At 70.5% G+C, this 56,914-nt stretch carries 52 protein-coding genes, 1 tRNA gene and 2 pseudogenes (1 of these 55 cut by a window edge); 27 read left to right on the top strand and 28 right to left on the bottom strand.

Annotated features, from left to right (window positions below):
* Positions 1-31 precede the first annotated feature (31 nt).
* Positions 32-1,207, top strand: a complete 1,176-nt coding sequence (locus K244_RS0103795; RefSeq protein WP_024816296.1) for an MFS transporter — start codon at positions 32-34, stop codon at positions 1,205-1,207.
* Positions 1,208-1,288: 81 nt separating this feature from the next.
* Entirely contained in the window at positions 1,289-1,456 is a 168-nt protein-coding gene (gene rpmG, locus K244_RS0103790) for a 50S ribosomal protein L33 (RefSeq protein ID WP_020184915.1), read from the top strand.
* A gap of 62 nt (positions 1,457-1,518) precedes the next feature.
* Here rpmG and K244_RS0103785 read toward each other — a convergent pair whose 3' ends face one another.
* From K244_RS0103785 to K244_RS0103775, 3 genes are read right to left on the bottom strand one after another with little or no spacing between them, the layout of a single operon-like run.
* Positions 1,519-1,704: a hypothetical protein gene (locus tag K244_RS0103785; protein WP_020184914.1), complete on the bottom strand. Its 186-nt coding sequence runs from the start codon at positions 1,702-1,704 to the stop codon at positions 1,519-1,521.
* A gap of 37 nt (positions 1,705-1,741) precedes the next feature.
* A complete protein-coding gene (locus K244_RS0103780) occupies positions 1,742-3,115 on the bottom strand; it encodes a PleD family two-component system response regulator (RefSeq protein WP_020184913.1) in 1,374 nt (457 codons plus the stop codon).
* Positions 3,116-3,129: 14 nt separating this feature from the next.
* The gene (locus K244_RS0103775) at positions 3,130-3,501 is read right to left on the bottom strand and encodes a response regulator (RefSeq protein ID WP_024816295.1); all 372 of its coding nucleotides are present in this window, start codon (positions 3,499-3,501) and stop codon (positions 3,130-3,132) included.
* 161 nt (positions 3,502-3,662) lie between these two features.
* On the opposite strand from K244_RS0103775, the gene K244_RS0103770 reads away from it, so the two are divergent.
* Together K244_RS0103770 and K244_RS0103765 are read left to right on the top strand one after the other, a co-directional pair.
* The gene (locus K244_RS0103770; protein WP_020184911.1) at positions 3,663-3,959 is read left to right on the top strand and encodes a DUF3572 domain-containing protein; all 297 of its coding nucleotides are present in this window, start codon (positions 3,663-3,665) and stop codon (positions 3,957-3,959) included.
* Positions 3,960-3,969: 10 nt separating this feature from the next.
* Positions 3,970-5,250 (top strand): DNA polymerase IV, encoded by a 1,281-nt coding sequence (locus K244_RS0103765; RefSeq protein WP_020184910.1) that lies wholly within the window; start codon positions 3,970-3,972, stop codon positions 5,248-5,250.
* A 144-nt stretch (positions 5,251-5,394) separates the two neighbouring features.
* On the opposite strand, the gene K244_RS0103760 is transcribed toward K244_RS0103765, so the two are convergent.
* Positions 5,395-6,255, bottom strand: coding sequence for a cell envelope integrity EipB family protein (locus tag K244_RS0103760; protein WP_020184909.1), 861 nt, complete (start codon positions 6,253-6,255; stop codon positions 5,395-5,397).
* Between the two features lie 197 nt (positions 6,256-6,452).
* Between K244_RS0103760 and K244_RS0103755 the strand changes: the two genes are divergently transcribed.
* From K244_RS0103755 to K244_RS0103740, 4 genes are read left to right on the top strand one after another with little or no spacing between them, the layout of a single operon-like run.
* Positions 6,453-6,917, top strand: a complete 465-nt coding sequence (locus K244_RS0103755) for a RidA family protein (RefSeq protein WP_020184908.1) — start codon at positions 6,453-6,455, stop codon at positions 6,915-6,917.
* Positions 6,918-6,928: 11 nt separating this feature from the next.
* Positions 6,929-7,711, top strand: a complete 783-nt coding sequence (locus K244_RS0103750; protein WP_020184907.1) for a glycerophosphodiester phosphodiesterase family protein — start codon at positions 6,929-6,931, stop codon at positions 7,709-7,711.
* A gap of 26 nt (positions 7,712-7,737) precedes the next feature.
* Complete coding sequence (locus K244_RS0103745; RefSeq protein ID WP_020184906.1) at positions 7,738-8,913, top strand: GNAT family N-acetyltransferase; 1,176 nt, start codon at positions 7,738-7,740, stop codon at positions 8,911-8,913.
* Between the two features lie 53 nt (positions 8,914-8,966).
* Entirely contained in the window at positions 8,967-9,392 is a 426-nt protein-coding gene (locus tag K244_RS0103740; RefSeq protein WP_020184905.1) for an HIT family protein, read from the top strand.
* Positions 9,393-9,407: 15 nt separating this feature from the next.
* On the opposite strand, the gene K244_RS0103735 is transcribed toward K244_RS0103740, so the two are convergent.
* The 5 genes from K244_RS0103735 to K244_RS0103715 form a co-directional block, all read right to left on the bottom strand.
* Positions 9,408-9,752 (bottom strand): AzlD domain-containing protein, encoded by a 345-nt coding sequence (locus K244_RS0103735; RefSeq protein WP_020184904.1) that lies wholly within the window; start codon positions 9,750-9,752, stop codon positions 9,408-9,410.
* The gene (locus K244_RS0103730; RefSeq protein ID WP_020184903.1) at positions 9,749-10,501 is read right to left on the bottom strand and encodes an AzlC family ABC transporter permease; all 753 of its coding nucleotides are present in this window, start codon (positions 10,499-10,501) and stop codon (positions 9,749-9,751) included. Before K244_RS0103730 ends, K244_RS0103735 begins: the two co-directional genes overlap by 4 nt.
* 180 nt (positions 10,502-10,681) lie before the next feature.
* A complete protein-coding gene (clpA, locus tag K244_RS0103725) occupies positions 10,682-13,099 on the bottom strand; it encodes an ATP-dependent Clp protease ATP-binding subunit ClpA (protein ID WP_020184902.1) in 2,418 nt (805 codons plus the stop codon).
* A gap of 9 nt (positions 13,100-13,108) precedes the next feature.
* Positions 13,109-13,462, bottom strand: coding sequence for an ATP-dependent Clp protease adapter ClpS (gene clpS / locus K244_RS0103720; protein ID WP_036306171.1), 354 nt, complete (start codon positions 13,460-13,462; stop codon positions 13,109-13,111).
* Positions 13,463-13,786: 324 nt separating this feature from the next.
* Entirely contained in the window at positions 13,787-14,116 is a 330-nt protein-coding gene (locus tag K244_RS0103715) for a phasin family protein (protein WP_020184900.1), read from the bottom strand.
* Positions 14,117-14,490: 374 nt separating this feature from the next.
* Between K244_RS0103715 and K244_RS0103710 the strand changes: the two genes are divergently transcribed.
* Positions 14,491-16,152 carry a D-alanyl-D-alanine carboxypeptidase gene (locus tag K244_RS0103710; protein ID WP_020184899.1) on the top strand — a complete coding sequence of 554 codons (1,662 nt, stop codon included), beginning with the start codon at positions 14,491-14,493 and terminating at the stop codon, positions 16,150-16,152.
* Between the two features lie 9 nt (positions 16,153-16,161).
* On the opposite strand, the pseudogene K244_RS24085 reads toward K244_RS0103710, so the two are convergent.
* Positions 16,162-16,365: pseudogene (locus K244_RS24085) on the bottom strand (DnaJ domain-containing protein); the annotation flags it as partial.
* A gap of 488 nt (positions 16,366-16,853) precedes the next feature.
* On the opposite strand from K244_RS24085, the gene panC reads away from it, so the two are divergent.
* A complete protein-coding gene (panC, locus tag K244_RS0103700) occupies positions 16,854-17,708 on the top strand; it encodes a pantoate--beta-alanine ligase (RefSeq protein ID WP_020184897.1) in 855 nt (284 codons plus the stop codon).
* Positions 17,709-17,718: 10 nt separating this feature from the next.
* Here panC and K244_RS0103695 read toward each other — a convergent pair whose 3' ends face one another.
* The 6 genes from K244_RS0103695 to K244_RS0103670 form a co-directional block, all read right to left on the bottom strand.
* Positions 17,719-18,111, bottom strand: coding sequence for a DoxX family protein (locus K244_RS0103695; protein ID WP_020184896.1), 393 nt, complete (start codon positions 18,109-18,111; stop codon positions 17,719-17,721).
* A 100-nt stretch (positions 18,112-18,211) separates the two neighbouring features.
* Positions 18,212-18,832: a TIGR04282 family arsenosugar biosynthesis glycosyltransferase gene (locus K244_RS0103690; protein WP_020184895.1), complete on the bottom strand. Its 621-nt coding sequence runs from the start codon at positions 18,830-18,832 to the stop codon at positions 18,212-18,214.
* Entirely contained in the window at positions 18,825-19,499 is a 675-nt protein-coding gene (locus tag K244_RS0103685) for a TIGR04283 family arsenosugar biosynthesis glycosyltransferase (RefSeq protein ID WP_020184894.1), read from the bottom strand. Before K244_RS0103685 ends, K244_RS0103690 begins: the two co-directional genes overlap by 8 nt.
* On the bottom strand, positions 19,496-20,182 hold the full coding sequence (locus tag K244_RS0103680) for a phosphonate ABC transporter ATP-binding protein (RefSeq protein WP_020184893.1): 687 nt from the start codon (positions 20,180-20,182) through the stop codon (positions 19,496-19,498). Before K244_RS0103680 ends, K244_RS0103685 begins: the two co-directional genes overlap by 4 nt.
* Positions 20,179-20,949 (bottom strand): phosphonate ABC transporter, permease protein PhnE, encoded by a 771-nt coding sequence (gene phnE, locus K244_RS0103675; RefSeq protein WP_020184892.1) that lies wholly within the window; start codon positions 20,947-20,949, stop codon positions 20,179-20,181. Before phnE ends, K244_RS0103680 begins: the two co-directional genes overlap by 4 nt.
* Positions 20,950-20,952: 3 nt before the next feature.
* The gene (locus K244_RS0103670; RefSeq protein WP_245259733.1) at positions 20,953-21,858 is read right to left on the bottom strand and encodes a phosphate/phosphite/phosphonate ABC transporter substrate-binding protein; all 906 of its coding nucleotides are present in this window, start codon (positions 21,856-21,858) and stop codon (positions 20,953-20,955) included.
* Positions 21,859-21,895: 37 nt separating this feature from the next.
* Between K244_RS0103670 and K244_RS0103665 the strand changes: the two genes are divergently transcribed.
* From K244_RS0103665 to K244_RS0103645, 5 genes are all read left to right on the top strand, one after another.
* Positions 21,896-23,716, top strand: coding sequence for a radical SAM protein (locus K244_RS0103665; RefSeq protein WP_051460070.1), 1,821 nt, complete (start codon positions 21,896-21,898; stop codon positions 23,714-23,716).
* A gap of 84 nt (positions 23,717-23,800) precedes the next feature.
* Complete coding sequence (locus K244_RS0103660) at positions 23,801-24,094, top strand: BrnA antitoxin family protein (RefSeq protein ID WP_020184889.1); 294 nt, start codon at positions 23,801-23,803, stop codon at positions 24,092-24,094.
* 115 nt (positions 24,095-24,209) lie between these two features.
* Positions 24,210-24,286 (top strand) — tRNA-Arg (locus K244_RS0103655).
* A gap of 326 nt (positions 24,287-24,612) precedes the next feature.
* Positions 24,613-25,683: a GDP-mannose 4,6-dehydratase gene (gmd, locus tag K244_RS0103650; RefSeq protein ID WP_020184888.1), complete on the top strand. Its 1,071-nt coding sequence runs from the start codon at positions 24,613-24,615 to the stop codon at positions 25,681-25,683.
* Positions 25,676-26,665 (top strand): GDP-L-fucose synthase, encoded by a 990-nt coding sequence (locus tag K244_RS0103645; RefSeq protein ID WP_020184887.1) that lies wholly within the window; start codon positions 25,676-25,678, stop codon positions 26,663-26,665. The genes gmd and K244_RS0103645 overlap by 8 nt, the downstream gene beginning before the upstream one ends.
* On the opposite strand, the gene K244_RS0103640 is transcribed toward K244_RS0103645, so the two are convergent.
* The 12 genes from K244_RS0103640 to K244_RS0103585 all read right to left on the bottom strand — a co-directional run bounded on the left by K244_RS0103640 (position 26,604) and on the right by K244_RS0103585 (position 44,680).
* Positions 26,604-27,881, bottom strand: coding sequence for a polysaccharide biosynthesis/export family protein (locus K244_RS0103640; protein WP_036305451.1), 1,278 nt, complete (start codon positions 27,879-27,881; stop codon positions 26,604-26,606). The genes K244_RS0103645 and K244_RS0103640 overlap by 62 nt on opposite strands.
* A gap of 2 nt (positions 27,882-27,883) precedes the next feature.
* Positions 27,884-30,025, bottom strand: a complete 2,142-nt coding sequence (locus tag K244_RS0103635) for an exopolysaccharide transport family protein (protein WP_024816293.1) — start codon at positions 30,023-30,025, stop codon at positions 27,884-27,886.
* Between the two features lie 30 nt (positions 30,026-30,055).
* Entirely contained in the window at positions 30,056-30,685 is a 630-nt protein-coding gene (locus K244_RS21445; protein ID WP_197027143.1) for a response regulator transcription factor, read from the bottom strand.
* A gap of 564 nt (positions 30,686-31,249) precedes the next feature.
* The gene (locus tag K244_RS0103625) at positions 31,250-31,897 is read right to left on the bottom strand and encodes a methyltransferase domain-containing protein (RefSeq protein WP_020184884.1); all 648 of its coding nucleotides are present in this window, start codon (positions 31,895-31,897) and stop codon (positions 31,250-31,252) included.
* A 47-nt stretch (positions 31,898-31,944) separates the two neighbouring features.
* Positions 31,945-33,180, bottom strand: coding sequence for a glycosyltransferase (locus K244_RS22540; protein ID WP_020184883.1), 1,236 nt, complete (start codon positions 33,178-33,180; stop codon positions 31,945-31,947).
* 5 nt (positions 33,181-33,185) lie between these two features.
* The gene (locus tag K244_RS0103615) at positions 33,186-34,463 is read right to left on the bottom strand and encodes a glycosyltransferase family 4 protein (RefSeq protein ID WP_020184882.1); all 1,278 of its coding nucleotides are present in this window, start codon (positions 34,461-34,463) and stop codon (positions 33,186-33,188) included.
* Entirely contained in the window at positions 34,460-35,731 is a 1,272-nt protein-coding gene (locus tag K244_RS0103610; protein ID WP_020184881.1) for a glycosyltransferase family 4 protein, read from the bottom strand. Before K244_RS0103610 ends, K244_RS0103615 begins: the two co-directional genes overlap by 4 nt.
* A 185-nt stretch (positions 35,732-35,916) precedes the next feature.
* A complete protein-coding gene (locus K244_RS21435; protein ID WP_020184880.1) occupies positions 35,917-38,319 on the bottom strand; it encodes a glycosyl hydrolase family 28-related protein in 2,403 nt (800 codons plus the stop codon).
* Positions 38,312-39,337 (bottom strand): UDP-glucose 4-epimerase GalE, encoded by a 1,026-nt coding sequence (galE, locus tag K244_RS0103600; protein ID WP_020184879.1) that lies wholly within the window; start codon positions 39,335-39,337, stop codon positions 38,312-38,314. The genes K244_RS21435 and galE overlap by 8 nt, the downstream gene beginning before the upstream one ends.
* Positions 39,338-39,678: 341 nt before the next feature.
* On the bottom strand, positions 39,679-40,689 hold the full coding sequence (locus K244_RS0103595) for a hypothetical protein (RefSeq protein WP_020184878.1): 1,011 nt from the start codon (positions 40,687-40,689) through the stop codon (positions 39,679-39,681).
* Positions 40,690-40,695: 6 nt separating this feature from the next.
* Positions 40,696-41,721: a glycosyltransferase gene (locus K244_RS21430; protein ID WP_020184877.1), complete on the bottom strand. Its 1,026-nt coding sequence runs from the start codon at positions 41,719-41,721 to the stop codon at positions 40,696-40,698.
* A 142-nt stretch (positions 41,722-41,863) separates the two neighbouring features.
* On the bottom strand, positions 41,864-44,680 hold the full coding sequence (locus K244_RS0103585; RefSeq protein ID WP_197027142.1) for a N,N-dimethylformamidase beta subunit family domain-containing protein: 2,817 nt from the start codon (positions 44,678-44,680) through the stop codon (positions 41,864-41,866).
* 419 nt (positions 44,681-45,099) lie between these two features.
* On the opposite strand from K244_RS0103585, the gene K244_RS0103580 reads away from it, so the two are divergent.
* The 12 genes and pseudogenes from K244_RS0103580 to K244_RS0103525 form a co-directional block, all read left to right on the top strand.
* Positions 45,100-46,038, top strand: coding sequence for a hypothetical protein (locus tag K244_RS0103580; protein WP_197027141.1), 939 nt, complete (start codon positions 45,100-45,102; stop codon positions 46,036-46,038).
* Positions 46,035-47,612 carry a hypothetical protein gene (locus K244_RS0103575; RefSeq protein ID WP_020184874.1) on the top strand — a complete coding sequence of 526 codons (1,578 nt, stop codon included), beginning with the start codon at positions 46,035-46,037 and terminating at the stop codon, positions 47,610-47,612. The genes K244_RS0103580 and K244_RS0103575 overlap by 4 nt, the downstream gene beginning before the upstream one ends.
* Positions 47,613-47,806: 194 nt before the next feature.
* Positions 47,807-48,910 (top strand): MraY family glycosyltransferase, encoded by a 1,104-nt coding sequence (locus tag K244_RS0103570; protein ID WP_020184873.1) that lies wholly within the window; start codon positions 47,807-47,809, stop codon positions 48,908-48,910.
* Positions 48,911-48,946: 36 nt separating this feature from the next.
* Positions 48,947-49,846, top strand: coding sequence for a glycosyltransferase family 2 protein (locus K244_RS0103565; protein WP_020184872.1), 900 nt, complete (start codon positions 48,947-48,949; stop codon positions 49,844-49,846).
* A gap of 81 nt (positions 49,847-49,927) precedes the next feature.
* The gene (locus K244_RS0103560; protein WP_020184871.1) at positions 49,928-50,509 is read left to right on the top strand and encodes a YdcF family protein; all 582 of its coding nucleotides are present in this window, start codon (positions 49,928-49,930) and stop codon (positions 50,507-50,509) included.
* Complete coding sequence (locus K244_RS0103555) at positions 50,506-51,756, top strand: hypothetical protein (protein WP_020184870.1); 1,251 nt, start codon at positions 50,506-50,508, stop codon at positions 51,754-51,756. Before K244_RS0103560 ends, K244_RS0103555 begins: the two co-directional genes overlap by 4 nt.
* A gap of 6 nt (positions 51,757-51,762) precedes the next feature.
* Positions 51,763-52,372, top strand: a pseudogene (locus tag K244_RS21425) (putative colanic acid biosynthesis acetyltransferase); the annotation flags it as partial.
* A 175-nt stretch (positions 52,373-52,547) separates the two neighbouring features.
* A complete protein-coding gene (locus K244_RS0103545) occupies positions 52,548-53,087 on the top strand; it encodes an acyltransferase (protein ID WP_024816291.1) in 540 nt (179 codons plus the stop codon).
* A complete protein-coding gene (locus K244_RS0103540) occupies positions 53,084-54,109 on the top strand; it encodes a Gfo/Idh/MocA family oxidoreductase (RefSeq protein ID WP_020184867.1) in 1,026 nt (341 codons plus the stop codon). Before K244_RS0103545 ends, K244_RS0103540 begins: the two co-directional genes overlap by 4 nt.
* Positions 54,109-55,227, top strand: coding sequence for a DegT/DnrJ/EryC1/StrS family aminotransferase (locus K244_RS0103535; protein ID WP_020184866.1), 1,119 nt, complete (start codon positions 54,109-54,111; stop codon positions 55,225-55,227). Before K244_RS0103540 ends, K244_RS0103535 begins: the two co-directional genes overlap by 1 nt.
* A gap of 44 nt (positions 55,228-55,271) precedes the next feature.
* Entirely contained in the window at positions 55,272-56,276 is a 1,005-nt protein-coding gene (locus K244_RS0103530; protein WP_020184865.1) for an NAD-dependent epimerase/dehydratase family protein, read from the top strand.
* On the top strand, positions 56,273-56,914 hold the 5' portion of the coding sequence (locus K244_RS0103525) for a DegT/DnrJ/EryC1/StrS family aminotransferase (RefSeq protein WP_020184864.1). Its footprint extends 558 nt past the window's final position; only the first 642 of its 1,200 coding nucleotides appear in the window; it begins with the start codon at positions 56,273-56,275; its stop codon lies beyond the right edge, outside the window. Before K244_RS0103530 ends, K244_RS0103525 begins: the two co-directional genes overlap by 4 nt.

The following is a 56,914-nucleotide window of genomic DNA, read 5'->3' as shown; positions in this document are numbered from 1 at the left end:
TCCGGCCAGCCTGTGCTTTGTCCGCCCGGCCATGACCGCCGTCGCAGACCCCCTCGCCGACTTCACGCCACGCGACCGCAGGATCGGCATCACGGTGGCGATCGCCTGCGTGTCGCTCGTGGGCGTCGGGCTCAGCCTGTCGATTCCGCTGCTGTCCTTCGCCATGGAGCGCCGCGGCGCGAGCGGGGCCATGATCGGGCTGAACACCGCCATGGGCGGCGTCGCGACGGTCGCGGTGGCGCCCTTCATTCCGCGCCTCGCGGCGGGGCTCGGCGTACGGCCGACGTTGTTCCTGGCCCTCGCCATCGGCGCCGCCGCGATCCTGGGCTTCGCCTTCATCCAGCCGTTCTGGGCTTGGTTCCCGCTGCGGTTCGCCTTCGGCGTGTCGCTCGCCATCATGTTCGTGCTGTCGGAGTTCTGGATCAACGCGCTCGCCCCCGCGCAGTCGCGCGGGCTGGTGATGGGCGTCTACGTCACCGCGCTGTCGGTCGGCCTCGGCGCGGGGCCACTGATCTTGGCCGGCGTCGGCATGGATTCGCTCGCGCCTTACCTGACCTGCGCCGCGCTGTTCGTGGTCGCGGCCGGCCCGCTGCTGTTCGCAGGCTGCTCCGCCCCGCCGCTGGAGCGCGCCGAGAAGGGCCGGGGCGTCCTGTTCTTCCTGGCGCTCGCGCCGGTCGCCACGCTCTCCGCCTTCATCTTCGGCGCGGTCGAGACCGGAGCCTTCGCCTTCCTGCCGCTCTACGGCGTCCAACTGGGCTTCGGGGCCACCACCGCCGCCCTGCTGGTGACCGCGATGGAGGTCGGCAACGTGCTGCTGCAGATCCCCCTCGGCTTGCTGAGCGACCGGATGGACCGCCGCAAGCTGCTGCTCGCGATCGGCGTCATCGGCTTCCTCGGCGCGCTGGCGATTCCCCTGGCCGGCGCCTCGGCCCCGCTGCTCTACGCGGTGGTCGCGCTCTGGGGCGGCGTCGTGTGCGGGCTCTACACCGTCGCCCTCGCCCACCTGGGCGCGCGGTTCTCGGGGACCGACCTCGCGACCGCCAATGCGGCCTTCGTGGTGATGTACTCGTGCGGCCTGATCGCCGGCCCGCCGGTGCTGGGCGTGGGCTTCGACCTGTGGCCGCCTTACGGCGCGCCGGCCGCGATCGCCGTGCTGATGGGCGTTTTCGCCGTCGTCGCGGCCTGGCGCGTGCGCGCGCCGTCTTGACACAAGGCCGCGCCTGAGTAGGTTGCGCCCTCACATTCAGACGCTGGCGTTTCGCGCGCCCGCCCGCACGAGGTCAACGCCATGGCGAAAGCCGCCAACATCAAGATCAAGCTGCTGAGCACCGCCGACACCGGCGTGTTTTATGTGACCAGCAAGAACTCCCGCACCAAGACCGAGAAGATGGTGCTCAAGAAGTACGATCCGGTCGCGAAGAAGCACGTCGATTTCAAGGAGACCAAGATCAAGTGATCTTGGCCTGAAGTCGCTTCGAGGCTTCGCGACAAGGCGCCCTCCGGGGCGCCTTTTGCGTTTCAGAGCCCGTGCAGCAGCCGGCCGGGCCGCGTGGCGGTCATCCAGTCCGGCGCGAGGCCGAGCCACTGCAGGCCCGCGACCGCAAGGCACAGCGCCAGCACGACGCCGATCATGATCAGGCGCTCGGTCGATTGGCGGCGGCGCGCCATGAGCGCGAGTCGGGTGAAGAGCCGGATGAGGTCCATGCGCGATCGTTAGCAGACCCGAGCCGCGCGGACAGCCTCACGCCGCGTCGGCGACCACGCGGTTGCGGCCTTCGCTCTTCGCCCGGTAGAGCGCGACGTCGGCCCGCTTCAGCAGCGAGGCCGCGTCGTCGATCGCGACGTCGAAGCTCGCGACGCCGATCGAGGCGGTGACGTCGATGGCGCGCGCGCCCCGCGCGATCCGGAACGGGTCCCCCGCCATGCGGCGCCGGATGCGCTCCGCGACCAGCTGCGCGACCTTGGCGTCGGTCTCCGGCATGACCACGACGAACTCCTCGCCGCCCAGCCGGCAGGCGAGATCGATGCCGCGGACGCTGGCCTTGAGGCGCGCCGCGAACTCGCGCAGGACCTCGTCGCCGGCGTCGTGGCCGTGGGTGTCGTTCACCCGCTTGAAGAAGTCGATGTCCACGACCAGCGCCGACAGCGGCCGGTCGCGCGCGGTCGCCTGGTCGAGCAGGCTCTGGAGATGCATCTCCATGTAGCGCCGGTTGTGCAGGCCGGTCAGCCCGTCGGTGATGGCGAGCGCCATGCTCTCCCGCAGGTTCGAGCGCAGGCGCTCGGTGTAGCGCTTGCGGCGGATCTGGGTGCGGACGCGCGCCACGAGCTCGTTGGCGTCGAGCGGGCGCAGCAGATAGTCGTTCACGCCGACCTCGAGCCCGCGGATCACGCGGGCCGTCTGGTCGTGGTCCGCGACCAACAGGATCGGCAGCATCCGGGTGCGCTCAAGCGAGCGGACCTGCGCGCAGAGCCTCAGGGCGTCGAAATCGCGCAGCTCCAGCGCGACGATCATCAGGTCGAACTCGCCCTCCGCCGCCCGGAACAGCGCCTCGTGCGGCGAGGGCTCCGACGAGACCGACTGCCCAGAGGCGAGCGCCATCGCGATGCGGGACTGCGAGCTGTCGCGGTCGTCGACGAGCAGCACTCGCCCGTGGAGGCCGTCGTCCGCCATCGCCTCGACCAGCGCGTCGGTCATCCCGATCTCGCGGGTCGTCTGGGCGCGCAGGCGGAGCTCGTCTCCGAGCATCTTCAGCCGAGCGAGCGAACGGATCCGCGCGAGCAGCGCGACGTCGGCCACCGGCTTCGTCAGGAAATCGTCGGCGCCGGCCTCGAGCCCGCGGACGCGGTCCGCCGGCTGGTCGAGCGCCGTCACCATGATCACCGGGATGTGGTGCGTCTTCGGGTCCGCCTTGAGCCGGCGGCAGACCTCGAAGCCGTCGAGACCCGGCATGACTACGTCGAGCAGGACGACGTCGCATTGCGCCCGGGCGCAGATCTCAAGCGCCTCGGTCCCGTTCGTGGCGGTCATCACCTCGAAGTACTCGGCGGTCAGACGCGCTTCGAGCAGCTTCAGGTTGGCGGGCACGTCGTCGACGACGAGGATCCGGGCGGTCACGGCTTCAGCGCTCCCTAGGAATCGCCGAGGTAATGACGGACGGTCTCGAGGAACTTCGCGACGGAGATCGGCTTCGACAGATAGGCCTCGCAGCCGCCGCCCCGGATGCGCTCCTCGTCGCCCTTCATGGCGAAGGCGGTGACCGCGATCACGGGGATCGCCCGCGTGCGCTCGTCCTCCTTCAGCCAGCGCGTCACGTCGAGGCCGGAGACCTCCGGCAGCTGGATGTCCATGAGGATCAGGTCGGGATGGTGCTCGCGCGCCAGTTCGAGCGCCTCGATTCCGTTGCGGGTCTCGAGCGTCGCATACCCATGCGCTTCGAGAAGATCGTGGAAGAGCTTCATATTGAGCTCGTTGTCCTCCACGATCAGGACGGTCTTCGGCATGATGACCCTGTACTCCCCGCCCGCGCGACATTGCGCGGGTTCGACGCCGTCCGGGCCGGCTGTCGTCTCGGACGGAACGATGTCCTCGCGAAACGGCGACGGCCTCTTCATATTTCGCAAAATGTTACAGAAGATTCCTTGAGAAAACGCGAACGCTCAGCATGAAACAGCTTCAGCACCCAACGGCGGACGCCGCTCTCGACCTCGCCGCCGCGGCGCTCGGCTTTCTCGCGTCCGACCCCGAGCGCCTCGGTCGGTTCCTGGCGCTGTCGGGGCTCGATCCGAGCGGCGTGCGCGCCGCCGCCGCCGATCCCGGCTTCCTGCCGGCCGTGCTCGACTACGTGCTGGCCGACGAGACGCTGCTCGTCGCCTTCGCCGGGTCGCAGGGGACGGAGCCTGAGCGCGTGTCCCGCGCCCGCGCGGCCCTCGGCGGCGTCGCCTACGACCGATCGACCTGAGGACGGACCGATGGGCGCGCCTCCCGCCCCCTTCGCCTTCTGCCGGGACTGCCTCACGCTCGCTGGATCAGCGCCGCGGTGCCGCGCCTGCGGCAGCCCGCGGATCGCGCGGCACCCCGACCTCGGGCGGATGAGCATCGCGCATGTCGACTGCGACGCCTTCTTCGCAACCGTGGAGAAGCGGGACGACCCCAGCCTCGCTGACCGTCCGGTCATCATAGGCGGCGGAAAACGCGGCGTCGTCTCAACAGCTTGCTACGTCGCGCGCATCCATGGCGTGAAGTCCGCGATGCCGATGTTCAAGGCGCTCAAGCTCTGCCCGGACGCGGTCGTCATCAAGCCGAACTTCGCGAAGTACGTCGAGGCCAGCCGCGCGGTGCGGGCCAAGATGCAGGCGCTCACCCCACTTGTCGAGCCGCTGTCGATCGACGAGGCCTTCCTCGACCTCTCCGGCACCGAGGCGCTGCACGGCGCCCCCGCGGCGCTCGTCCTGGCGCGCTTCGCGCAGGAGGTGGAGCGCGACGTCGGCATCTCGGTGTCGGTGGGCCTCGCCTCCAACAAGTTCCTCGCCAAGATCGCGTCCGACCTCGACAAGCCGCGCGGATTCGCGGCGCTTTCGATCGAAGAGGCGCCGGCCTTCCTCGCGCCGCGGCCCGTGGGCTTCCTCTGGGGCGTCGGCCCGGCCTTCGCCGAGACGCTGACGCGCGACGGCCTGCGCACGATCGGCGACCTGCAGCGCGCGGAGCCGCGCGACCTCGCGCGGCGTTACGGCGACGGCGGCCTGCGCCTCTCGCGCCTCGCGTTCGGCCGGGACGACCGCAAGGTCACCCCGGACCGCGAGCGCAAGAGCGTCGGCGCCGAGACGACCTTCGACAGCGACGTCGCGCGTCTCGAAGACCTCGCGCCTCACCTGTTCCGCCTGAGCGAGAAAGTGGCGGATCGCCTGCGGGCGGACGGCATCGCGGGGCAGACCGTGACGTTGAAGCTCAAGACCGCCGACTTCCGGCTGCGCACCCGCGCCCAAGCCCTGCCCGCCCCGACGCGGCTCGCCGGCCGCATCTTCGAGACGGCGCAGGCGCTCCTGACGCGCGAGGCGGATGGCACGCCGTTCCGCCTGATCGGCGTCGCGGTGTCGGAGCTCGCGCCGGAAGCGCTGGCCGACCCACGCGACCTCGTCGACGACCGCACGGAAAAGCTCGCGGCGGTCGAGGCCGCGGTCGCGACCCTGCGCGCCCGCTTCGGCCGCGAGTCGGTCGAACGCGCCTTCGCCAAGCGACCCCCGCGAGGATGAAACCCGCGCTCGTGTCCCGGCCTTGAGCCGGGACCTAGAAACATACCGATCGCCAAACGAGGCGCCGCGAGAGCCGAGGGTCAGGTTCGTCGACGCCGGGGGTCGGGGTCCCGGCTCAAGGCCGGGACACGAGGCCGAGGCTTTTTACTTGCAGACCGTCGCTTTCAGGAACTTCAGCTCCTTGAGCTCGCCGTCGAGGACGAAGTCGCCGTAATCGATCTTCATCGCCCGGCTGACGCCGTTGTCGTAGAGGTCGAAGCTCATGGCGTAGATCGGCGTCTGCTCCCCACCGCTGTCCTTCTTATCGTCGCCGTCGGGCGCCTTGCCCCGCTCGAAGTAGCTCACCGACACCGGCCAGCGGGTCGCCTTCGCCAGCTCCGGCGTCTTGGCGGCGGCCTCGAGGTTCGCGGGCTCCGCGGTCTCCGGCTTTCCGATCACGGTGAGCGTGTCGTAGACCTTGTCGCCGTCTTCGGAGCCGTCGTAGACCGCGGCGGACAGCAGCTTGTCGCCGCGCTCGGCCGCCTCGAGGATCTTGCGCAGGTGCTCGGTCGGGAACAGCGTCTCCTCGCCGAAGCCCTTGTCGGACTTCTCGGGCTTCGAGATCGTCACCTTGAGCGCGTCGGCGCCGCGCTCGGCGCGTCCGTCGGTGTCCTTCTCGAGCTGCTGGTTGAGGTAGTTCTGAGCCGTAAAGCGGAAGCTCTTGGCCGCCCCGTCCTCCCAGGTGGCGGAGCGCAGGTCGGAGACGTTGGTCTCCCCCTCGCTGTTGCCGATCTCGGTCACCTGCCGGAACGACAGCGCGTAGCCCTCGCACGGAGCTCCGGTGAACTCGTAGACGATCCGGCCGCGGATCTGGTCCACGCTGGAGGAGCCTCGGGTCTCGCGAAGCTTCAGCTCGTAGACCGCCCGGTGGGGCGCGAGCGTCGGTTCGGCGAGCGCCGGCGCGGCGGTCGCGAAGGTCGCAGCAGCGGCGGCGGCGAGAAACACGGGGCGGATGGGGTGGATCACGTGAGGACAGCCTCGCTCGATACGTCATCGTCATCATGCGGCGCCGCGGCGCGAACGCAACGGAAGGTTCGCGAGATGCGCCGCCGTCATCGTCATCGCGGGCCAGCGTGGCGGAAATGGGTCTTATGTCCGCTTGCGGCGCGACGCGCCTTGGGCCACACCGGCGCGAACCTCGCCTGATACGGAGATTGCGCCCCATGGCCGGACAGATCGAAGCCAAGCTCGCCGAACTCGGCGTCACGCTCCCCTCGCCCAATCCGCCGGCGGCGAACTATGTGCCCGCGGTCGTGTCCGGGTCCTACCTCTACGTTTCCGGCCAGCTTCCAATCGACGCGAACGGCCTCACCCTGAAGGGCACGCTCGGCGCCGGCGTCTCGATCGAAGACGCGCAGGAGGCCGCGAAGCTCTGCGCCATCAACATCCTGGCCCAGGCGCGCGCGGTGCTGGGCGATCTCGACCGCGTGGTCCGCGTGGTGAAGCTCGTCGGCTTCGTCGCCTCCACGGCGGACTTCGGCGACCAGCCGAAGGTCGTCAACGGCGCCTCCGACTTCATGGTCGCCGCCCTCGGCGACAAGGGCCGCCACGCCCGCTCCGCCGTCGGCGTCGCGGCGCTGCCGTTCGGCGCGGCCGTCGAGGTCGAAGCAGTCATCGAAATCGCCTGAGGGCCCTCCCTGTGGCGTCGCGGCTGTCCTGGCTGGTCGCCCGGCCGATCGCCCATCGCGGCCTGCATGACAGGGCGGCCGGGGTGATCGAGAACACGTCGAGCGCGGTTCAGGCCGCGGTCGACCACGGTTTTGGCGTCGAGATCGACGTTCAGGTGACGGCGGACGGCGAGGCGGTCGTGTTCCACGACTCCAAGCTCGACCGTCTGACGGAGGCCTCCGGCCTCGTCGCCGACCGGCCGCTCCGCGAGCTCGTGACCTTGAACGTGGGCGGCGGCGCGGACCGCATCTGGACCCTCGCGGAATGCCTCGATCTGGTCGGCGGCAAGGTTCCCCTGGTGGTCGAGGTCAAGACCTCCCGCGGCGGCGACACGCGGCTGGCGCGCCGGGTGGCCGAGCTGCTGTCGGAGCGCGGCGGCCCTGTCGCGGCCAAGTCCTTCGATCCGCGCGTGCTCGTGCTGCTGCGGAGCCTTGCGCCCCGCACCCCGCGTGGCGTCGTGGGCGACGCCTTCGATCCAGCCGACGCCGGCTGGGCGCATCTGTCGGGCGCGCAGCGCTTCGTCGCCCGCAACATGCTGCACTGGCGCGCCACGAAGCCGGACTTCGTCTCGTGGAACGTGCGCGACCTCACGCGACGATCGGTGCGGCTCTCCCGCAGCTCCGGCGTGCCGGTGATGGCCTGGACGGTGCGCACGCCCGAGGACCAGGCCCGCGCGGCGCTCGGGGCGGACCAGATGGTGTTTGAAGGCTTTGTGCCGGCCCTCACCCTTGGAACGGGCGGCTCGCCGGCCTAGCTTCGTCCAGGACGGAGCCTTCCCCGATGCCGATGGACACGACCCTCAGCGCACGCGTCGCCGCGCGCATCGACGAGATCGACCCCGCGCTCTGGAACGCCGCGGCGTTGGCGAGCGGTCCCTACAATCCGTTCGTCGACCACCGCTTCCTGAAGGCGCTCGAGGACTCCGGCTCGGTCGGCGGCCGCTCCGGCTGGGCGCCGGCCCATGTGGTGCTGGAGGACGGCGACGAGGTGGCGGGCCTCGCGCCCTGCTACCTCAAAAACGACAGCCAGGGCGAGTACGTCTTTGACCACGCTTTCGCGGACGCCTACGAGCGGGCGGGCGGCAGCTATTATCCCAAGCTGCAGATCTCTGTGCCCTTCACCCCAGCCACAGGCCCGCGGCTTATGCCCGCGCCGGGGCGCGATCCCGCGAGGGCGCGCGCGGGCCTCGCGGCGGCGTTGCGCGGACTGATGCGCCAGACGGAGGCCTCGTCGATCCACGTCACCTTCACGACGCCGGAAGAGCAGGCCGGTCTCGTCAGGGAGGGCTTCCTCCCCAGGGTCGACAAGCAGTTCCACTGGCGGAACGAGGGCTACGGCTCCTACGACGACTTCCTCGGCGACCTCGCCTCCCGCAAGCGCAAGCAACTGAAGCGCGAGCGCCGGGACGCGCTGGCCGACGGCGTCGTGGTGCGGCATGTGACCGGCGCGGACCTGACGGAGGCGCATTGGGACGCCTTCTTCGCGTTCTACATGGACACCGGGTCGCGCAAATGGGGCCGGCCCTACCTCAACCGCCGCTTCTTCAGCCTTGTCGGCCAGGCCATGCCGGAGAAGATCCTGCTGGTGCTGGCCGAGGTCGAGGGGCGGCCGATCGCCGGCGCGCTCAACTTCATCGGCGGCGACGCGCTCTACGGCCGCTACTGGGGCGCGCTCGAAGAGCGGCCGTTCCTGCACTTCGAACTCTGCTACCACCAGGCGATCGACGCCGCGATCGCCATGGGGCTCTCGCGCGTCGAGGCCGGCGCGCAAGGCGAGCACAAGATCGCCCGCGGCTATCGCCCGGTGACGACCTACTCCGCCCACGCCTTCGCAGATCCGGGACTCCAACGCGCGGTCGACGACTACCTCGTGCGAGAGCGGGCGGCCGTCCTGGCGATGCAGGAGGAGCTCGCCGAACAAGCGCCCTTCCGTCGCGGGGACGCGCCCTCGGCTTGACCTTGCCCCCCGGCTGCGATCCTGTGCCGGCGCTGATCACACGGAGAACCGGCATGGCCGACTACGATCCGGATAACGTCTTCGCCAAGATCCTCAGGGACGAGATGCCGTCCCAGAAGGTCTACGAGGACGACGCCACGATCGCGATCATGGACGTCATGCCGCGCGCGGACGGCCATGTGCTGGTCATCCCCAAGGCGCCGTCGCGCAACGTGCTGGAGATGGACGCGGCCGACCTCGGCCCGCTGTTCGCCGCCGTCCAGAAGGTCGCGCTCGGCGTGAAGGCCGGGCTCGGCGCCGAGGGCGTCACCATCCAGCAGTTCAACGAGACCGCCGGCGGACAGGTGGTGTTCCACACCCACGTCCACATCCTGCCGCGCTGGACCGACATTCCGCTGAAGCCGCACACCGGCCAGATGGAGAAGCCCGAGGTGCTCGCCGCCCACGCCGAGCGCATCCGCGCCGCGCTGGAGGGCTGAAACCTTCCGCCGCGCTCAGATGTCGAGCGCGGCGACGCCCGCGATCAGAGCGGCTTCGCCCACCGCGACGCCCAGGGTGAGCGAGCGGCGGGAGGCGCCGTAGGCCGCGAGCCCGCACCCGACCGCGGCGAGGCGCAGCCACAGCGGCGCGAGCGCCAGCCCGCCGGCGGGCGCCAGAATGAGCTTGGCGACCAGCCCCGCGACGAGGGCGGTCGCGACCATCCGCACCCAGGCGAACAGGCCGCTGTCCTCGTCGAGCCGGGCCGAAAGCACCACGCCCAGGACGCGCCACAGGTCGTTGCCGACGAACGAGAGCACGACGGCGAGCAGCAGATAGCCGGGATCGAGCGCCGGGCTCACGGCCGCCGCCTCTTGTCGACGACGCGCTGGACGAGGAAGCCCGCGGTGCCCCCGATCACGCCGGTCCACAGGATGTCGGACGCGGGCGCGACGAGGCCGATCACCGGCGCGAGCGCAAGCCCGAGGCCGAGCGCCACGCGCTCGCCCAGCGACTTCGCGCCGCGCTCCAGCGACAGCAGGAAGTAGAGCGGGGTCAGGCCGAGCAGGCCGATCGAGAGCGCGCTCGGCAGCACGCCCGCGGCGGCGTGGCCGATCGCGGTCGTGATCGACGAGCCGAGCACGAGCGCGTTCGCCAGCCCGAAGAAGAACGGCATCCGCGCGGTGCGCGGCAGGGTCGGCGTCAACCTGAGGCCCTCGAACCAGGCCGTGACGGCGACGTAGTGGGCCGCGAGCAGCCGGGCGCCGAGCGAGGTGCGCTCGCTCCTGAGCACCGGCAGCAGCGCGACCACCATCGGCAGCAGGCGCACGCCGGAAACGGTGACCGCGAGCGCGGCGCCCAGGAGCCCCGCCCCGTTCGCGAGCGCGCCGGCGAGCACGACCTGCGCCGGCGCGGCCCAGATCAGCGCGGTCGACAGCACCGCGATCCACAGCGGCCAGCCGAAGTCGTGCGTCATGGCGCCGAAGCCGAGAAAGCTGAGAAACAGCACGACGCCGGGCGTGTTCACCGCCGCGACCGCGCCCCTCAGCGCCCAATCGAGATCGCTGCGGCCCGAGGAGTCGACGACGTCGAGGTCGCCTTCCGCGCTCATGCCGGGCGCGCCCGGTCGCCGGAGCGTCCGGGGCGGAGGAGGTCGTCAGGCGCGAGGGGCATCGGCAGGACTCTGAACTGGGAGGGCTGCGCCGTCGCAAAACGAAGCGGCCGCGGACCTTTCGATCCGCGGCCGCTTCTAGCACGCTCCGCGACGCTTTGGCGCGCCCGTTGGCGGGTATCAGGTCCGCACGAGCGGCGGGGTCTTGGCGGCGGGGGGCTTGCCCTCGCCGTCCCCGGCCCGACGCTTGCGCGGCGCCTTTGGACCCGGCTCGTCCTCGCGGGCGATCGACTCCGGCTTCGGCGTCACCGGCCCGTCGGGGAACTCGAAGACGAGGCCGGGCTCTCCGCCCTCCTTCGCGCCGAGCACCACCCGCACCGCCCCGCCGCCCTTCAGCTTGCCGAAGAGAACCTCCTCGGCGAGCGGCGTCTTGATCGTCTCCTGGATCAGCCGCGCCAGCGGACGCGCGCCCATCTGCGGGTCGTAGCCGCGCTCGGCCAGCCAGTCCGTCGCCTCCGGCGTCAGCTCGATCGTGATGTTGCGGTCGGCGAGCTGCGCCTCGAGCTGGAGCACGAACTTCTCGACGACGTGCCGCACCACCTCGATCGGCAGGTTGCCGAAAGCGATGATCTGGTCGAGCCGGTTCCGGAACTCCGGCGCGAACAGGCGGTTGATCGCCTCCGTGTCCTCGCCCGAGCGCTTCGGCCGACCGAACCCGATCGGCTCCTTCGCGAGATCGGACGCGCCCGCGTTGGTCGTCATGATCAGGATGACGTTGCGGAAATCCACCTGCTTGCCGTTGTGGTCGGTCAGCTTCCCGTGGTCCATCACCTGCAGCAGGATGTTGAACAGGTCGGGGTGGGCCTTCTCGATCTCGTCCAGCAGCAGCACGCAGTGCGGCGTCTGGTCGATGCCGTCGGTCAGCAGGCCGCCCTGGTCGAAGCCCACGTAGCCGGGAGGCGCGCCGATCAGGCGGCTGACAGTGTGCCGCTCCATGTACTCCGACATGTCGAAGCGCAGCAGCCGTACGCCGAGCAGCGAGGCGAGTTGCTTCGCGACCTCGGTCTTGCCGACGCCCGTCGGCCCCGAGAACAGGTAGCAGCCGATCGGCTTCTCCGGATCCCTGAGACCGGCGCGCGCGAGCTTGATCGTCGAGGACAGCGCCTCGATCGCGGCGTCCTGGCCGTAAACCACCCGCTTGAGGCTCGTGGTCAGCCCGCGCAGCACCTCGGCGTCGTCCTTGGAGACGGACTTCGGCGGGATGCGCGCCATGGTGGCGATCGTGGTCTCGATCTCCTTCACGCCGATCGTCTTCCGGCGCTTGGCCTCGGGCAGGATCATCTGGCTGGCGCCGGTCTCGTCGATCACGTCGATCGCCTTGTCCGGCAGCTTGCGGTCGTTGATGTAACGAGCCGACAGCTCCACCGCAGCCTTGATCGCCTCGTTGGTGTAGCGGACCTGGTGGAAGGTCTCGTAGTAGGGCTTGAGGCCCTTGAGGATCTCGATCGTGTCCGGGATCGAAGGCTCGGCCACGTCGATCTTCTGGAAGCGGCGGACGAGCGCCCGGTCCTTCTCGAAGTACTGGCGGTACTCCTTGTAAGTGGTCGAGCCCACGCAGCGCAGCGTGCCGGAGGCGAGCGCCGGCTTCAGCAGGTTGGAGGCGTCCATCGCCCCGCCCGAGGTCGCGCCGGCGCCGATGACCGTGTGGATCTCGTCGATGAACAGGATCGCGCCCGGCGTCTGCTCAAGCTCCTTCACCACCTGCTTGAGCCGCTCCTCGAAATCGCCGCGGTAGCGCGTGCCGGCGAGCAGCGCGCCCATGTCGAGCGAGAACACCGTCGCGTCCTGCAGGACCTCAGGCACCTCGTCGCGCACGATCCGCAGCGCCAGACCTTCCGCGATCGCCGTCTTGCCGACGCCAGGGTCGCCCACCAGCAGCGGGTTGTTCTTGGTGCGGCGGCAGAGGATCTGGATGGTGCGCGTCACCTCGGCGTCGCGGCCGATCAGCGGATCGACCTTGCCCTCGCGCGCCTTCTTGTTGAGGTTCACGCAGTAAGCGTCGAGCGCGTCCGCCTTTTTCTTCTGACCGCCCTGCTCTTCGCCTGGCCCGGACGACTCCTCCTCGGAGCCGCGCACGGGGCGCGCCTCGCTGAGGCCGGGCCGCTTCGCGATGCCGTGGCTGATGTAGTTCACCGCGTCGTAGCGCGTCATGTCCTGCTCCTGCAGGAAGAACGCGGCGTGGCTCTCGCGCTCCGCGAAGATCGCGACGAGCACGTTCGCGCCCGTCACCTCCTCGCGTCCCGACGAGGTGACGTGGATCACCGCGCGCTGGATGACGCGCTGGAAGCCGGCGGTCGGCTTGGAGTCCTCGGAGGTGTCGCCCACGAGATTGTCGAGTTCGGCGTCCACGTATTCCACGAGGTTGCGGCGCAGGATCTCGAGGTCGACGTTGCACGCCCGCATGACCGCGGCCGCGTCCTGATCGTCGACGAGCGACAGCAGGAGGTGCTCCAGCGTCGCATATTCGTGATGGCGCTCATTGGCGAAGGCCAGCGCCCGGTGGAGAGACTGTTCGAGGCTGCGCGAGAAAGACGGCAAAGGATCACCTCACTTCTTTTCCATGACGCACTGCAGAGGATGCTGATGCTTTCGCGCAAAATCCATCACCTGCGTCACTTTGGTTTCGGCCACCTCATAGGTGTAGACGCCGCACTCCCCCGCGCCGTGATTATGGACGTGCAACATAATGCGCGTCGCCGCTTCACGGTCTTTCGAAAAGAACTGCTCCAGCACATGAACGACGAACTCCATCGGGGTGTAGTCGTCGTTCAAAATCAGCACGCGATAAAGGCTCGGCCGCTTGGTCTTCGGCCGCGTCTTGGTGACGACCGCGGCGCCGGGGCCGCCGTCGTCAGGCCGCCGCGGCCCGTTCGCGGCCCGAGGGCCGTCATATCCGTTCAGATCTGCGCGGGCAGAGATAAGAAGCGTCGTCGCGCCGTCGTTCATTTCACCGCCGTTCGCCTTCGGCTCGTCGCTTGCGCCCGGCGCGCCGCGCGGCGCGGCGCCGGGTCGCTTCGTCGATCCTAACCCAATTTTCCGGGTGCGCCAGATCGGACGCCGACCCGACGCTTCGTCAGGTATGATCGCCGCGGCCAAAAAAAAGCCCGGCGCGAGCCGGGCTTTCATGCAGATGGATCATGCCGGGGCGTGAGACCCACGGACTGTCGACCCTCGTGACGCGCAGGCTGCGACGTTACGCCCGCCGACGACGCGTCACGCGGGCCGTCACTTGGCCTTGGAGATCGCGGTCTCGATCGGCTTGTAGCTTTCCTTCGCGAGGTCGGCGTAGAGTTCGCCGATCTTCGTCATCCGCGAGACGTAGGTCTCATAGCTGGACTTGACGTAGTCGGTCTGCAGCTCGATCGCCTTGTCCAGCGTCTTCACGCCGAAAAACTTCTCGACGAAACCGGTGCTGTCCTCGAACGACTTTTTGGAGTAGTCGGCGACCTCGACCGCGATGGCCTGGAAGCCCTTGCTCACAGCGCCGAAGCTCTTGAGCGCGACATCAACGTTTTCTTTGCTGATCTTCTGCACGTCGTCAAAATTGGCGTTCATTGTGGTTGCTCCCTCCGGGCGAGCGCGCCCGTCTCCGTTCAGCAATCGACCGGCCCTCTGGGCCTCCCTCGGCGCGGATCAGACCCGCAAACCGTGACGGAGATATATGCACTGCAACATTTTTGTCAACGAAGATGTTTGCGGTGCACAATTATCAATCGATTTAACCCTCCCGTAACCGCGTCTGCTTAGCGTCGTTGACTGTGCCGTTCAGAGGACGGTGCGCCGCGCAGGTCCCGGATTCGTCCGGCGCCTCTCTGGAAGCGATCGCGAAGACGGGCCCCCCAGCGGCTGGACTTCGCGGCGCTCCGAGCTCCGTGCGGTAGGTGCGGCGACTTCCGGTTATCGGCCGGAGACGACGAGGACAGGGCGTCATGATTGCGAGTTGCGTAACTGGCCGTGGCGGCCGCATCGTCACCGGACTTCTGGCCGCGACGGTTTTCGCGGGAGCCACCTTCGCCGGCGTCGCGGAGGCCGACGCGCGGTCGAAGCGTAAGGTGAAGGCGACGTCCTCCCGTCCCGCCATCGCCCAGTCGATCTCCGCGCGGGCCAACTACGCCGCGCTGGTCGTGGACGCCAAGACCGGCCGCACGCTGTTCGAGAAGAATTCGGACTCGCTGCGCTTCCCCGCCTCGATCACCAAGGTCATGACGCTCTACCTCGTGTTCGAGGATCTCGAGCGCGGCCGGATCGAGCTCGATGGACGCATCACCATGTCGTCCCGCTGCTCCATGATGCCCCCGACCAAGCTCGGCGTCCGCACCGGCGGCGCGGTGCGCGTCGAGGACGGCATCAAGGCCCTCGTCACCAAGTCGGCGAACGACGTCGCCTGCGCCTTCGCCGAGAACCTCGAAGGCTCGGAAGCGGCGTTCGCGGAGCGGATGACGCGCAAGGCGCGCGCGCTCGGCATGAGCCAGAGCACCTTCCGCAACGCGTCTGGCCTGCCGAACCCCACCCACGTGACCACCGCCCGGGACCTCGTCACCCTCGGCCGCGCGATCCAGGATCGGTTCCCGCGCTATTACGGCTACTTCGGAACGCGGGTGTTCAACTTCGCCGGCCGCTCGATGCCGAACCACAACCAGCTTCTCGGCCGCGTCGAGGGGGTCGACGGCATCAAGACCGGCTACACCAACGCCTCCGGCTTCAACCTGCTGTCCTCGGTGAAGAGCAACGGCCGCTCGATCGTTGCGGTCGTGATGGGCGGGCGCTCCGGCGCCTCCCGCGACGCCCACATGCGCGAACTGATCGCGCTCAACATGCCGAAGGCGGCTCCTGGCTCGCGCACCGCGCCGCTGGTGGCCGAATCCGGCGAGCGCCCCCCGGCGCGCACGCGGCCTGCGGTCATCGCCGCCATCCCGATGCCGATCCCGGCCCCGGTCGTCGAGGCCGCGCCGGCCCCCGCTCCGGTGCCCATGCCAGTCGCCGCGCCCGCCGTCCCGGTCGTCCCGCCCGCGCCGCGCGCCGCGGCCGTCGCGGCCACCACGACGCCTTCGGCCGCCCGCATCGTGCAGACGGAACGCATCGTCGCCGCGGAAGCGGAGCCGGTCGTCGCCAGCTCGGGCGGCGCCACCACCACGCCGCAGACCCTGCGCTGGGTCGTGGGCGCCCCCGCCACGACCGGCAGCGTCGCCCGCGCCCGCGAACTCCCGCAGGAGGCGAGCGCCTACGCCGAGACCCAGGCTTCCGCGCTCCCCACGCCCTCCCCGCGTCCAGTCCGCGTCGCCTCTGCGTCCAACGACATCGAAGGCGCTCCGCAGGTCGCACCGACCGCCGAACGGCAGCCGGTGCGCAAGGGCTGGTTCATCCAGATCGGCGCCACCACGGCCCCGGACTCCGCGCAGGCCCTGCTGTCGGACGCCAAGTCCAAGGGCGGCCGCGCGCTGTCCTCGGCCGAGCCGTTCACCGAGGTCTACGCTAAGGGCGACACGACCTATTACCGGGCGCGCTTCGCCGGCTTTAACGAACGTTCCGCAGACGCCGCCTGCAAGGCTCTCAAGCGCAGCTCCGTCAGCTGCTTCGCCGTCAAGAACTGAGCGGGGAGGTCAGCGATGTCGCGGCCCCATCAGCATATCCTTCGCGGCGTTGACGCGGGCGGCGAGCTCCGTCGTCCCCCCCTGGTCGGGATGGATTTTCTTCATCAGCGCCCGATGCGCACGGACGATTTCTTCCGCCCGCGCCCCCGGCTGCAGGCCAAGGATCTGATACGCCTCCTGTTCCGTCATTACGCCCGACCGACGGAACCCTCCCCCGCCGCGCCGCCCGTCCGCGTCGCGCTGAGCGCCCTCACTCCCGCCGGCCGCCCCGCGGTGACGATCACCTTCGGACGCGGCTGAGCGGCGCCGGGCGCCGGGCAGCGCGACGGCGCCGAGTCCGACGGCGCCCAGCCCGAGCAGCGTCAGGCCGAGCACCGGCTTGCCGGACACGGTCATGGCGAAGCCGATCGCCCAGGCGGCCCCGGCCAGAAACCGCAGCGTCTTCCGAAGGCGCTGCACGTCGGCCGCCACGAACAGGCGGCCGAGCGCCACGAGCGCGGCGAGCGCCATCGCTCCCACAAGAACCCAGATCATCGACTCACGACTTCCATAGCTGCGGCGCTTGCGTCGCCCGGCGCCACCAAAGCATGACCGGGCGGCGCCCCGCCATCGCCCAGGCGCCGTGGCGCGGCGCGCCGCATCCTGCTAACCCGCTCCCCGCGAACCGGGCCAGAGACCCGGAGAAGCCCGCGAGGAGCCCGATGTCCCGACCCGCCGTCGTCACCACCGTCGCCGAGCTGCGCGCGCATCTGAAGCCCTGGCGGCAGGCCGGCGAACGGATCGCGCTGGTCCCGACCATGGGCGCGCTGCACGCCGGCCACATCTCGCTCGTGCGGATCGGCCACGCCCGCGCCGAGCGCGTGGTGACGTCGATCTTCGTGAACCCCAAGCAGTTCGCCCCGACCGAGGACCTCGCCACCTACCCGCGCGACTTCGACGGCGACCTCGCCAAGCTGGCGGAGGCCGGCGTCGACCTCGTGTTCGCGCCCGAGGCGGGCGAGATGTATCCGGACGGCGAGGCGACCGTAGTCACGGTCGGCGGGCCGTCGGCGGGCCTCGAGAGCGACGCGCGGCCGCATTTCTTCGCCGGCGTCGCGACCGTCGTGACCAAGCTGCTGATCCAGTGCGCGCCGGACGTCGCGATCTTCGGCGAGAAGGACTTTCAGCAGCTCGCCGTTATCCGGACGTTAACCCGCGATCTCGCTTTGCCGACCGAAATCGTGGCGGGCGCGACCATGCGGGAGCCCGACGGCCTCGCGATGTCCTCGCGCAATCTCTACCTCGGCAAAGAGGATCGCAGGCGTGCGACCGCGCTGTCCGCGGCGCTCGCCGCCGCGGGCGAGGCGATCGAGGACGGCGCGCCGGTGGACGCCGCCCTCGTCTCAGCCCGCCGGGCGATCGAGGCCGCCGGCTTCACGATCGACTACGTCGAGCTCCGCGACGCCGAGACGCTCGCGGCCTCGACGCGGCCCGGCAAGCCGCGGCGGCTGCTGGCGGCGGCGCGGATCGGCGGCGTCCGGCTGATCGACAACATCGCGGTCGTCGCCGTCGAGTGAGGCGGACGCCTTAAACCAGCGACGACCGGGAGCGCTTGGCGTCGACGCTCCAGGGGCCGGGGCCGGCGAAGACGATGTAGAGGAAGACGAAGCAGAACAGGATCGCCAGTTCGCCCTTGTTGACGATCGGGTAGAAGCTCTGCGGCGCGTGCGCCATGAAGTAGGCGACCGCCATCTGGCCCGAGAGAATGAACGCCACCGGCCGCGTGAACAGGCCGATCGCCAGCAGCACGCCGCCCACGAGTTCGAGGATGCCGGCCGTGAGGCTCAGCGTCGACAGCGGGTTGGGATAGGGGGTCGGAAAGCCCAGCAGCTTGACCGTCCCATGCTGAAGGAACAGCAGCGCGGATATGATGCGCAGGACGCTGAGGACTTGCGGGCGCCAGGCGGTGAGAGCGTTCATCGGGAGCTCCTGTGATCGATGCGCTCGATGATAGAGCCATCGCGCCGCCCGACGAACCAGCGGACGCGCAAAACCCCTCGTCCGAACGTGCAATAAGACGCTATCCGAACGACGCTTGGGTTACGCCCCCCCGACGCCAAGCCCGCCAGCCGGCCTCGTCGTCGACATCCGAGAGCCGTTCCAGAAATCCCACCGAATCGCCTGCGTTCGCGCGCGTGTCGGCAAGCGCGTGCTCCGTCGACCACCGGACGTTTCGAAACAGGTTCGGGACGCGCGGACGCCCGCGCGCGCCGATCAACCAGTAGCCGCCGTCATCCGCGGGACCGAACACGATCTCGTGCGTCCCCAGTGCGCGGAACGCCTGCGCGACATGGCGGCGCCGCACGCCGGGGATGTCCGACCCGACGATGATGGTCGGGGCGCTGCGGTTGAGGTCGATCAGCCGCTGCATCCGGGCGCCGAGGTCGCCCGACCCCTGCCCGATGCGCGCGATGTCCGCCGGCCAGAACCCCTTCGCCGCCGCTACGTCGGGCGCGACCGCCAGAATCGTGCGCCAGCGCGGGTCCCGGCCGACCCGCCGGAGCAGCGCCGCCGTCGCCGTGCGGTAGAAGCGCAAGGCCTCCGGCGCGCCGATGGTGCGCGCGAGCCGCGTCTTCACGCGGCCCGCGACCGGCGCCTTCACCATCACGAACAGCGTGGGACGCGCGCGAGGCTCAGCCATAGAGCCTCGCGATCCGCGCGGGCGACACCCCGCCGAGATACAGGGCAAGACAGAGGGCGTTCCGCGCCATGCGGCGGAGATAGCCGGCGCGGCGGTAGCGGGCGGCGCTCGTCACCGCGCGGACGGGCAGGATCGTCAGCCGCCGCCGGCCGATGCGGCGAACGAGGTCGACGTCCTCCATCAGGGGCGCATCGGCATAGCCGCCGAGGCGATCGTAGAGCGCGCGGGAGATCAGCAGCCCCTGATCGCCGTAGGGCAAGGCGAGCAGCCGACCGCGCCAACGCACCATGCGCTCCAACCTCCGGGCGGCCGGAACGTCATCGTCCAGCGCGAAGGCGAACGCCGCGGCCCCATTGTCGCCGGCTTGGATCGCGAAGCGCTCGGCGACCGCGCTCCAGCCGGCGTCCAGCCGCGTGTCGGCGTGGAGGAACAGCAGCCAGTCGCCGGTCGCGAGCCCGGCGCCCCGCCGAAGCTGCGCCCCGCGGCCCCGCGACCCGACGATCACCCGGCAGCCGAAAGCCTCCGCCGCGTCGCGCGTGCCGTCCGAAGATTCGCCGTCGCTGACGACGACTTCGGCGATCGCATGTCGACCCTCCTCCAGGCTCGCAAGCGTGGCCGATAGTGCGCCTTCGGCGTTCAAGGTCGGGATGATCACCGAAAGCCTCACGGCTCGTCCTCGGGCGGCGCGAGGACGACGATCTCGTCGGCGTAAGCGCGCGCGAGGTGATGCTGATGCAGGCTGCAGAGCACCGTGAGCCCGCGTTCCCGCGTGAGGTCCTTGAGCAGCGAGAGCACTCCCGCGGCGGAGTCGGGATCGAGGCTCGCCACCGGCTCGTCCGCGAGCAGCACGGCGGTGTCCTGCACCAGCGCGCGCGCGATCGCTACCCGCTGGCGCTGTCCGCCAGACAGTTCGTCCGCGCGGGCCTCGGCCCGGTCTCCGAGCCCGACCCGATCCAGCGCCGCCATCGCCGCGCGGGCGTCATCCGGCCGTGGACGGCCGAGCGCCACGCGCCACAGCGGCGTGCTTGCAAGGACTCCCCCGAGCGCGTTGTCCAAGGCCGAGCGGCGCCGAACGAGGTTGAAGTCCTGGAACACGAAGCCGATGCGCGCCCGCGCCTCCTTCAAAGCCCGGCCCGACAGCGCGTGCATCGGCCGGCCGTCGACGAAGGCTTCGCCGGCGTCGGGCGCCGCCAACCGCGCGAGGCAACGCAGCAGCGTGGTCTTGCCGGCGCCGCTCGGCCCGAGAAGCGCGACGAAGCTCCCGCGCGGCGCGGTGAGCGAGGCGTTCCGAAGCGCCGCGCGGCCGTCGTAGGCCTTCGAGAGCCCCCGCACGACGACGCCGCCGTTCACGCCAGCCTCCGGCGCGCGACGGCGCTGAAGGCGTCGATCGCGGTCACCATGACAAGGATGACCAAGATGATCGCAAATACGCGCGGCGAGTCGAGCAGGTCCACGGCGTTCTTCAACTCCTGCCCCAAGCCGCCGGCGCCGACGACGCCGAGCACGGTCGAGGCGCGAACGTTGAACTCGAGAATGTAGAGCGCGGTGGAGGCGAGCCCCGGCGCGACGTCCGGCAGGAGCGCGTGCAGCGCGATCTTGAGACGCGAGGCGCCGGTGAGCGTCGCGGCCTCGATCGGGCCGGGGGCCGCCTGCTCGATCGTCTCCGACCAGAGCTTCGCGATCGAGCCGGCGGAATGCAGCGCGATCCCCAGCAGACCCGCAAACGGCCCGAGACCGACAGCCGCCACGAACAGCAGGGCGAAGACGAAACTGTCGACCCCGCGCAGCACGTTCAGCAGCGCCCGGGCCGGCGCGTAGACCAGCGCGCCCGGCGCCGTAGTGCGGGCGGCGAGCAGGCAGAGCGGCGCCGCCACGAGCGCGCCGAGAACCGTCCCCAGCGTCGCCATGGCGAGCGTCTCGCCGGCGCGGCGCAGAAGCGTGGCGCCATCCTCGAAGTTGGGCGGCCAGGCCCGGGCGCCCCAGGCGGCGACCCGAGGCAGCCCCTGCCACAGACGGGCGAGATCGACCTCGGCGACCCGCCACATCAGCGCGAGCGCCGCGATCGCGAGCGTCGCCGCCAGCAGCCGGCCGAGCCACCGCCTCAGGTCAGACGGCACGGCTCACTCAGGCGCCCGCGGCTTCAGCTTGCCGATGGCGACGCCGGCGTCTTCGATCAGCTTGTAGTCGGCGTGTGCGGCGGGAACCCAGCCGGTGTAATGGGGCGGCATCACCGCCTTCGCCTCTTCCTCGTCGATCGCGACCACCGCCTGGCGCAGCGTCTCGACGCGCGCAGGGTCAAACCCCTTGCGAACCACGAGAGGGTCATTCGGCAGCGGCTCCGAGGTCCAGACCACCTTCACCTGGTCCGGCTTCAGCAGCCCGCGCTCCTGCATGGCGCGCAGGTTGCGGTCGTAGTCGGTGGCGAGGTCGACCTGTCCGTTCGCGACCGCGATCTCGTTCGCCGGATGCGAGGCGCCGTCGCGGTATCTGAAGAAGGTCTTGGGGTCGATCCCCTTGGTCTTGAACCACCAGGTCGGGATCAGCCAGCCGGAGGTGGAGCCGACGTCGGCGAAGGAGATGCTCAGGCCTTTCGCGTCATCCGGCCAGTTCGCGATCTGGAGGTCCGGACGGCCGACGACGATGGCGTGATAGGTCGGCTTGCCGTCGTACTTCACCGTCGCGATCGCCTGCGCGTCCCCTTCGCGGTTCGCGAGCACGTAGCCCCAGGGACCCATCCAGGCGACGTCGGCCTGTCCGGTCGCGAGCGCCGTCGCGATGCCGGCCCAATCCGTGGTGACGACCAGTTCGTAATCCACCCCAAGCGTCTTCGCGAGATAGGCGAAGAACGGCTCGTAAGCCTTTCGCGTGTCTCCCGGCGTCGGTTGGAACGGGCCGACCGCGAAGCGCAGGGTCTCCGCCCCGGCCGGAGCTGCGCTGGCGGCGAGGAGGAGCGCCGCGGCGGCGAGGCGTCGAACTGCGGTGCGCACAAGCGGCTCCCATGGGTTGCGGCCAAATCGATCGGACACGTGTAGCATCCCTCCCATGGCTTTCGTATCTCAGGACATGACGATCCCCCCCGATACGACGCCGGACGGCCCGCTGTTTCTGTTCGGCGGCCCTTATTCGAACCTCGAGGCGACCGCCGCCGCGCTGTCCGAAGCGACGCGCCTGGGAGTTCCGCCGCATCGCGTGGTCTGCACCGGCGACGTCGTGGCCTATGGCGCGGACGCGAAGGCCTGCGTGGAGCTCGTGCGTCGTGCGGGCGTCCATGTCGTGATGGGCAATTGCGAGGAGCAGCTCGCGGCCGGCGAGGAGGACTGCGGTTGCGGCTTTGCGCCGGGAAGCGCCTGCGACCGGCTTTCCGCGGCCTGGTTCGCGCATGCGTCGCGCGAACTCGGGCCGGACGACCGTGCGTGGATGGCCGCCCTGCCCCGCCGGCTGGACGTCGCGGTCGGCGGCCTGACCCTCGCGGTGATCCACGGGTCGCTCGATCACATCGCCCGCTTCGTCTTCCCCTCGACGCCGGCGCGGGTGAAAGCCCTCGATCTCGCGGCGTCCGGCGTCGACGGGATCGTTGCGGGCCACTCCGGCCTCCCCTTCAGCCAGGTGATCGACGGCCGCCTCTGGCACAATCCCGGCGCTGTCGGGATGCCGGCGAACGACGGCCGACGGGAGGTTTGGTGCAGCCTGCTCACCCCGGGCCCCGAACCGCGGAGCGTCGTCGTCGAGCACCGGCGGCTGGAGTACGGCTGGGCGGCGGCGGCGACGAAGATGCGCGCGGCCGGGTTGCCCGAGGGCTACGCCGCGGCGCTCGGAACCGGCCTTTGGCCAAGCTGCGACGCCCTGCCTCCGGCCGAGGTCAAGCGCACGGGCCGCCCGGTCGAACCCGGCGGCGTCGTCTGGCGCCGGGACCGGGACGACGCGCCGGCCTGGCCGGTCTCGGCCGCGGTTGCTCGGCTCGCGCCCGAAAAGTTTCAGAACGGCGCTTTGACCGCGCGCGGCGAGCCTCGCGCCACGGTCGGGCTTTCCAGCTTGCGCACGCTCTGGATCAACACGGGCACGCTCTGCAATCTCGCCTGCGCGAACTGCTACATCGAGTCGACGCCCCGCAACGACCGGCTTGTCTACATCACGGCCGCTGAGGCCGGCGCCTTCCTCGACGAGGCCGCGCACGACCATCCCGAACTTGCAGAGATCGGCTTCACCGGCGGCGAGCCGTTCATGAATCCCGACCTTCTGGCGATGGTCGAGGACGCCCTCGCCCGCGGTCATCGGGCGCTGGTGCTGACAAACGCCATGCGGCCGATGCAGCGGCTGAAAGCGCCCCTGCTGGCGCTTAAGGAGCGCTACGGCGGGCGGCTGACGCTGCGGGTCTCGCTCGACCACTACGACCCGGCGCTGCACGAGCTGGAGCGCGGGCCGCGCAGCTTCCAGCCGACGCTCGACGGCTTGAAATGGCTGGCCGATCAGGGCTTTGCGCTCTCCATCGCGGGACGCCTGTTCTCCGGCGAGGCGGAAGGCGTGGTGCGGGCGGGCTTCGCCCGGCTGTTCGCCGCGCACGACGTCCCCGTCGACGCCGCCGACCCTGTCGCCCTGACGCTGTTCCCGGAGATGGACGCCGGCGCCGACGTCCCCGAGATCACCACCGCCTGCTGGGGCCTGCTGGGCGTCGATCCGCGGAGCCTGATGTGCGCCTCCTCCCGCATGGTGGTGAAGCGCAAGGGCGCGGACCGCCCCGCCGTGCTCGCCTGCACCCTGCTCGCCTATGACGAGCGCTTCGAGCTCGGTGCGACGCTCGCGGAGGCCAGCCGGCCCGTCGCGCTCAACCATCCGCACTGCGCCACCTTCTGCGTCCTTGGCGGCGCGGCCTGCAGCGCAGGCTGAGCGCTCGCAATCGCCGCCGAAGACGGCCACATAGGAGGGAGAGGCGCCGTTCAAGGCGCGATTCCGCCCTCCGAGGAGACCGCCATGGCCCGCCGACCGACCGACCCCCGCGACGCCGCCGAGGCGGCGTTCAAGCCGAAGACGCCCACGGCCCCGCCGGCGCCGAAACCCGCCGCCATCCCCGGCGCCCGCGAACAGGTCACGCTCCGGCTGGACCAGGACGTGCTGCTCTATTTCCAGGACGACGGCGCCGGCTGGCAGGACCGCATCAACGCGGCGCTGCGGGACTACGTCCAGACGCACGGCGGCTTCGGCGGCGACGATCGGTCGATCCCGGTCGACCAGCTCTCGAGCGCCAACGACGACGGCGTCGGCTGAGGGCCGCGGGAACCCGCCCGCGTCGCCGTCGTTGACGACGGCATCCACGCCGCTATGAATGCCGGACGGCCGATGGCTTGGTCTGGACAGGCCGTCGAGCGCGAGAACGTCGCACGGCCCCGTAGCTCAGCCGGATAGAGCACCAGCCTTCTAAGCTGATGGTCGGTGGTTCGAATCCACCCGGGGTCGCCATTCCGTTCTCGCGTGGCCAGGGATAATCTCCGGCCGGCGCGTCGCCCGTGTCCACGCCGGCCAAGCCGCTCACGTTTTGGCCCGGCCGCTCTCTCCGTCCGACCGGCCTTTCGCCCCCACCTTACCTCTTTCGCACCCTGCCAAAGGCTTTCGGGCGCCTTCGCCGAACCGCGCCCGCGGCGCGGGGCGCAATCGGCGGATGTCGGGCGCGCCCGAGGTCTCGGATGGGCGGCTTTCGCCCCTTCCCGGCTTGCCGGCACTGTCGCGGACCGCCTCGAAAGATAGGCGATCTCATGCGTGCGGCGGCGACGGACGGGACCTCATCCATGGCGCGAAAGACGGCCTTGATCCTTGGCGCGACCGGACAGGACGGCGCCTATCTCGCGGAGCTGCTGCTCGCCAAGGGCTACCTCGTCCACGGTCTGAAGCGCCGGTCGTCGTCCTTCAACACCGGACGGATCGACCATCTCTACCAGGACCGGCACGAGGACGACGTCCGCTTCACGCTGCACCACGGCGACATGACGGACGCGACGAACCTCATCCGCATCGTCCAGGAGGTCCAGCCCGACGAGATTTACAACCTGGCCGCGCAGAGCCACGTCCAGGTCAGCTTCGAAACGCCGGAGTACACCGCGAACGTGGACGGGCTCGGCACGCTCCGCGTGCTCGAAGCGCTGCGAATCCTGGGGCTGACCAAGTCCTGCCGGTTCTACCAGGCCTCCACCTCCGAGCTGTTCGGCCAGGCCGCCAGCGTGCCGCAGGACGAGAGGACGCCGTTTGCGCCGCGCAGCCCCTACGCCGCGGCGAAGCTCTACGCCTACTGGATTACGGTGAATTACCGCGAGGCCTACGGCGTCCACGCCTCCAACGGCATCCTGTTCAATCACGAGAGCCCGATCCGCGGCGAGACCTTCGTCACCCGGAAGATCACGCGGGCCGTCGCGGCGATCGAGCAGGGCCTCCAGCCGATGGTCTATCTCGGCAACCTCGACGCCAAGCGCGACTGGGGCCACGCGCGGGACTACGTCGAGGGCATGTGGCGGATCCTGCAGCAGGACGAGCCCGAGGACTACGTGCTCGCGACCGGCGAGACCCACACCGTGCGGGAGTTCGTCGAGGCGGCGTTCGGCTACGTCGACCGCGAGATCGCGTGGAGCGGCTCGGGGCTGGAGGAGCAGGGCCACGACGCCCGCACGGGCGAGCGGCTGATCGCGATCGACCCACGCTACTTCCGCCCGACCGAAGTGGACATCCTGCTCGGCGACCCGACCAAGGCCCGACTGAAGCTCGGCTGGAAGCCCACGACGAACTTTTCCTCCCTCGTCGGCGAGATGGTCAGCTCCGACCTCGAGGCGGTCCTGACCGAAGCGAGGCGAAACGACCGCTATGGCTGACGCGCTGTCCTCCCCGCCCCGCTCGTTCGAACTCCCGGGCAAACGGATCTTCGTCGCCGGCCATCGCGGCATGGTCGGCTCGGCGCTGATGCGCCGGCTCGCCCGTGAAGACTGCGAGCTGCTGACGGTCGACCGCGCCGAGCTGGACCTTCGACGTCAGACGGACGTGGAACGCTGGATGGCCCGCTGCCGGCCCGACGGCGTCATCGTCGCCGCGGCACGCGTCGGCGGGATCGCCGCGAACGCCCGCGAGCCCTACGAGTTTCTCTACGACAACCTCATGATCGGCGCGAACCTGATCGCCGCGTCGGCCGCGGCCGACGTCGAGAAGCTGCTGTTCCTGGGGTCGAGCTGCATTTACCCGCGGTTGGCCGAGCAGCCGGTGCGCGAGGACCAGTTGCTCACCGGTCCGCTCGAGCCCACCAACGAGGCCTACGCGATCGCCAAGATCGCCGCGCTCATGCTCGCCCGCAGCCTCAACGTCGAGCATGGCCGGCGCTTCGTCACCGCGATGCCGACGAACCTCTACGGACCCGGCGACAACTTCGATCCTGCGAGCTCGCACGTGCTGCCGGCGCTCATGCGGCGGATCCACGCCGCGAAGGAGGCCGGCGACGCGGCCGTCACGATCTGGGGATCGGGCGCGCCATTGCGGGAGTTCCTGCACGTCGACGATCTCGCCGAGGCCTGCGTCCTCGTGCTCCGGCGGTATGACGAGGCCGTGCACATCAACATCGGCTCCGGCGAGGAGGTCAGCATCCGCCAGCTGGCGGAGACGATCGCCGACGTCGTGGGCTACTGCGGCGAATTCGTCTTCGACCGCGCGAAGCCCGACGGCGCGCCCCGAAAGCTGCTCGCGGCCGACCGCATCCGCGCGCTCGGCTGGCGACCGCGCGTCACCCTGGCGGATGGGATCGCCGCTATCTACCCGCTATGGCGCCGGCAGATGTCGCACGACTCTCGCGCGCAGGCGCTGGCGTAGGCTCCAGACGGTCGACGCGCAGGATGTCGCGAGGCTCGAGACGCGTGAACTCGTTGGCCGGCAGGTCGACATAGGCGTCGCCGACGACGCGGGCGATGCGGAAGGACGGCGTCGGGATCTGCGCCGGGCCGGAGGCGAGACGTCCGCCGGTCTCGGTGAGCGCCGCCGTCGCGGCGCGAAGCTTCCGCTCGATGCGCGCGAGATTAAGGTCGAGGTCGAGCAGCGCGCCGGCGTTGTCCTTCGCCTGCTGATCGCTCAACTCCTGGATCTTCTGCTCGATCTGCAGCTTGTTCTGTCGGGCGCGGGCCAGATAGGAATCGAGGTCGAGCGCGTCCCGCCGGGTGGCCGACAGCTGCCGCTTGGACGCGAGCAACCGCGGCAGCGGCGCGAGCCCCTTCTCCACGAGCCCCTGGGCGGTGTTCACCTCCTGCTGGAGCAGGTCGATCTCGTCTTCGTGGAGCGCGATGCTGCGCCTCAGCGCGGCGATCTCCTGATCGTAGTTCACGCCCTGGCTGCGAAGCGCCGCCTGTTGGCCGGCCAGCACGGTCTTCCGCACCTCGAACAGCGCCTTCTCGTTGTCGATGATCGCCGTCGTGTCGGCCGCCGGCACGAAGGAATCGCCGAGCGCCGCGCCGTCCGGGGCGAACGGCGCCCGGGCGATCTCCGCCGCGATCCGGGCGCGGTGGACCCGCGCGGCGACGCGGGCGAGCCGCTGGTCGGCGACCTCCTGCTCCGCCGCGATCACCTGCAGCATCAGCGAATCCGTCGCGAGCCGCGGCCTCCGCAGACCGCCGGCGACCGCCACCAGTTCGAGCGCCACCATCCCCGGGCGAAACGCATATTGCCCCGGCCGCTCGAGCTCGCCTGAGGCGAACACCGGCGCGTATTCGGCGACCTCGACCAGCGGCGGGCTGCGGGTCGGCGCACGTTCGGCTAGACGGGCGCCGAGGTCCTGCGCGAGATCGGCGACGCTGCGATCGGCGGCGGCGAGGCTGCCGACCAGCGGGTAGCTGATCGCGCCGTCCGGCCCCACCCTGAACTTCCCCGTCAGCTCAGTCTCGCCCACCACGGTGATCTGCAGCAGATCGCCGGCGCCGAGCCGGTACTCTGCGGGTCGATCAGCGGCGCCGACTTCGGCCGGCTGAAAAAGCGCGATCGTCGCGACCGCGGCGGTCAGGGCCAGCGAGCCTCTTGAGGCCATACGACGGATGCCCATGATCAAGCTCCTGTGGTCTTGAGCATGCGCGGCGCCGCAGACGCCGCCGAGCCGAAGTCCACGCTCTCCGGCGCCGCGGCGGGCCGCGGCGGGGCGACGACCGGCGCTTGGCGCGCCGCGGCCCCCGCCTTTGCGCCAAGCGCGACGCAGCCGGCAATGCGGACGCCGCGGAGCGCGAACAGGCGAACGGCGTCGGACAGCGCCTCGCGGGAGCTCACGCCCACCGTCTCGACCAGGATGACGGCGTCGGCGAGGGCGCCGACCTGCAGCGCCGCGCGCGCCTGAGCCAGCGAAGGCGCGTCGATGAGAACCACGTCGAACCGCTCTCGCAGAACGCGGATGCGGCCCGCAAGGTCGAGCGCCGAAGCCTGTCCGCGGACGCGGACCTCGTCCAACGCCCCGAAACGCGCCGCGCTGCGCGCGTCCGCGGACAGCCGGACGCCTGAGACGTCCTGCGCCGGCCCATGGACCGGCGGTTCGCTCGACCCCTCGCGGATGGCGAACGCGCGCTCGACGGCCTGGCCGCCGGGCTCCGCGTCGACAACAGCCACCGACAGGCCCTCGCCGGCGAGGCTGCGGGCGAGCGCGACGCAGAATGCCGTCCGCTCGTCAGCGTCGTCGTCGGACGACGTCGCGAGCACCACCTTGCGGTTGGCCTGCGGCTGATCGAGCCCCAGCGCCGCGCCGATCCGCGCGATCGCCGCGGCGCGGGGCCGGCCGCCGGCCCCGCGCCGGGGCAACGCCCCGAGCAGCGGCGCGCCGACCAAGCGTTCGAGCTCCTCCGTCGAGCGCACCGCGCCGTCGAGCCGCTCCCGCAGCAGCGCGCAGCCGACGCCGGCCGCGCAGCCGGTCACGAGGCCGAGCGCCAGCAGCGGCAGCAGCTTCGGAGTGGTGGGGACCTGCGGCGGCTGCGCGCGCGACAGCAGGCTGGCGTCGGAGGTCGCCAGGCCCTCCTGCTCGATGGTCTGCTTGTAGCGGTTGAGGAAGCTCTCGTAGATCGAGCGGTTGGCGGCGGCTTCGCGTTCCAGCTGGCCCAAGACGACGCGGTTCTGCCCGATCTCGCCCGCCACGCGCTCGAGCGCGGCCACCTCGCTCGCCAGCGCGCGCTCCTTGCCGCGCGCGACCTCGACCTCGTTCGCGAGGCTCGCCACCACGCGCCCGATCTCGGCGTCGATCTCGGCGCGCACGGACACGAGCTGCCTGCGGCGCGCCGGAAGCTCCCCGCTCTTCAGCGCGCCGCTCTGTTCGATGTCCGCCACCTGCCGGACGAGCTCGGTCTCCCGGGTCCTGAGGGACTGCACCGTGGCGGAGCCCAGCGCCTCGCTGAACGCGATAGCGTCCGGGCTGTCGCGCACGACAAGGCGGACCGCCTCGAGCCGCGCTTCGGCGCCGGCCCGCTGCGAACGGGCCGCGGCGAGCTCCGCGCTCAGCGCCGCCAGCTTTTGCCCGTCCACGGTGAGGCCGTTGGTCTCTTCGAGCCGTTTGGTCCGTCGGAAGGCCTGCGCCGCGGTCTCGGACTCCCTCAGGCGCTCGCGCAGATCGTCGAGCTTTTCGCCGAGCCAGGCGCTCGCCCGCCGCGTCGCCGCCGTCTGCACCGCGATCTGGTGCTCGAGATAGGCGTCGGCGTAGGCGTTCGCCGCCCGGGCCGCGAAAGCCGGGTCGGGCGACTGCATCGAAATGAAGATCGTGAAGGACCGGCTGTCGTTGTTGACGCGGAGTCCCTGCATCAGCCGGTCGACGGCCGGGTCGGACGCCGGCTCCGTCGCGAAGGGCTCCGGCGCGCCGCCGAACAGCCGGTCCCACCAGTTCGGCGCGGACGGCGAGACCGGGACCGACTTGAGATTAAGACGCTTCGCCACCTCGGTCGCCATCGACCGCGAGGCGATCAGGTCGAGCTCGGTGCGGAGCACCGCATTTTCCTGAGGCAGGCGCGACACCACCGCATCGACGGTCAGGACCTGGACCTTGCGGGCGTCGAGCGCCACCACCGCTTCCGCGACGTATCGCGCTGGCAGCGTGGCGTAGGCCCCGACCGCGCAGGCGAGGCCGAGGACGACCGGGAGAAGGAGCGCGACGCGCCGTCGGCGCGCCACGTCGGGCAGCGACGAGCGGGGTTCGCTCGCAGCCTGTTCCGCGACGATCATGACCTACTCCCCCTCCCGGTCGTTCTGCGGTCAGCAGGGCGTGGCCGATGGGTGCTGAGCGCTGGTCATGAAGGCGACCTCGGTCCGGTTCTTGGCCTTCAGCTTCCGCATGATGTTGCGGACGTGGACCTTCACCGTGCTCTCCCGCATGTTCAGCTCGTAGGCGATGATCTTGTTCGCCTTGCCCTGCCGGAGCGCGTCCACCACCGCGGCCTGCCGCGCCGTGAAGCGTCCCGCCATGGCGAGCGGGTTCGTCTGCGCCCCCTCGCAGATCACCTTGCGCGAGGAGGTGAGGCTGCTCGCGGGGATGTAGGTTCCGCCGACCGCGACGAGCTTCATCGCTTCGACCGCGACGCTGAGGCTCACGCTGGTCGGCACGTAGCCGCACGCTCCAAGGTCCAGCGCCTCCAGAATCTGGGGCGCGTCCTCTTCGTCGCCCATCAGGACGATCCGGCAACTGGGAGCCGCCTCGCGCAGCTGCGCCATCGCGTTCATCACAATGTCGTCGGAGGCCCGGCGTCCGCCGATGCCCAGCATGATCAGGACGTCGCCGTCGTCGTCGTCTGAGATCGACGCCATCCAGTCGATCACGCTGGCGAAGGCCGCGATGCGGCCGCTCGGCCACCGCGCCTGCAGGCAGCTCGCAACGCACTCGAGCACGATGTTGCGAAGCTCTATGACAACGATGCTGTCCCACCGATTAGCGATGCTCGCGTCACTGACAATCGCATCGCCCATTACGTATCCGTCAAACGTCATAACAGCTTCCCCCATGTTCTGACTATTTGATTATGCGGCTTATGAGTCGCAAAACTTGATTATTATTCTAAACTACAAATCTCCAGATGCAGATCATATCTCCTAACCTGAGATCGACAGGTCCGCTTCAAAATCTACCGTCCAGTATTCGTCGAATTGCTCAGAGCTTAGATATTAGCGAATGTGAATCGCTTACTATTAATCTGGGTTAATAAAAACCCGTCATAATTGCAGCGCACAGACGCCGCACCACCGCCGGTTATCTAAGCAATTTTTCGAACGCAGTATTGCTCCATCACCCGAATGGCATAGACCGTCACGCCGCGGGACGACCCGCCGTTTCCGTCCGCCGAAAGACATAAAAAGCCGCGGAGGGCCGATCCCTCTGCTGCTCGTCTCCAACGGACGGCAAGCGCTTCGAAGCAACCACTTGGATATTTGAAGTATATCGACGGACTCAGCGCGTCAGGCTGCGGGACGGCACGCGACGCACAACCCGTCCGCGAAGTACTGGAGACGGGAGATCCGACGAAGGGCGGCGTTCGCCACGCGCGACTGCGGCGACTTCTCCGCCCAGTACACCCTCCAGTCCATCGGCTCGAGGCCGACCATCGACAGCAGCCGGCTGAGCGTGGAGACCGAATAATAGGCGACGTGCTCGGGGTGCACGATCTCGTTCCGGCCGAACAGTCGGGCGGTGAGCTTGATCGAGGCGTGGTTGGGGGTGGTGATGAGGATACGCCCGTCCGGCCGGCAGACGCTGCGCAGCGACGACAGGAAGTCGCCGGCGTTGGCCACGTGCTCGAGCGTCTCGCCGGCGACCACCACCTCGTACTGGTCGGGCGTCGAGGCGGACAGCGGCTTCTCGCAGTCGGCGACGTAGAGGTTGTCGTAGCCCGCGGCGCGCAGCATCGCGATCCCCTCTTCCGAAAGGTCGACGCCCGCCAGTTCGCGGGCACAGGCGTGCAGGCGCGGGTGCAGCAGCTCCCCGCGCGCCAGCCGGTCCTGCGTGAACGGCATGTCCGCGCAGCCCACGTGGAGCACGTGTTTGCCGCGCGCATAGCGCTCGATGAAGTCCACCCGGTCCACGGGGGTGAGAATCGGCAGCTTCATGGCCTCTTCCTTCTTGCGCCGCGCCGGCCGTCTGCGGGCGGCTCGTTTCAGTCGGATCGCCTCTTGAGACGTCGGCGCAGGGCGGTCCGGGCGATCGCCTGCCGATAGATCCGCTCGAGGTCGCGCGCGCTTCGGCCCCAGCAGAACGTCGTCTCCACCAGCTTGCGGCCCCGCACGCCCATGGCGTCGCGCGCCTCATCCGAGAGCGCGAACAGCGCGCGCAATCCTGCGGCGAGGTCGTCGACCGCGCAGTCGATCGGCATAGCGGCGCCCGCCATGAAACCTTCGGGCAGATTGCATTGGCTCGTGATCAGGGCGGGAAGGCCGTAGCCCCAGGCCTCAAGCACCGCGAGCGGCTGCCCCTCGCTGACGGACGGCAGCACGAAGGCGTCCGCCCTCGCGAAGGCTGCGACCTTCGCCTCGCCGTCGAGATGCCCGACGAAACGCACGGACGCTCCGATCCCAAGAGCGCTCACGAGGTCGACCAGCCCCGCTTCGTAGGCCGGCGTCCCGGAGCCCGCCACGACGAGATCCCATGAACTCGCGTCCGCCGCGTGTTTCGCGGCGGCCCAGGCGGCGAGCAGGATCGCGAGCCCCTTCTTCGGCGTGAGCCGGCCAAGGTAGAGCAACGTCCGCCGCCCGGAGGCGCGCGCCGCAGCCCGGCGCGACGCGTAGCTCTCGACCGCCGGCGCATGCGCGCCGTTGGCCACGGTGCACACCAGGTTGCGCAGGCCGAAGGCGCGGATCGCCTCCCGTTCGGACGCGCAGAGCGCATGCAGCCAAGCCGCCCCGCGCAGGTGCCGGGCCTCGTAGGCGAACAGCGCCGCCGCCTTTTTCCACCGGCTGTTGCCGAGGGCCCAGGGGTCGAGCATGCCGTGAGGGCTGACCACATAGGGACGCCCGGTCTTGGACGCCCACCGGCTCGCGGCGACGGAACCGTACATCCACAGACCGTGCACGTGCAGCACGTCGAGGTCGGCCGCGATGAGCGCTGGTCCGAGACCGGGCCCGAAGCCGAACGAAGTCGGTCCGACCACCTCGAACAGGCGCAGCCGCGCAGGCTTCCAAGCCTCGAAATCCACGACCGCCGCCGATCGGTCGGCGGCGAACACCTCGACCGACACGTCCGGCGAGCGGTGCAGCGCGGCGCAGAGCGCGCGCAGGCTCGCCGGCACGCCGCCGCCGCCGTTTCCGACCGCGCCCACGAGCATGCCGACCCGAATGGGCCGCGCGACCGCTTCGATCGGGTCGGTTAGCGTCGAGAGGTCGATGTGGAGGTTCATGGCGCCTACACCGCCGCGGCGAGCGGAACGGAGAGCGCGGCGGCAGGCGCGCCGTCGATCGCCTCCGCAAGGCGTCGGCCATAGGCCGGAAGATCGAACTGCCGGGCCCGGCCGCGCGCGTTCAGCGAGCACCGCTCGTAGAGCTCCGCGTCGGCGGCGAAGGCCGCCAGCGCGGCTTCGATGGCGTCCACGTCGCGGATCGGGACCACGTAGCCGTCCACGCCATCGCGCACGACGCTGCCCGCGTTCGGCGTGGTGACGACCGGCAGGCCCGCCGCGAGCGCCTCGTAGACGACGGTCGCCGAGCCCTCGCAGATCGAGGGCAACAGGAAGACGTCCGCCCAGGCGTAGTGCGCGGCGATCTCGGTCCGCGGCACGGCGCCCGTCAGCGTGACAGCGTCGGCCAGCGCGACCCGCGCTGGACCCACGACGTCGCAGGCGCCCACCATCCGGAACTCCGCCCTGGCGCCGAGCCGTCGGGCCGCCTCAAGCACGTAAGGAGTCCCTTTCCGGAGGCCGACCCCGCCCACGGTCAGCACGCGCAGCGGTCCGGGCGCCCTGCGGCGCGGCTCTCCCCCCTCGTGCCTGTCAACGCCGTAGGGCACCACCACGCAACGTCCCGGATCGACCCCGCTCGCGATCACGCCGTCGCGCACGAAGCCGGAGCCGCAGACGACCAGATCCGCCGCGGCCCACTCCGCCTGCTCGCGCGCGGCGTAGTCCGCGGACAGGCCATCGAAAGCCGAGACGGCGCTCCATCCCGGGAACCGCTCTTCCTCCTCGAGCACGAGACGATCCAGGATCAGCTTCGGGGCGACGATCTGCTCGACGATGGTCTTCAGACCGCGCGCCCGCATCGCGACGAGGGCCTCGAGGCATTCGCCGCTGAAGCCGTACACGCCGCCCGCCGTCCCCACGCCGTGGCTCTGGACGTGGCTCACGAGGCGCCGCGACAGCTCGCGGCCCGCCCAGAGATGCGCCTCGGTCTGCTCGGTCGGCGTCTTCGCCCGCGCGCGGCGCATGCCGAAGCCGACGCCGACGCTCGGGAAGGTGACCACCGCGGATTCCGGCACCGCGAAGGGCACCCGGCCCGTGAGCCGCCGCAGCGCCGTCGGCATCACGCCGCCGGGGACCGCGCGCAGCAGCTTCGGCCAGCCTTTGGTAGCGCAGATGTCGGTGTAGAAGCGCTGCAGCCGGCTCTGCGCGTGCAGCATGCGTGGCACGGCGTAATGCATCCGCGCGCCGAGCTGGCTGACGATCAGCCTCATCGCGGGCTCGCTCATCGCGCGGTCCTCGCCGGATCGACGCCGAAGACGCTGGGCGCGCCCGACGCCGGCCGGACGGCGCAGGATTCGATGACCGTCCGCCAGGCCGCGAGCCCCCGGCGTCGCGAGAAGCGCTCGTCGAACATGCGGCGGGCCGCGACGCCGAGACGGGCCGCAAGCTGCGGGGTGTCGGCGAGGCGCTCGATGTGGGCGGCGAGAGCCTCCGAAGCCCCGACCGGGACCGAGACGCCGCAGCGGTGGCGTCGAAGCAGGCCCGCCACTTCGCCGTCGACGTCGCCCACGAACAGCGTCGGCCGCCCCGCGGCGGCGATTCCATAGAATTTGCTCGGAACGACCGAAAGCTCGAACTCGGGCAGCAGGGTGACGAGATGGGCGTCGGCCGCCGCGAGCGACTCCGACAGCCGATCCAGCGGCTGGAGCGGCCGGAACGTCACGGCGTCGAGGTTCCGACGGCGGGCCTCCTCCTCGACCCACGCCCTTTGGTGCCCGCCGCCGACAAAGAGGAAGGCGACGTCGTCGCGATGGCGGAGCCGGGACGCGGCGTCGAGCACGGTCGTGAAATCGTGGGCGCGGCCGAGATTGCCGGAGTAGCCGACCACGAATTTTCCGGAGAGCCCCCACTCCTCGCGGAGCCGCGAGGCCTCGCGCGGCAGCGGCGCGATCGCCTGGCCGTCCGACCAGTGGGGGACGACGGCGACCCTGGCCCCGCCGCCGCCCTGGGCGCGGAGCCGCGCCGCCATCCGCTCGATCGGCGCCACCGTCACCTGCGCGCGGCGGACCGTAAGGTTCCTGAGGGCGAGGGCGAGGCGCCCGGTCAAGCCGGTCGGCGTCAGCACGCCGGCGTCGAACGCCGCCTCGGGGAACAGGTCGTTCGACCAGTTCACCAGCACGGCCCGCTTCGCGACGATCGCCGGCCAGGCCGAGACTGACATCAGCGGCGGATCGGTGCAGACCACGCAGACGTCGCCCCGCCGCGCCCGCGCGGCGAGCCGGGCGGCGGCGGCGATGTGGAAGCTCGCGTAGTCCAGCGCCCGGCCGACAAGCGTCGCGCGCCCGAACCGCGCCCCGCCGACCCGGAACACGCGCACGCCCTCGATCGTCTCTCTCGCGGGCAACCGCCGCGTCCCGTCGTCGTGCCAGGCGTCGCTCGCGATCGCCTCCACCTCGAACCCTTCGGCCGCGAGGCCGAAGGCGAGACTGGCGGCCATCCGGCTGGTCGCGGACTGGTCCGGGGCGAAGAAGCGATTGAGAATGATGACTTTCATGCGCGGTCCCCAACCGCGACCCACGCGGCGGTCATCAGGGGACAGCGCACGCCCCGACGCGCCAACCGGGCCGTGCGGATGAAGCGGAGGCGGGGCCTCGCTCGTTCGGAGGAGGGTCCTTCGGGTTTGGGCCGGTCGCCTACGCCGTTCGGGGAGGCCCTTGCGCCTCCGGCGACGGCGGCTGTCTACGGCGCCGGGCCGTTGCCGGTTCGGAAGCCGCTCCAGCGGTCGCCATGGGTGCTCCAAAGCACGCCGCGGCCGGCCCAGAAGCCGATCGATCCAGGGCTCAGCAACAGCCCGCGCACGAAGACGTTGCCACGCAGGACGGCGCCGAGCAGCCGCCCTCTCCCCGGAGGGGCGCTGCGAAACAGCCGCCCGGCCCAGATCAGCTTGAGGCCAGTCACCATGCCGTAGGGCGCGCCGACGACGCGGTTGCGCTCGAACACCGGGGCGATCACGTCGCCGCCGCGGCTATCCCACAGGTCCATGGCGAGACCGATATGGGCGACGTCGCGGATATCGTTCCGGCGGAACACGTTTCCGACGCCGCCGAGCACGGCGGGGTGGGTGTCGTAGCCGAAGGTCAAGCCGGTGTAGATCCCGTTGTTGACCGCGCGGATGCGGTTGCCTTCGACGAGCGTGAAGAACGGCGCTGACACGCTGTCCTGAGGCGTCCCGGAGGTCGCGGCGGCCATCACGCCGTGCCGCATGCGGGAGATGTCGTTGTCGGCGACGACCATGTCGAAGCACAGGCCCCAGACGAGCACGGCGGTCGAATTCGAGTCGTGCGCCGCGTAGGTCTTCCGGCCCTGGAACCGGTTGCGGTAGACCACCGCGCGCTCGGCGACGGGCGTCACATAGAACTGGCTGCTCGTCCGATCGGGCTGCACCGTCCAGGGACGGTCGAAGGTCACCACGTCGCCCTTGATCGACACGACCCGCCGCCGCTGGCCCGCCCCGCGGCCGGCCGCGATCACCACGTCGCCGCGCGTCGCCCCGGGCGCGGGGGAGAGCCGGGGGATCGTTACGGTGGTCGGCGACAGCGCCGAGGCGCGGCCCAGAAGGGCGACGCCGCCGAACTCGAAGATGATCTGTTCGCCCTTGTTGCAGTCGACCGCCGCGCAGTCCCGCGGCGCGGCGTTTCGGGTCTCGTTGCCGCTGAAGTAGGCGTCGCGGACGCTGCCGAAGTGCCCCTGGGCCACGAACAGGCGGCCGATGCCCGACCCGTCGGCCCGCGAGGGATCGGCGTTGATGAGCAGGTTGCCGACGAGCGCGAGCCCCCGCCCGCCCCAACTCGTGACCGCGGCCTCGGCGTCGCTGGTCATGCGGAAGACGTTGTCGGTCACGAAGACCTGCTCGCTCACGCCGAGGAAGCTACCCGCGCCGGTGATCTCATTGCGCTCGATCTCCAGCCCGCGGGCGGAGATCCTCAGCGTCTCGCCGCCCCAGGCGTTGAGACGCGAGTCGGCGATACGGATCCGCGCGCCGCCAAGCGCAATCAGCGCGCGATCCTGCGCCGAGACCCGGCGGTCGGCGTCAATGGTGAGGCGCTCGATCGCGACGTCGCGAACGTCGCCGCCCGCATAGAGGAAACCTTGGGCCTCCAAGGGCGCCGCCAGGCTGAGCGCGGTCGCGTTTCGTCCCGCGCCGAGCCAGCGTACGCCGGACGGCGCGCGGAAGCTGCGCCGCGAGAGGTAGACGCCGCGCCCGAACCGCAAGGTGCTCGGGGCCGCCCGCTCCGCAGCGGCGAGCGCCGCCTCGATCGCGGCGCCGTCGTCGCTGGCGCCGTCGCCGCGCGCTCCGAAGTCGGCGACGTCGACGACGGTCCGCGCGTGCTTCGCCCAAACCGGCGCGGCGCGGATCTTGAGCGTCAGCGGGCCGCTCCAGCCCAGCCGACCGCCGCCGCCGTTGTGCGCCCAGACCTCGTAGGCGCCCGGCTGAAGCGCCGGCGTCCGCACCTCGACCCGGTAGGGATTGGCGGTCACGACGGGCAAGAACCGCCCCTCGTTCGCCGAGGTCTTCAGGTAGATCGCCGCGCGCGAGCCGTCGGGATCGGAGAGATTGCGGCCGAACACGGCGAACCGCTCGCCGGGCGCCGCGGCGTCGGGACCGAGCCACCAAGTTTCGGTGCGGTTGACCGCGAAGGCCGGCCCGTAGCCCTTCGCGGACCGCGCGCGCAGCAGATGCATCGCGCCCGCGGGCAGCGAAGACGGCAACGCGAGCGTCGCCGCGGCCGGCCCCACATAGTCCGGCGCGACGCGGACGACCGCGCCCGGCCGGCCCTTCGCCTGACTGAAGACCTCGAAAACCGTGCCGGCGGCGAAGTCCGATCCCGCGAGCGTAAGGGTCTCGCCTGGACCCGCCGTCCGCAGGCCGTCGCCGATCGCGGGGCCGTTCCCGCCCTCGAGCGCGAACGGCGGATCGTAGGGGTCCGCGCCCGGCGGAACCAGCGGAGGGGCGCGAGGAGCGACGGCGGCGGCCTGCCCCGCGCCCTCCCCGACGACCTGCAAGGCTGCGACCACCACGGCGAAGGCCAGACCGGCGACGAGGCCCGCGCCGCAGAGCCTCGCGAGCGAGCGGCTAGGCATGCCCCATCGCGGCCGCGAACGCCGGCCGTCGCGCCTCCGCCAGACGGCGCTCCCACGCGAGCGCGCTCGCCACGATGCCGTCGAGATCGTCGTGCCGGGCGACCCAGCCGAGGGTCTCGCGGATCCGCGTGGGGTCGGCGACCAGCGCCGCGGGATCGCCCGCGCGCCGCGCCGCGGGCCGCACCGGGAAATCAACGCCGGACGCGCGCTTCATCGCGCCGATCACCTCGCGCACCGACGCGCCACGCCCGTAGCCGCAGTTCGCGACGAGGTTCGGTCCGCCGCCTTCGAGATGATCGAGCGCGAGCATGTGCGCCTGAACGAGGTCCGAGACGTGGACGTAGTCGCGCACGCAGGTCCCGTCCCGGGTGGGATAGTCGTCGCCGAAGCAGTCGAGCCCCGAACGAAGGCCGACGGCGGCCTGCGCGGCGAGCTTGATCAGATGGGTCGCCCGGCCCCCGGACTGGCCCGCGCGCCCGAGAGGATCGGCGCCGGCGACGTTGAAGTAACGCAGCGCGGCGTAACGCAGGTCGTAGGCCAGGCCCGCGTCCGCGAGCATGCGCTCCGTCATCAGCTTCGAGGCGCCGTAGGGCGAGACCGGGTCCAGCGGCGAGTCCTCTCCAAGCGGCTCCGAGGAGGCTTCGCCATAGACCGCGGCGGTCGAGGAGAACACGAAGCTCCGCACGCCCACCGCAACCGCGGCGCCGATCAGCTCCCGGGAGCGGACGGTGTTGTTCAGGTAATAGGCCATCGGGTCGGCGACCGAGTCTGGCACCACGATCGAACCCGCGAAGTGCACGATGGCGCCCACGCGGTAGGTCCGGGCGATCGACGTCACCAGGTCGGCGTCGCCGACGCAACCACGCACCAAAGGCACGCCCGCGGGCACGGCCGCGGCGAGGCCGGTCGAGAGGTCGTCCAGCACGACGACCGGGCGTCCGGCGTCGCGCAACGCGAGGATCATGTGGCTGCCGATGTAGCCGGCGCCGCCGGTGACGAGGACGGTTGACGATGTCATGGGTGCTCCGCCGGGTCTTATGCCCGCGCCGGCGGACCTCCTGGCGAGGCGACCGACGTCGCGGATCACGCTAGCGACGCGGCCTCCCCGCGCGCCTCGGCTCTTCGGCGTGCGCGGCCGGCGTCCATCGCCGAACGGCGTAGATGCGGCGCCTGCTTTTTCGCGGAGGCTCGTACCACCGGGGGTCGTCCATCGGCGTTCTCAGCCTTTTGGACATGGTGAAACCGCTGTCGAAGCGGAATGCGTGGGGCGCAGCGATGTGGTCCGGCGGAATAGAGCTGGCCGAAGCTGAGGAGGACGCCGCGAGACGGCGTTCCGCCCCCGGAGTCCATTGCCCCCGGTCAGGCTCCGAGCGCGTAGCGAATCCGGCGCGCCGCCGCGCGGGACCGGACCTCGACGCGTCCGATGCCGCGCAGCACGTGGAACCGGGCGCGCTCGAACTCCTCCCGCCGCAGCCACCGGTCGTAGCGCTCGGCGATTTCGCCGCTGAGAGCCTCGACCCACAGGGCGGAGACGCGCTCTTGGGTGAAATCGCGCCCCCGGGCGACGCCGTTGGCCACGAAGCGGCGGTAGTCCTGCGGCCCTCGCTTCAGGCGATCGACCGCGGCCACGGCGTCCTCCAGCGTCTCGACGCGAATGTAGTCCACGCCCGGCGTTCCGACCTGCGCATAGGCGGAATCATAGCCCCCGACGAAGGGCGCCTCCGCGAGCCAGGCGTTGATGAGCTTGCTGGGAGGTTTGCCGGGGTAGGTCCGGCGATCGAAGCTACGAACGCCGATCAGCACGTCGAGTTCGCTCACGTCGTTCCAGGCGCTTGGGTCGGGAACCACGAAGTCGACCCCGACGCCCTTGAAGGCCCGCCGCCATTGGCTTTCGCTCAGGGCGAGGTTGCCGTTGAAGGTCTGGCCGACGTAGGCCACGCGTTCGACGCCGCGGCGCTCGGGATTGCGTTTCCTCAGCCGTGGTTGGGGCCAAAGCGGAAGGTAGGTCGCGCCGGCGCCCGCCTGCAGTCGGTTCTGCACGAGATGATGGTGCGCCCAGCGCCGGCCCGGGAAATCCGCGCGCGCGCAGACGACGAAGGCGTCGGCCGAGCCGCCGATGCGGGCGAGATGCGCCGAATGCACGATGTTGATCGCGTCGCGGTGCAACGTGTTGGAGCACCGCACGTTGAGCCGGCCTTGCTCCGCCAGGATCAAGTAGGTCTGCAGGCACCAGCAGAGATCGCCGTGCGCCGACATGCCGGCGGCGAGGTCCGGCGCGCGCTCGAAGCAGTCGTCCATGGAGCTGACGGCCCGCAACCGCGCCATCTGCGCCGAGGATCTGTCGACGACGAAGTTGACCGCCGGCGTCATGGCGGGTCACGGCCCCTTCGCGGACGGCTGGGGAACGAGGCCCGCGCGGAGCGCCAGCCGACGCAGGCCGTCGCTGAGGACGCTCGCGATTGTCCGGTCTGGCCGCTCGTGGCGGAACAACTGGCCGACGGGCGGAAGCAGGCGCATCCGCGGCCGGAGCGCGAGGCCAAAGCCGAGCACGTCGCGGCCGATCGCCATGTCGCCCCGGCAGCAGCGGGCGACGCCCGTCCAATAGGCCGCCTCCGCGAGACGACGGCGCGCCAGCGCATGATGCCGCCGCGCGTTGGGGACGCGAGGCCCGTGATGCTTGAACAGCGTGTCGAAGGCGAGCGCGCGCTGTTCGTAGTCGACGAGAATCCGCGCGTAATAGGCGCGCGACATGTTGGAGCCGTGCAGCCGGTAGACCGCCTGCGTCAACGGCGTGTCGGCGACGTCGCCATAGGCGGCGAGTCGCATCCACATCTCCATGTCGCCGGCGTGCGGCAGCGAACGGTCGTAGCCGCCGACTCTCTTCTGGACGGCGGTGCGGACGATCGCGGACGGCGTCGGCACCAGGTTCCGGATCCGCTCGCAATGCTCCCGGATGAACGCCTCGCCCGATCTCACCCGCCATTCCGGCGGCGCGTCCGGGTCCGAGAAGGCCGGCTCGGGATCGCCCTCGTGCAGGTCGACGCTCCTGCCGTAGGTCAGCGCCACCTTGGGGTGGGCGTCCATCAGAGCCGCCGCCCGCGCCAGCGCGCCCGGGGCGAGGAAGTCGTCCGCTGACAGAAGCAGCAGGTAGGGGGACGTCGCCCAGGCGATGCCCTCGTCGTAGGTCGCCAGCGCGCCCCGGTTCCGCTCGTGGACGATTACCTCGATGCGCGGATCGCCGGCCGCGAGCGCGTGGGCGGTCTCGGCGGAGTCGTCCGGCGAGGCGTCGTCGATGATCAGGATGCGGACGTCGCGCAGCGACTGCGCCTGGACGCTCTCGACGCAGTCTTTGAGGAAATGGCCGTAGCGGTGGCAAGGGATTGCGATATCGACGACGGCCATGGCGTTGACGTGTCCCGCTCTCATGAGGCCCGACGCGTTCCCTGCCCGGGTCGGAGCAAGGCTAGGCGCGGGCGCGCGACCGTCGCCACGCGCCCCTTCGGCCTAAGCGGGGCCTCCAAAGCGGTAGGCCCCGCGCAAACCCTCACGCCGTGGTCGGCTTGAACACGACGTCGACCCAATAGTTCGTCTTGGAGAAGGTCTCGGTCGGGAAGGTCCCGCTCGGGCCGTACTGGTAGACGCCGTTCGGCGCCCCCGCCGCGTCGGCCGGAGCCGTCAGGGAGCCGCTCACGCGCGCCGTCGCGAAGTAGTTGGTGTCGGCGGAGTAGAAGCCGGCGGTGTGGTAGGACGCCACGTAGGTCGCGCCGGCCGTGATCGCGACCGGGGTGGCGAAAAACGCCGTCTGCCAGCCGCTGCCGGTCTCCCCGGCGAAGGAGACCATGGCCAGTTGGGCGCCGGCCGCGCTCCACAGCCGGCCCTCATGGGCGCCGACGTTGCTCGGCCCCTTATAGAAGCGGACGCCGGTGATCGTGCCGGCGACGCTCGCCCGGAAGCGCACGCCGAGCTCGACCGGCGTCGCGTCGCTCTCGGTGACGACCGCGGGCGTCGCCGTGTCCGGGAACAGCGTCTCGCCGTCGATCGGAGGCGCGGGCGGCCCCGCTGCGAAGGTCAGATCGACCCAATAGTTGGTTCCGTCGAAGGAGCCGTCGGGGAACGTTCCCGCAGGGCCATAGGCGAACACGCCGTTCAAAGCGGCGGGCGTGCTCGCCGGCGCCGTCAGGTTTCCTCGCACCCGGGCGGTTCCGAAGTATCCGGGATCAGCCGAGTAGAACGCGTCCGTGTGGTAGGAAACAACGTAGGGCGCGCCCGCGGTGACGTTGATGGGCGTGGCGAACAGCACCTGCTGCCAGCCGCGCAGGGTTTCGTTGGCGAAGGTGGCCGAGCCCAGCGACACGCCGGCCGCCGTCCAGAGCCGCGCCGTGTGGACGCCGACGTTGAGATCGCCCTTGTAGAAGCGAACGCCCGTCACCTGTCCCGAAACCGCCGGCACGAACCGCAGGCCGAGTTCGACCGGGGTCGTGTCCTCGACAAACGGGTTCGCCGGCGCGTCGGCGTAGGTCCACAGGCTCTGGGTGGTGGGCGCCAGCACCGTGAGCGTGCGGCCGGCCGACGGCGTCTCGGTGTTGCAGCTGTCGTCGGTCGCGCGAGAGCGGATGACGTAGCTTCCCGGCGCCTGGGCGTTCCAGGCGAAGGTCCAGGACGCGCGCCCGCTCGCCTTGTTCCAGGTGACGCCGTTGTCCATCGACACCTCGACGCCCGCCACCACGCCGCCGCTGTCGGTCGCCGTGCCCCGCACGACGATGCGCTGGCCTTCCCGCGCGCGGGCCCCGACGGCCGGCGAAGTGATTGTCGAGACCGGCGGCGTCACGTCGCTGGAGGCGGGGGTTGCGACGACGTCCGCTTGCGGCGTGGCGGGCTGGACGCCCATGTCGGCCAGCAGGTTCATCGTCGCCTGCTGGACATTGAGATCGACCGCGGTGGCTTCGTTGTCGTGGTTGGCGTCGAGACCCCAGGCCCAGTAGACCGTGCCCGCCCCGAACACGAGCCCGCCGCCGTTCGGCGCGCGGTAGAGCGTGAGGCTGTGGTTGGCGGTCGCGGCGCCGATGGTCGAGCCGTAGTCGCGCAGGTAGGTCGTGACGTTGCGCGCGGTTTGCGACAGGTCGATCAGGCCGCTCGGCCGGAAGCCGTTGTCGCGGTCCTCGTCCCACTCGTAGCCGAGGTAGTTCTTCACCAGCGAGCCGGTCTGCCCGGACGACAAGCTGGCGAAGCTGGTGTTGCGCCAGAATCGGAAGCGAGAGTTCTCGTAGGGCACCTTGATCGTGTCGAGCCGATAGCTGTCGACCTGGAAGATCGTGCCGGTCAACGCGTTTTCCGGTCGTCCGCCATCGGAGGGCGGCGAGAACCGGGGGTCGCGCCAGGTGCCCGTCCAGGTCGGAGACGGGTCGATCTTGGCGTTGGCGCGGCTCTCCTTGTAGCAGACGAGCGTGCGGTAGGCCGTCACCGCGCCGGCCACGCTCGATTCCCAGCGGGTCTTCCAGTAGCACTCGTTGCCGCTGAAGAACGCGAGGTGGACGCCGGCGTCCCGCGCCGCCTCGACATTGGCGCGCTGCGGGCCGGACCAGTACTCGTCGTGGCCGACCGACAGGAAGATCTTGTGGAGCAGGATCTCAGCGCCGCGCCGGTCGCTGTCGACGCCGGTGGAGTAGGAGACGTCGTAGCCGTTGCGTTCGAGCCAGCGGATCATTGGGTATTCGACGCCGAAGATCCAGTCCTGCGGCCCGCTCTGGAAGTCGTAGCCGCGGGTGTTGTAGGGCCGGTTGTAGCTCACCTTGTACGCCCGGAAGGCCGGAAGGTCGCCGCCGTAGAGACTGTAGCCGCCCCATGAGTTGTAGGCGCACCAGGTGGTGTCGGAGGTCTGGAACAGCAGGTCGCTCGCCGCCCCGTCGTCGCGCACCACGAAGGGGATGTGGTTGACGCCGGCGGTCGCGTCCTGCCGGACGAGCTTGGCGATGTAGAGGCCGGTCACCGCGGTCGACGGCGCGGTCCAGGTGGCGGAGACCGCCCAGTTGCCGCAGTCCACCAGGCCGACGCTCAGATCGCCCCCCGGGTTGGGCTGGGTCTGCGCGGTCGCGAGCTGGCGCTGGATCGTCGCGACCTTCCGCGCGCCGTTTCCGGCGTAGTAGCCGAGGCGGTAGATGTCGATCCGGTAGTTAAGCGAGTTCGTCCGGATCTTGAAGCTTACGGTCTGCCCTCGGTTGACGCTGATGTCGGTCGCGAAGCCGACGATGTTGTCGTCGCCGATCCCGTTGATCATCCATTCGCTCGGCGGATTACCGGGCTTGGCGTTCTCGATGGTGATCTTGTTGGTCGCCGCCTGAAGCCCGTCGTCGCCGGCCGCCATGCGCAGCGCGGCCTCATGATCGATGAACGCTCTGGACGAGACGTCGCTTTCGGACCCAGCCCGCATCATCGCCCCCGACCGCCGCCCCCCGGCGGCATGTTTTTGATAAAAATGGAGTTATTAAGCCCCGTCCCGAAGTATTTTTCCGATCGAAATACCCGCAAAGATTGGCTTGTGCGGTAAGCGTAACGCGGCCGTTCACCTGAAGGAGGTAGTCCAGGCCTCGAAAGGCATAGAGAGCGGACGTAAGCTTCCAAACGGCCAAGGGCGGACGGAGCCCCGCGCCGGCGCCGCCGGAGCCGCCGCTCCGGAAGGCGTAGAGGCGCCGCCTGCACTTCCTCCATCGGCCCCGTTGCGGCGGCCGCCCACCGACCGCCTAGATCCGCCTCGGTTCAAATCGGGGCGATGCGATGAGCGGCGTGACGGCAACGCCTGTCGATGTTGCGATCCTCTGCCGGGGGACGGCGGACGTGGAGGGCTGCGCGGCGAGCGTCCGGGCGCAACGGCTCGGCGGCATGCGCATGCTGATCGTCAGCGACGGCGGGGAAAACGACCAAATTGCGCGCGACCTCGCGGCCTCGCGCCCTGACCTCGTCGCCCTCCCCCACGACGACGCCGCCGCCGAACGGCGCTGGGCGACCGGAGCGCAGGCGCCGTTCCTGCTCACGCTTTCAGCCCGCCAAAGGCTCGTCGCCGGCGCCGTCGACGCGGCGCTCGCTCTGATGACGTCGCGCCTCGATGTCGTCGTCGGCTTCAGCCCATGCGCGGAGGCGGACGAGACCGCGTCGTCCGCGATCAACGACTGGCGCATCGACGACGGCCTCTCGGCGATACGCCGGATGTGCGGGGTGGCGAGCGCGGCTCTGGGCGATGGACCGGTGATCGTCCGCGCGCCGCGCAGCGCGCCGTTTGGGCGGTTCGGGAACGAAGGCGCGCGGCTGGGCGCCTGGCTGCGGCTCAGCCTCCGGGGCGCTGTCGCGGAATGTGCTGCGCCGCTCGCGGTTCGAGCCCCCGCAGAGGTCGACGACGACGCCGGCCCGCTCCGCAGCCTGGACGCACGGCGCGAGGCCTTCGCCGCGTTCTTCCGGACGGACGGCCGACGATTGGCCGACGCGGCCGCGCTCGCCCGGCTTGCGAACCTCCGGCTGGCGCAGCAGGCCTATTGGGCGGCCTGCGCTGAGCGGGCCCGGGGCCACGCGACCGCGAGCGGCGACCTGCTGCGCTTCGCCCGCCGGCTGGCCCCGGCTGCCGGTCCCCGCGCGTGGGGCCTGCTTGACGCGGGGGGACCGCCGCCCGCGCCGGAGTCCGGTTGGCTTACGGCGTTCTGCCGACGGCTCGCGCTCGAGGTGTTTCCTTGAACGGGAGCGGCACGGTCGTCCGCCGCATCGCTCTTGCGGTCTCGGCCATGTGGATGTCGCGGCTGGTCGCCATCGCCCTTGGCCTCGTGCTGATGCCCGCGCTGTTCAAGAGCCTGCCCAAGGCGGAGCTCGGCGTGTGGCTGCTGCTCAGCCAAAGCGGCGTCATGTTGCTCATGCTCGATCTCGGACTGACCTCGACGCTCACGCGCCGCTTCGCGTTCCGGCGGGGCGAGGCGACCGGCGGACCGGAGGAGCCGCTCACCGCGGAGCACGCACAGGCCTTCGCCGCGCTGATCGCCACCGGACGCGTGCTCTATCGAGGGATCGCGGCGAGCGTCGGCCTGCTCGCCTGGGGCGGCGGCCTGCTGTTCATCACGACGCTCGGGCTCGACGAACCGCTGCGCCGCGAGGCCGAAATAGCCTGGACGATCATCTGCGTCAGCCAGGCGATCGCTCTGTCGAACGGCCTCTGGACCGCGGTCATCGCGGGCCTAGGCCATGTGGCGCCGATCGCGCTGCTCTCGACCGGGATGACGAGCCTCACCCTGCTCGCCCAGACCGCGGTGGTGTGGGCGGGCGGCGGGCTGGTCGCGCTCGCCGCCATCGGGGCCGCAGGCAACGTCGCCTTCCGTATCTTCGCGATCGTCTACCTCCGGCGCAACGAGCCCGCCGTGGGCGCTGACAGCGGAGCCTGGAGCCGAGTCGAGGCGGAGACCCTGCTGTCGCCGTCGTTGAAGTACTTCCTGACCGAAATCGGCGCGATCCTGCTGACGCGCACCGACCAGTACTTTATCGCCGGCTATCTCAACCCCGAGCGTATCCCGGAGTACTTCGCCTCCTACACGCTCGCCTTCAACGCCGCGGTGATCGCGATCGCGATCGGCGACGCGGCGAACATCTACGTCTCCCAGCTCTGGCGCACGACCGCGCGCGACCGCGTCGCGCCGCTCGTTCTGAAAAGCATGCGAATCGGGATGGGGTTGATGGCGCTCGCGACGGCGCTGCTGCTCTTCGCCGGAGACGCCATCATCGCCGCCTGGCTCGGCGCGGGGCACTACGCCGGGCTGCCGCTGATGGCGACCTTCTGCGCGATGCTTCTGGTCTACACCCAGCAGAGCCTGCTGTTCGGGTTCTCCCGCGCCACCGAAAACGAGATCTACGCCTCGATCTACCTTGCGGCGGGCGCGCTCAACGTCGCGCTCAGCTTCATGCTGGCCCCGATGCTGGGGCTCGTCGGCGTCGCGCTCGCGACGTTGCTCGCCCAGCTCGCGACCACGGGCTGGCAAATTCCCGCGACTGCGCTTCGCCGGCTCGACATCCCGTGGCGGGTCTACGTCGCGCAAGTGCTCGCGCCCGTTCTCGCGCTGTTCATCGCGGCCGCGGCGTCGATGGCGGTTGCGGCCGCCTGGACGGCGCATGTTGGGTCCCTGCCCCGCGCTCTCGCCTGCGCTGGCGCCGGCGGCGTGGTGGCGCTTCTCGGGTTCTGGACGCTGGTGCTTGACCGCAACCTCCGCGCCATGGCGCTCGGGCGAGCGCGGCGCGCATTCGGGCGCCGGCTTGTCACCGACGCTTGAGGTAGCCAGCCTCTCCCCGCCTACCTCCTTCGCCCGCCTCCCCCTCTCCGCAGCCTCAAAGGCGGAGGTCCGCTCGGCTGAAATCATAGCTCCCGGCGCAGTTCGAGGGCCGTCTAGCGTTCGGACGACCACGGCGGTCCGCCGCCCGACACAGGCGACGCGACTTGCGCCTCGGACCGACGAGACGGGATTCCATGACCTCGTACGCTCCCCAGCTCCTGAACGCCTTCCTTCTGACCGTCGTGCTCGTGGCGGCGCTGCGCGCCGCGGCGGTTCCGCTCGGCCTCGTCGACCGGCCGGACGAACGCAAGCGCCACATCGGCCAGGTGCCCCTCGTCGGCGGGCTCGCGATGTTTCCGGCCTTCGTCGTGGCCTCGCTCTCCCTGGCGCCGGACCTCAGGGTTCCCTGGAGCGCCTTCGCGGGATTCGCGGCCTTCGTAGCCATCGGCGCGGCCGACGACCGCTTCTGCCTGCGGGCGGCGCCCCGCCTGCTGATGCAGTTTGCGGCGGCGGCGCTGGCGATCGCGCCGGCGGGCGTCGTGGTGGAGCAACTTGGCGGCGGCTGGGACGCCGGGCTCGCCCTCGGCGCGCTCGCCCTCCCCTTCACGCTGGTCTTCGTCGTCGGGCTCGCCAACGCCTTCAACATGGCGGACGGGCTGGACGGCCTTGCGGGCGGCGTGGCTGCGGGCGCGCTGTTCTGGCTCGCGATCACCGCCATGGCGCTCGAGCGCACGGCGGCGGCGATCCCGCTCCTTCCTCTGCTGTTCGCCGTGCTCGGCTTCCTCGTGTTCAACCTGCGCCACCGCTGGCGCGCCCGGGCGTCCGTGTTCATGGGCGACGCCGGCAGCCTGCTGCTCGGCGCGGGCGTCGCCTATTTCGTGGCGACCTTCGCCTGCGGGGACGGCCGTGTCGCGTCTTTCGTCGCGCTGCTCTGGACCTGCGCGCTGCCGATCGTCGAGACGCTCAGCCTGATCGTCCGCCGCCTTGGCGCGCGGCGAAGCCCGATGGCGGCGGACCGGCGCCATCTGCATCACATCCTGGTCGACGGCGGCGTCCCGGCCGGGCGCGCGACGGCGCTGATCGTCGGCGCGTCGTTGGCCCTAGGGGCGGTCGGCTTCATCGGAGCCGTCGCGCAGATCGACGACGCCGCGCTCTTGGCTGGCCTGGCGGCCGTCGGCGTCGGCCATTCCCTGTTCGTCGTCTACGCCCCGCAGCGCCTCCCGGCTTGGCTCGTCCGCCCCCCGCGCGCCGACGCGGCGCTGTCGTCCCGCACCCCCGCGAACCAGCAGGGCGCATGACCCGTGCGCCAGACCCGTCTTGAAAGGGCTACCGGAATGATCCCCGTCTCCGTCGTCATCCCGACGCGCAACGAAGCGGCGAACCTCGCCCACTGCCTCGAGGCCCTGCGCGGCTTCGACCAGGTTGTCGTCGCCGACAGCGCGAGCTCCGACGCGACGGTCGCGATCGCCGAGCGCTACGGCGCCTCCGTCGTGCCCTTCACATGGAACCGGGCCTACCCGAAGAAGAAGGAGTGGTCGCTCCAACATCCTATCGTCCGCAACGACTGGGTTCTGATGCTGGACGCGGACGAGATCGTCTCGCCGGAGCTCGTCGACGAGATCGCGGCGCTCATCAAGAAGGGGCCGCCATGCGCCGCCTACTTCATCGAAGGGCGCTTCGTGTTCCTCGGCGAAGCGCTGCGCTTCGGCCACCGCAACTGCAAGATCATGCTGGTCGACCGCCGCAGGACCCGGTTCCCGCACCCCAACGATCTCGACGTGCCCGGCGGCTGGGAGGTCGAGGGCCATTATCAGCCGCTGATCGACGGCCCGATCGGCCGCATGCGCGCGTCGCTGCTGCACTGGGATCGCAAGCCCGCCGCCGCCTACTTCGGACGCCATGACCTCTACGCCGACTGGGAGGCGCGCCTCGCCGAACGGGGCGTTCTCGCCAAGCTCACCGAAAACGAAAGCTGGACGCGGCGCGCCCTGAAGACAGCGTTCCGCGTCACGCCCTGCCGCTGGCTGGTGGCCTTCCTGCATTCCTACGTGCTCAAGCTCGGCGTCCTCGACGGCGCGGCGGGCTTTCACTTCGCGATGGCCCGGGCGTTCTACTACTGGCAGATCGCGCTGCGCCGTCGCACGCTCGCCGCCGACGCCCGGAACGCAGGCGAGGCGCGCAACGTCGGGGACGCGCAGATCGCGCCCCTTCCCGTCGCCGGCCGGAAAAGCTGACGGAAGATGGGGGCGCCCCCTCCCCAGGGCCTTGCTCCACGCTCCGACCGCTTTCACGGACGTGCTGGCCGGGCCGTCGCGATGATCTGGGCGGAACGCGCGACCGCCGCCCTGGTCGTTGCGGCGGCTTGCGCCGCATGCGCCCTCACCGCTGCGGGCTATGTGCTACCGACGGCGGACGCCCCCGGTCCCGCGGACGTCATCGTGGTTCTCGGGGGCTTCGGGCCGCCGCGCGCGGAACGCGCCGCGCGCCTCTTCGCCGACGGAGGCGCGCGACGGATCCTCGTCGCCGGGGCGGGCGACTGCGACGCGATCCGCGACATGTTGATCGCCCGCGGCGCGCCAGCCGGCGCCGTCGATACGGAATGCGCCTCGCGCTCGACGCTTGGCAACGCGCGGCGCGCGGTTCCGCTGCTTGCCGGCGCGAGGTCGGTGATCCTCGTCACGCACTGGTATCACCAGCGCCGCGCGCTCGCGTGCTTCCGCGCGAACGCGCCTTCAATCGCCTTCGCCGGGGCGTCGGTCCGACGCGAGCTGCCGCGCTGGCGGCTCGGCTGGACCGGAGAGCCCGGGGCGGTTCTAGCTGAATACGCGAAGATCGCGTGGTACGCGCTGCGCTACGGAATCGTGGCCTGGACCGATCCTGTCGGGGCCAAGCCATGACCTGGATGCTGGTGGCGATCCTGGCGGCGCTCTGCCTCGGCCTGCTGGTCGAGGGCCTGGTCCGGCCCGGGGGCGTCTACGAGTTTCCATTTCTCGCCGCCGCCATGTCGACCGCCTTTGTGCTCCCGCAGCTGCCCGGACTGGTGGACGGCCCCTTCCTGCCGGACGGCGGGTTCTCGGCCGCCGTGGTCTTCACCGTCGCCTGCCTTGGAGCGGCGCCGCTGGGATGGCGCCTTGCGCGTCGCCCGCTCCTACGCCAGATCGTTCCGCTCGACGAAACGCGCCTGCTCCTCGCCGCCGCCGCGCTGTCGGCGACGGGCGCGGGGTTCTACGTCGCGGTCGGACGCCTGCCGCCCGAGGAGACGGTGTCGGTCGCGATCAGCGGCTTCCCCGTGGTGCTGCTGTTCTTCTCCAAGATGCTGGTCTACGGCTTCGCGATCGCGGTGCTGTGCGCCGCGCGCCGGCCTTCTCTGCCAGCCCTCACGATCGCGCTCGCCGACTCGGCGCTCTACCTCGACCGCGTCTACGTGACGGGCAAACGCGGCGAGGCCTTCGAATTCGTGCTGCTGATTGCGCTCGCGGTTTGGTTCCAGCGGCGGCGCGCCCTGCCCCGCGCTGCGGTCGCCGCGGCGCTCGTGCTCGGCATGACGGCGCTCGGCAGCACCGAGGATTACCGGAAGATGACCCGGCGCGGCGAGACGCCCGGGATCGCCGAGATCGCGTCGATAGACTTCGTCGGCAACTTCAAGACTCTGCTCGCGGACGGCGGCTACGAGTTCCAGAACGCCGTGATGCGGATCGACCTGACATCCCGGAACCAGGCCTTCGACTATGGGCTGTTCCACTGGAACGAGCTCGTCATGACCTTCGTCCCGTCTCAGCTCGTGGGCGAGTCGCTGAAACGTTCGCTGATCGTCAGCGTGTCCGGCGCCGCCGACCGCTTCTACGAGCCCAAGTTCGGAACCACCGACACAGGGATGGCGGACGCGTTCGGCTCTTTCTGGTGGTTCGGCGCGCTGAAGTTCCTCGTCGTCGGCTGGATCATGCGCCGCATCTATCTCAGCGCCATGGCGGGGGACGCCGCGAGCCAGCTGCTCTACATGCTGAGCGCGCTGCCCGCGATGCACATCTTCTCGCACCACACCAACTGGATCGTTGCGGCGTGGGTGCAGATGGCGCTGTTCGTAGGCCCCGCTCTCATCTTCGCCGCGCGTCGCCGGCCGCGCGGCGCGACGGCGGCGGCCTGAGATGGCGGACGCCCCCACGCCCCCGCCCGGCGCCATCAATTTTCGCGCCTTGAACCGGCCGACGTTCAGCCGTCGCCAGCGGCTGGCCCGTCTCGGCTGGCGCGCGCTGTGGCTCGTGGCGGCGCGCTGGACGCCGCCGCCGCTGTTCGCCTGGCGCGCCGCCGTGCTCCGGCTTTGCGGCGCCCGCATCGCGCCGGGCGCGCGCGTCTACCCGAGCGTCGCGATCTGGTGGCCGCCGAACCTCGCCATGGGCGCCCACGCCTCCCTCGGCCCGGGCGTGATCTGCTACGACGTCGCGCCGATCACGATTGAGGCCTACGCGATCGTGTCGCAGCGGGCGCATTTGTGCGCCGGCGGCCACGACATCGACGATCCGACCTTCCCGCTGGTCGCGCGTCCCATCGTCATCGGCCGCGGCGCCTGGATCGCGGCGGAGGCCTTCGTCGCCCCCGGCGTCACGCTGGGCGAAGGCGCCGTGCTCGGCGCGCGCGCGGTCGCGACGCGCGATCTCGCGCCCTGGACCGTCTACGTCGGCAACCCCGCAACCGCCGGCCGCCAGCGCCGGCGCGACGGGGCCGCCCATCCGGCCCGGCCGAGCGCGGCGGCGGCTGAGTAAGCGTTTTAGCCAGGTAAACCTTTGGAGGTAGCGCCCCGCGTGCGGTCATGACCAAGGCGGTAAGCGTTCAAGCTTCGAAGTGCGGTTGCATCCCTCTTTTCATGATCTATCCCTGAATGAAACCCGCCCGTAGCTTGGCCCGACAACTTCACAAGCGCGTTATCGGGGACGTTTCATGTGCCTGAAAAATGTAACGATGGGAGAAGGCACAGTCGTGTATCATCCCGACCTCGTAAACCTCTATGACTGTTCCATTGGTTCTGGCACTCGCATCGGTCCTTTCGTTGAAATTCAGAAGAACGTCGAGATAGGATCTTCCTGCAAGATTTCTTCGCACTCGTTTATTTGCGAAGGCGTGACGATCGAAGATCAAGTGATGATCGCCCACGGGGTGATGTTCACCAACGGGCTGTACCCGGAAGCCACCAACGGCGACGGGTCGATGCAGCAGGACGGCGACTGGGAGCTGTCGACCACGCTCGTGCGCAGCGGCGCCTCGATTGGCTCCAACGCCACCATCGTGGCCGGCGTCACCATCGGCTTTGGCGCGCTCGTCGGCGCGGGCGCGGTGGTGACGCGGGACGTGCCGGACTTCGCCATCGTGATCGGCGTGCCCGCCCGGGTCGTCGGCGATGTCCGCGACCGCGCCGAACGCTCGAGGATCATGCGTTCCCACCGCAGACCTGCGGCCGCAAACGGGAGCGCGCAGTCGTGATCGGCGTCGGGGTCGTGGGCTACGGCTACTGGGGTCCGAACCTCGCACGCGTCGTCGGAGAGACCGAAGGCTGCCGGCTCGCCGCCATCGCGGACGCCTCTCCCGCCGCCGGGGCGCGCGCCGCCAAGCGGCATCCCTCGACGGCGATCACGAGCGATTGGCGCGCGTTGGTGAGGCGGCCGGACGTGGACGCCGTCGTGGTGGCGACTCCCGTCCACACGCATTTCGACATCGCCCTCGAGGCGCTGCGCGCGGGCAAGCACGTGCTCGTCGAGAAGCCGATGACCCAGACCGCGCGGCACGCGGAGATCCTCATCGACGAGGCTGCGCGGCGCGGCCTCGCACTGATGGTCGACCACACCTTTGTCTACACGCCGGAGGTGCAGAAGATCAAAAGCATCGTCGAAAGCGGCGATGCCGGCGAGATTTTTTACTACGACTCGACGCGCATTAATCTTGGCATGTTCCAGTCCGACGTGAACGTGATCTGGGATCTCGCCGTCCATGACCTCGCCATCCTCGACAGCCTGTTCGGCCTAACGCCGCTCGCGGTGTCGGCCAGCGGCGCCGGCCACATCCTCGGATCGCCCGAGAACCTCGCCCACGTCACCATCTTCTTCGAGGGCGCGATGACGGCGCACCTCAACGTCAACTGGCTCGCGCCGGTAAAGGTCCGCCAGACCTTCATCACCGGCAGCCAGAAGATGATCGTCTACGACGACCTGCAGCCGAGCGAGAAGGTGAAGGTCTACGACCGCGGCGTGACCTCGGACGGCGAGCAGGACGACGCCTATCAGCGCCGCGTCTCCTACCGCATCGGCGACATGTGGGCGCCGCACGTGCCGATCCGCGAGGCGCTCCGTACCGAGTTCGATCACTTCCGCGACTGCATCCTCACCGGGTCGACGCCGCTCACCGACGGCCGGAGCGGGCTCGCCGTCGTGCGCATGCTGGAAAGCGCGACGCTGTCCATGCGCCAGCGAGGGCATCCGATCGACCTCGAACTCGGAAAGGTCGCCTGATGATCCCGCTCATGGACATGACGGCGCAGTACGCGCCGCTCGCCGAGGAGATCGAGGCCGCCGCTCTCGGCGTGCTGCGAAGCGGCCGCTACGTCCTCGGGCCCGAGGTCGAGGCCTTCGAGGCCAGTTTCGCCGCGTTCTGCGGGGTCGAGCACGCGGTCGCCGTCGACACCGGGACATCGGCGCTGCATCTCGCGCTGCTCGCAGCCGGAATCGGACCCGGCGACGAGGTGATCACGACCCCGGCGACCTTCGTCGCCACCGTCGCGGCCGTGCTCTACGCCGGCGCCGTTCCGGTGTTCGTCGACATCGATCCCGCCACCTGGACGATCGATCCGGCCCGGATCGAGGCGGCGATCACGCCCAGGACGAAGGCCGTGCTTCCGGTGCATCTGCATGGACGGCTGGCGGACATGGCGGCGATCCGCCCGATCGCGGAGCGCCATGGCCTGGTCGTCGTCGAGGACGCGGCGCAGGCCCACGGCGCGGAGCGGGGCGGCGTGCGGGCCGGCGCGTTCGGCGACATCGGCTGCTTCAGCTTCTACCCCGGCAAGAACCTCGGCGCCTGCGGCGAAGGCGGCGCCGTCGTCACCCGTCGTCCGGAGCTCCGGGACGCCGTCCGCTGCCTCCGCGACTGGGGCCAGGAAGGCCGCTACAACCACGTCCGGCCCGGCTTCAATCACCGCATGCACGCGGTGCAGGGCGCCGTGCTCGACGTGAAGCTCAGGCGGCTCGATGCCTGGACGGAGGCCCGCCGCGCGGTGGCCCGGCGCTACGACGCCGGCCTTGCGGGACTGGGCGTCGGCCTGCCGGCGCCCAGCGACGGCGCGGACCACGCCTACCACGTCTACGCCATCCGGACCCCCGAGCGGGAGCGCGTGCAGCGCGCGCTCGCGGAGGCCGGCGTCGGCACGGGCGTCCACTACCCGCGTCCGGTCCATCTTCAGCCGGCCTACGCCTCGCTTGGGCATGGGGAAGGAGACTTCCCGCACGCCGAGGCTCTCGCGCGGGAGACGCTGTCGCTTCCGATCTTCCCCGAACTCAGCTCCGCCCAGATCGACCACGTCTGCCGGTCGGTGGCGGAGGCCTGCTGCGGCGTCCGGGCGGCCGCCGAATGACCGACGCGCCCCCGCCCCGACCTGACCCTCAAGGAGATGCGCGAATGCTCGATCCTCAAGGCGTTCTGAACGGCAAGCGAGTCGTCGTGACTGGCGGCGCGGGCTTCGTCGGCTCCCACATCGTGCGCCTGCTGGCCGGTCTCGGCGCGGGCGAGATCGTCGCCGTCGACAATATGTGCCGCGGGCGGCCTGCGAATCTCGCCGGTCTGCTCGACGACCCGCGGGTGAGCCTGGTGCGGGGCGACATCCGCGACCGCGCGCTGATGGCGAAGGTGATGGAGGGCGCGGACACCGTCTTCCATCAGGCGGCGCTCCGGATCACCCAATGCGCGGTCGAGCCGCGGGCTGCGCTTCAGGTGATGGTGGACGCCACCTTCGACCTGATCGAGCTCGCGCTTTCCGCCAGGACTCGCAAGATCGTCATGGCGTCCTCGGCGTCGGTCTACGGTCATGCGACGAGGTTTCCGACCGCGGAGGATCACCACGGCTACGACAACCGCACGCTCTACGGCGCGGCGAAGATGTTCGCCGAGGGCATGCTGCGGTCGTTCGCCGACACCGGCGGCCTGAACTACGTCGCGCTGCGCTACTTCAACGTCTACGGCCCGGGCATGGACATCCACGGCCGCTACACCGAGGTGCTGATCCGGTGGATGGAGCGGATCGAGGCGGGCGAGCCGCCGATCATCTTCGGCGACGGCCTGCAGACGATGGACATGCTCCACGTCCATGACGCGGCCCGCGCGAACATCCTCGCCGCCGTCGCCGACGCCTCGGACGTCGCGCTCAACGTCGGCAGCGGGACCGAGACCTCCCTGCTGGAGCTCGCGACCCGCCTCGCCGAGGTCATGGGGCGGCCCGGCCTGACGCCGACCCACGGGCCGGAGCGCGGCGTCAACCCGGTCCCCCGTCGGCTGGCGGAGGTGTCGCGCGCCAAGGACCTCATCGGCTTCGAGACGCAGACGCCCCTCGCCGACGGCCTTGCGGGGCTTGTCGCCTGGTGGCGGTCCGAGAACGGCGCGCTGCGCGCGCAGGGAGCGGCGGAATGATCCCGATCACACGACCGGTGCTGGGCGGCGCCGAAACCATCGCCGCCACCCGCGTCATCCGCTCCGGCTGGATCACGCAGGGTCCGGAGGTCGCCGCCTTCGAGGCGGACTTCGCCGCGCGCGTCGGCGCGGCCCACGCCTGCGCAGTGGCGAACTGCACCGTGGCGCTGCAGCTCGCGCTGATCGTCGTGGGGGCCGGCCTCGGCGACGAGGTCATCCTGCCCAGCCACACCTACATCGCCTGCGCCAACGCCGTCCGGCACTGCGGCGCGACGCCGGTGTTCGTCGACGTGGAGCCCGGTGGGTTCAACATCGACCCGGAGGCGATAGCCGAGGCGATCACGTCGCGGACGCGCGCGATCATGTGTGTGCACCAGATCGGCATGCCGTGCGATCTCGCCCGCATCCTGCCCATCGCGCAGGCGATGGGCGTGCCGGTGATCGAAGACGCCGCTTGCGCGATCGGCTCCCGGATTGAGGTGGACGGTCGCTGGGAGGAGATCGGCAAGCCGCACGGCGACATCGCCTGCTTCTCGTTCCATCCCCGGAAGATTCTGACCGTCGGCGACGGCGGCATGATCACGACCTCGAACCCGGAATGGGACCACAGGCTGCGGTTGCTTCGACAGCATGGAATG

The organism is Methylopila sp. 73B, assembly GCF_000526315.1.
In the GTDB taxonomy this organism is placed as follows: Bacteria; Pseudomonadota; Alphaproteobacteria; order Rhizobiales; family Methylopilaceae; genus Methylopila.
Note: the sequence above shows the minus strand (reverse complement) of the source record. Positions and strands in the feature narration are given on the sequence as shown.

Coding starts and splice junctions, on each gene's coding strand:
- K244_RS0103690 (WP_020184895.1), bottom strand. CDS start 18,832: ATGGCTGAGCCTCGCGCGCGTCCCACGCTGTTCGTGATGGTGAAGGCG.
- K244_RS0103610 (WP_020184881.1), bottom strand. CDS start 35,731: ATGAAAGTCATCATTCTCAATCGCTTCTTCGCCCCGGACCAGTCCGCG.
- K244_RS0103570 (WP_020184873.1), top strand. CDS start 47,807: ATGACCTCGTACGCTCCCCAGCTCCTGAACGCCTTCCTTCTGACCGTC.
- K244_RS21430 (WP_020184877.1), bottom strand. CDS start 41,721: ATGGCCGTCGTCGATATCGCAATCCCTTGCCACCGCTACGGCCATTTC.
- K244_RS0103640 (WP_036305451.1), bottom strand. CDS start 27,881: ATGGGCATCCGTCGTATGGCCTCAAGAGGCTCGCTGGCCCTGACCGCC.
- K244_RS21435 (WP_020184880.1), bottom strand. CDS start 38,319: ATGCCTAGCCGCTCGCTCGCGAGGCTCTGCGGCGCGGGCCTCGTCGCC.
- K244_RS0103635 (WP_024816293.1), bottom strand. CDS start 30,025: ATGATCGTCGCGGAACAGGCTGCGAGCGAACCCCGCTCGTCGCTGCCC.
- K244_RS0103660 (WP_020184889.1), top strand. CDS start 23,801: ATGGCCCGCCGACCGACCGACCCCCGCGACGCCGCCGAGGCGGCGTTC.
- K244_RS0103770 (WP_020184911.1), top strand. CDS start 3,663: ATGAAACAGCTTCAGCACCCAACGGCGGACGCCGCTCTCGACCTCGCC.
- K244_RS0103535 (WP_020184866.1), top strand. CDS start 54,109: ATGATCCCGCTCATGGACATGACGGCGCAGTACGCGCCGCTCGCCGAG.
- K244_RS0103625 (WP_020184884.1), bottom strand. CDS start 31,897: ATGAAGCTGCCGATTCTCACCCCCGTGGACCGGGTGGACTTCATCGAG.
- K244_RS0103695 (WP_020184896.1), bottom strand. CDS start 18,111: ATGAACGCTCTCACCGCCTGGCGCCCGCAAGTCCTCAGCGTCCTGCGC.
- K244_RS22540 (WP_020184883.1), bottom strand. CDS start 33,180: ATGAACCTCCACATCGACCTCTCGACGCTAACCGACCCGATCGAAGCG.
- gmd (WP_020184888.1), top strand. CDS start 24,613: ATGGCGCGAAAGACGGCCTTGATCCTTGGCGCGACCGGACAGGACGGC.
- K244_RS0103775 (WP_024816295.1), bottom strand. CDS start 3,501: ATGCCGAAGACCGTCCTGATCGTGGAGGACAACGAGCTCAATATGAAG.
- K244_RS0103645 (WP_020184887.1), top strand. CDS start 25,676: ATGGCTGACGCGCTGTCCTCCCCGCCCCGCTCGTTCGAACTCCCGGGC.
- K244_RS0103715 (WP_020184900.1), bottom strand. CDS start 14,116: ATGAACGCCAATTTTGACGACGTGCAGAAGATCAGCAAAGAAAACGTT.
- panC (WP_020184897.1), top strand. CDS start 16,854: ATGTCCCGACCCGCCGTCGTCACCACCGTCGCCGAGCTGCGCGCGCAT.
- K244_RS0103795 (WP_024816296.1), top strand. CDS start 32: ATGACCGCCGTCGCAGACCCCCTCGCCGACTTCACGCCACGCGACCGC.
- rpmG (WP_020184915.1), top strand. CDS start 1,289: ATGGCGAAAGCCGCCAACATCAAGATCAAGCTGCTGAGCACCGCCGAC.
- K244_RS0103595 (WP_020184878.1), bottom strand. CDS start 40,689: ATGACGCCGGCGGTCAACTTCGTCGTCGACAGATCCTCGGCGCAGATG.
- K244_RS0103545 (WP_024816291.1), top strand. CDS start 52,548: ATGTGCCTGAAAAATGTAACGATGGGAGAAGGCACAGTCGTGTATCAT.
- K244_RS0103710 (WP_020184899.1), top strand. CDS start 14,491: ATGATTGCGAGTTGCGTAACTGGCCGTGGCGGCCGCATCGTCACCGGA.
- K244_RS0103585 (WP_197027142.1), bottom strand. CDS start 44,680: ATGGCGGCCGGCGACGACGGGCTTCAGGCGGCGACCAACAAGATCACC.
- K244_RS0103615 (WP_020184882.1), bottom strand. CDS start 34,463: ATGAGCGAGCCCGCGATGAGGCTGATCGTCAGCCAGCTCGGCGCGCGG.
- galE (WP_020184879.1), bottom strand. CDS start 39,337: ATGACATCGTCAACCGTCCTCGTCACCGGCGGCGCCGGCTACATCGGC.
- K244_RS0103740 (WP_020184905.1), top strand. CDS start 8,967: ATGGCCGACTACGATCCGGATAACGTCTTCGCCAAGATCCTCAGGGAC.
- K244_RS0103785 (WP_020184914.1), bottom strand. CDS start 1,704: ATGGACCTCATCCGGCTCTTCACCCGACTCGCGCTCATGGCGCGCCGC.
- K244_RS0103560 (WP_020184871.1), top strand. CDS start 49,928: ATGATCTGGGCGGAACGCGCGACCGCCGCCCTGGTCGTTGCGGCGGCT.
- K244_RS0103765 (WP_020184910.1), top strand. CDS start 3,970: ATGGGCGCGCCTCCCGCCCCCTTCGCCTTCTGCCGGGACTGCCTCACG.
- K244_RS0103555 (WP_020184870.1), top strand. CDS start 50,506: ATGACCTGGATGCTGGTGGCGATCCTGGCGGCGCTCTGCCTCGGCCTG.
- K244_RS0103745 (WP_020184906.1), top strand. CDS start 7,738: ATGCCGATGGACACGACCCTCAGCGCACGCGTCGCCGCGCGCATCGAC.
- K244_RS0103565 (WP_020184872.1), top strand. CDS start 48,947: ATGATCCCCGTCTCCGTCGTCATCCCGACGCGCAACGAAGCGGCGAAC.
- K244_RS0103730 (WP_020184903.1), bottom strand. CDS start 10,501: ATGAGCGCGGAAGGCGACCTCGACGTCGTCGACTCCTCGGGCCGCAGC.
- K244_RS0103755 (WP_020184908.1), top strand. CDS start 6,453: ATGGCCGGACAGATCGAAGCCAAGCTCGCCGAACTCGGCGTCACGCTC.
- K244_RS0103665 (WP_051460070.1), top strand. CDS start 21,896: ATGACGATCCCCCCCGATACGACGCCGGACGGCCCGCTGTTTCTGTTC.
- K244_RS0103530 (WP_020184865.1), top strand. CDS start 55,272: ATGCTCGATCCTCAAGGCGTTCTGAACGGCAAGCGAGTCGTCGTGACT.